This is a genomic window from Paramesorhizobium endophyticum, from assembly GCF_014640615.1.
Classification (GTDB): Bacteria; Pseudomonadota; Alphaproteobacteria; order Rhizobiales; family Rhizobiaceae; genus Paramesorhizobium; species Paramesorhizobium endophyticum.
In genome coordinates this window covers 117,823-173,238 of sequence record NZ_BMHH01000003.1, presented here as the reverse complement: position 1 = coordinate 173,238, position 55,416 = coordinate 117,823, and the positions used below count along the sequence as shown (strand labels likewise).

Annotated in this window: 56 protein-coding genes and 1 pseudogene (1 of these 57 only partly in view); 35 read left to right on the top strand and 22 right to left on the bottom strand. The window is 60.7% G+C overall.

Features of this window, described 5'->3' with window-relative positions; translation table 11 throughout:
- On the top strand, window positions 1–508 hold the 3' portion of the coding sequence (locus IEX53_RS05240; protein WP_188822168.1) for an aminoglycoside phosphotransferase family protein. Its footprint begins 377 nt before the window's first position; the window shows 508 of its 885 coding nt (coding positions 378–885); its start codon lies off the left edge, out of view; the stop codon is at window positions 506–508.
- A gap of 455 nt (window positions 509–963) precedes the next feature.
- Here the strand turns inward: IEX53_RS05240 and IEX53_RS24345 are convergent, their stop codons facing one another.
- Together IEX53_RS24345 and IEX53_RS05230 are read right to left on the bottom strand one after the other, a co-directional pair.
- Window positions 964–1,251: a class I SAM-dependent methyltransferase gene (locus IEX53_RS24345; RefSeq protein ID WP_373288585.1), complete on the bottom strand. Its 288-nt coding sequence runs from the start codon at window positions 1,249–1,251 to the stop codon at window positions 964–966.
- A gap of 232 nt (window positions 1,252–1,483) precedes the next feature.
- Window positions 1,484–2,383 carry a dihydrodipicolinate synthase family protein gene (locus tag IEX53_RS05230; protein ID WP_188822164.1) on the bottom strand — a complete coding sequence of 300 codons (900 nt, stop codon included), beginning with the start codon at window positions 2,381–2,383 and terminating at the stop codon, window positions 1,484–1,486.
- 132 nt (window positions 2,384–2,515) lie between these two features.
- Here IEX53_RS05230 and IEX53_RS05225 point away from each other — a divergent pair, with 132 nt between their 5' ends.
- From IEX53_RS05225 to IEX53_RS05190, 8 genes are all read left to right on the top strand, one after another.
- Window positions 2,516–4,288 (top strand): SLC13 family permease, encoded by a 1,773-nt coding sequence (locus IEX53_RS05225; protein WP_188822162.1) that lies wholly within the window; start codon window positions 2,516–2,518, stop codon window positions 4,286–4,288.
- Window positions 4,289–4,469: 181 nt separating this feature from the next.
- The gene (locus tag IEX53_RS05220) at window positions 4,470–5,111 is read left to right on the top strand and encodes an outer membrane protein (RefSeq protein ID WP_188822160.1); all 642 of its coding nucleotides are present in this window, start codon (window positions 4,470–4,472) and stop codon (window positions 5,109–5,111) included.
- Between the two features lie 730 nt (window positions 5,112–5,841).
- Entirely contained in the window at window positions 5,842–6,897 is a 1,056-nt protein-coding gene (locus tag IEX53_RS05215; RefSeq protein WP_188822158.1) for a dipeptidase, read from the top strand.
- 113 nt (window positions 6,898–7,010) lie between these two features.
- Window positions 7,011–8,618 (top strand): ABC transporter substrate-binding protein, encoded by a 1,608-nt coding sequence (locus IEX53_RS05210; protein ID WP_188822156.1) that lies wholly within the window; start codon window positions 7,011–7,013, stop codon window positions 8,616–8,618.
- Between the two features lie 249 nt (window positions 8,619–8,867).
- Window positions 8,868–9,914, top strand: coding sequence for an ABC transporter permease (locus IEX53_RS05205; RefSeq protein ID WP_373288583.1), 1,047 nt, complete (start codon window positions 8,868–8,870; stop codon window positions 9,912–9,914).
- Window positions 9,911–10,843, top strand: coding sequence for a nickel transporter permease (gene nikC, locus IEX53_RS05200; protein WP_188822153.1), 933 nt, complete (start codon window positions 9,911–9,913; stop codon window positions 10,841–10,843). Before IEX53_RS05205 ends, nikC begins: the two co-directional genes overlap by 4 nt.
- The gene (locus tag IEX53_RS05195; protein WP_188822151.1) at window positions 10,840–11,673 is read left to right on the top strand and encodes an ABC transporter ATP-binding protein; all 834 of its coding nucleotides are present in this window, start codon (window positions 10,840–10,842) and stop codon (window positions 11,671–11,673) included. The genes nikC and IEX53_RS05195 overlap by 4 nt, the downstream gene beginning before the upstream one ends.
- Window positions 11,670–12,455: an ABC transporter ATP-binding protein gene (locus tag IEX53_RS05190; protein WP_188822149.1), complete on the top strand. Its 786-nt coding sequence runs from the start codon at window positions 11,670–11,672 to the stop codon at window positions 12,453–12,455. The genes IEX53_RS05195 and IEX53_RS05190 overlap by 4 nt, the downstream gene beginning before the upstream one ends.
- Window positions 12,456–12,501: 46 nt before the next feature.
- On the opposite strand, the gene IEX53_RS05185 is transcribed toward IEX53_RS05190, so the two are convergent.
- On the bottom strand, window positions 12,502–14,226 hold the full coding sequence (locus tag IEX53_RS05185; RefSeq protein WP_188822147.1) for an ABC transporter ATP-binding protein: 1,725 nt from the start codon (window positions 14,224–14,226) through the stop codon (window positions 12,502–12,504).
- Window positions 14,227–14,493: 267 nt separating this feature from the next.
- Between IEX53_RS05185 and IEX53_RS05180 the strand changes: the two genes are divergently transcribed.
- Complete coding sequence (locus tag IEX53_RS05180; protein ID WP_188822145.1) at window positions 14,494–14,913, top strand: hypothetical protein; 420 nt, start codon at window positions 14,494–14,496, stop codon at window positions 14,911–14,913.
- Window positions 14,906–15,853, top strand: a complete 948-nt coding sequence (locus IEX53_RS05175; RefSeq protein WP_188822144.1) for a hypothetical protein — start codon at window positions 14,906–14,908, stop codon at window positions 15,851–15,853. Before IEX53_RS05180 ends, IEX53_RS05175 begins: the two co-directional genes overlap by 8 nt.
- Window positions 15,854–15,865: 12 nt before the next feature.
- Here IEX53_RS05175 and IEX53_RS05170 read toward each other — a convergent pair whose 3' ends face one another.
- Both IEX53_RS05170 and cbiE read right to left on the bottom strand, forming a co-directional pair.
- Window positions 15,866–16,966 (bottom strand): siderophore-interacting protein, encoded by a 1,101-nt coding sequence (locus IEX53_RS05170; protein WP_188822142.1) that lies wholly within the window; start codon window positions 16,964–16,966, stop codon window positions 15,866–15,868.
- A gap of 697 nt (window positions 16,967–17,663) precedes the next feature.
- A complete protein-coding gene (gene cbiE, locus IEX53_RS05165; RefSeq protein WP_188822140.1) occupies window positions 17,664–18,872 on the bottom strand; it encodes a precorrin-6y C5,15-methyltransferase (decarboxylating) subunit CbiE in 1,209 nt (402 codons plus the stop codon).
- A 90-nt stretch (window positions 18,873–18,962) separates the two neighbouring features.
- On the opposite strand from cbiE, the gene IEX53_RS05160 reads away from it, so the two are divergent.
- The 4 genes and pseudogenes from IEX53_RS05160 to cobJ all read left to right on the top strand — a co-directional run.
- Window positions 18,963–20,435, top strand: coding sequence for a ferredoxin-like domain-containing protein (locus IEX53_RS05160; protein WP_188822138.1), 1,473 nt, complete (start codon window positions 18,963–18,965; stop codon window positions 20,433–20,435).
- Between the two features lie 3 nt (window positions 20,436–20,438).
- Entirely contained in the window at window positions 20,439–21,077 is a 639-nt protein-coding gene (locus tag IEX53_RS05155; protein WP_188822136.1) for a precorrin-8X methylmutase, read from the top strand.
- Window positions 21,077–21,808, top strand: coding sequence for a precorrin-2 C(20)-methyltransferase (locus IEX53_RS05150; RefSeq protein WP_188822445.1), 732 nt, complete (start codon window positions 21,077–21,079; stop codon window positions 21,806–21,808). Before IEX53_RS05155 ends, IEX53_RS05150 begins: the two co-directional genes overlap by 1 nt.
- Window positions 21,809–21,957: 149 nt before the next feature.
- A pseudogene (gene cobJ, locus IEX53_RS05145) lies at window positions 21,958–23,232 on the top strand (precorrin-3B C(17)-methyltransferase); the annotation flags it as partial.
- Window positions 23,233–23,284: 52 nt separating this feature from the next.
- Here the strand turns inward: cobJ and IEX53_RS05140 are convergent.
- The 3 genes from IEX53_RS05140 to IEX53_RS05130 all read right to left on the bottom strand — a co-directional run bounded on the left by IEX53_RS05140 (window position 23,285) and on the right by IEX53_RS05130 (window position 25,333).
- Window positions 23,285–23,803, bottom strand: coding sequence for a hypothetical protein (locus tag IEX53_RS05140; RefSeq protein WP_188822132.1), 519 nt, complete (start codon window positions 23,801–23,803; stop codon window positions 23,285–23,287).
- Window positions 23,804–23,974: 171 nt separating this feature from the next.
- Window positions 23,975–24,856 carry an alpha/beta hydrolase gene (locus IEX53_RS05135; protein ID WP_188822130.1) on the bottom strand — a complete coding sequence of 294 codons (882 nt, stop codon included), beginning with the start codon at window positions 24,854–24,856 and terminating at the stop codon, window positions 23,975–23,977.
- Between the two features lie 21 nt (window positions 24,857–24,877).
- Window positions 24,878–25,333 (bottom strand): flavin reductase family protein, encoded by a 456-nt coding sequence (locus tag IEX53_RS05130; protein ID WP_236016055.1) that lies wholly within the window; start codon window positions 25,331–25,333, stop codon window positions 24,878–24,880.
- Between the two features lie 214 nt (window positions 25,334–25,547).
- Between IEX53_RS05130 and IEX53_RS05125 the strand changes: the two genes are divergently transcribed.
- The 3 genes from IEX53_RS05125 (at window position 25,548) to rpe (ending at window position 28,176) form a co-directional block, all read left to right on the top strand.
- On the top strand, window positions 25,548–26,657 hold the full coding sequence (locus tag IEX53_RS05125; protein WP_188822127.1) for a branched-chain amino acid ABC transporter substrate-binding protein: 1,110 nt from the start codon (window positions 25,548–25,550) through the stop codon (window positions 26,655–26,657).
- 78 nt (window positions 26,658–26,735) lie between these two features.
- A complete protein-coding gene (locus tag IEX53_RS05120; RefSeq protein ID WP_188822125.1) occupies window positions 26,736–27,428 on the top strand; it encodes a class I SAM-dependent methyltransferase in 693 nt (230 codons plus the stop codon).
- A gap of 73 nt (window positions 27,429–27,501) precedes the next feature.
- Window positions 27,502–28,176 (top strand): ribulose-phosphate 3-epimerase, encoded by a 675-nt coding sequence (rpe, locus tag IEX53_RS05115; protein ID WP_188822123.1) that lies wholly within the window; start codon window positions 27,502–27,504, stop codon window positions 28,174–28,176.
- Between the two features lie 27 nt (window positions 28,177–28,203).
- On the opposite strand, the gene IEX53_RS05110 is transcribed toward rpe, so the two are convergent.
- Window positions 28,204–28,902, bottom strand: a complete 699-nt coding sequence (locus tag IEX53_RS05110; protein WP_188822120.1) for a hypothetical protein — start codon at window positions 28,900–28,902, stop codon at window positions 28,204–28,206.
- 178 nt (window positions 28,903–29,080) lie between these two features.
- Between IEX53_RS05110 and purB the strand changes: the two genes are divergently transcribed.
- Window positions 29,081–30,385: an adenylosuccinate lyase gene (gene purB / locus IEX53_RS05105; protein ID WP_188822118.1), complete on the top strand. Its 1,305-nt coding sequence runs from the start codon at window positions 29,081–29,083 to the stop codon at window positions 30,383–30,385.
- 59 nt (window positions 30,386–30,444) lie between these two features.
- On the opposite strand, the gene IEX53_RS05100 is transcribed toward purB, so the two are convergent.
- Window positions 30,445–31,251, bottom strand: a complete 807-nt coding sequence (locus tag IEX53_RS05100; protein WP_188822116.1) for a VOC family protein — start codon at window positions 31,249–31,251, stop codon at window positions 30,445–30,447.
- A 195-nt stretch (window positions 31,252–31,446) separates the two neighbouring features.
- Here IEX53_RS05100 and IEX53_RS05095 point away from each other — a divergent pair, with 195 nt between their 5' ends.
- Window positions 31,447–31,995, top strand: coding sequence for an alpha/beta hydrolase (locus tag IEX53_RS05095; protein WP_188822443.1), 549 nt, complete (start codon window positions 31,447–31,449; stop codon window positions 31,993–31,995).
- Between the two features lie 53 nt (window positions 31,996–32,048).
- Here the strand turns inward: IEX53_RS05095 and IEX53_RS05090 are convergent, their stop codons facing one another.
- A complete protein-coding gene (locus tag IEX53_RS05090) occupies window positions 32,049–32,372 on the bottom strand; it encodes a DUF1476 domain-containing protein (RefSeq protein WP_188822114.1) in 324 nt (107 codons plus the stop codon).
- Window positions 32,373–32,606: 234 nt separating this feature from the next.
- On the opposite strand from IEX53_RS05090, the gene purC reads away from it, so the two are divergent.
- The gene (gene purC, locus IEX53_RS05085) at window positions 32,607–33,371 is read left to right on the top strand and encodes a phosphoribosylaminoimidazolesuccinocarboxamide synthase (RefSeq protein WP_188822112.1); all 765 of its coding nucleotides are present in this window, start codon (window positions 32,607–32,609) and stop codon (window positions 33,369–33,371) included.
- 64 nt (window positions 33,372–33,435) lie between these two features.
- Window positions 33,436–33,678 (top strand): phosphoribosylformylglycinamidine synthase subunit PurS, encoded by a 243-nt coding sequence (gene purS, locus IEX53_RS05080; protein WP_188822110.1) that lies wholly within the window; start codon window positions 33,436–33,438, stop codon window positions 33,676–33,678.
- 32 nt (window positions 33,679–33,710) lie between these two features.
- Here the strand turns inward: purS and IEX53_RS05075 are convergent, their stop codons facing one another.
- Complete coding sequence (locus tag IEX53_RS05075) at window positions 33,711–33,914, bottom strand: hypothetical protein (protein WP_188822108.1); 204 nt, start codon at window positions 33,912–33,914, stop codon at window positions 33,711–33,713.
- 38 nt (window positions 33,915–33,952) lie between these two features.
- On the opposite strand from IEX53_RS05075, the gene purQ reads away from it, so the two are divergent.
- Together purQ and IEX53_RS05065 are read left to right on the top strand one after the other, a co-directional pair.
- Window positions 33,953–34,621, top strand: coding sequence for a phosphoribosylformylglycinamidine synthase subunit PurQ (gene purQ / locus IEX53_RS05070; RefSeq protein WP_188822106.1), 669 nt, complete (start codon window positions 33,953–33,955; stop codon window positions 34,619–34,621).
- Between the two features lie 96 nt (window positions 34,622–34,717).
- Window positions 34,718–35,125: a hypothetical protein gene (locus IEX53_RS05065; protein WP_188822105.1), complete on the top strand. Its 408-nt coding sequence runs from the start codon at window positions 34,718–34,720 to the stop codon at window positions 35,123–35,125.
- Window positions 35,126–35,372: 247 nt separating this feature from the next.
- On the opposite strand, the gene IEX53_RS05060 is transcribed toward IEX53_RS05065, so the two are convergent.
- Together IEX53_RS05060 and IEX53_RS05055 are read right to left on the bottom strand one after the other, a co-directional pair.
- On the bottom strand, window positions 35,373–36,218 hold the full coding sequence (locus IEX53_RS05060) for a PhzF family phenazine biosynthesis protein (RefSeq protein WP_188822441.1): 846 nt from the start codon (window positions 36,216–36,218) through the stop codon (window positions 35,373–35,375).
- Between the two features lie 3 nt (window positions 36,219–36,221).
- Entirely contained in the window at window positions 36,222–36,476 is a 255-nt protein-coding gene (locus tag IEX53_RS05055; protein ID WP_188822103.1) for a DUF1127 domain-containing protein, read from the bottom strand.
- A gap of 100 nt (window positions 36,477–36,576) precedes the next feature.
- Here IEX53_RS05055 and IEX53_RS05050 point away from each other — a divergent pair, with 100 nt between their 5' ends.
- A complete protein-coding gene (locus tag IEX53_RS05050; RefSeq protein WP_188822101.1) occupies window positions 36,577–37,989 on the top strand; it encodes an aminotransferase-like domain-containing protein in 1,413 nt (470 codons plus the stop codon).
- Between the two features lie 3 nt (window positions 37,990–37,992).
- Here the strand turns inward: IEX53_RS05050 and IEX53_RS05045 are convergent, their stop codons facing one another.
- On the bottom strand, window positions 37,993–39,144 hold the full coding sequence (locus IEX53_RS05045) for a hypothetical protein (protein WP_210311623.1): 1,152 nt from the start codon (window positions 39,142–39,144) through the stop codon (window positions 37,993–37,995).
- 187 nt (window positions 39,145–39,331) lie between these two features.
- Here IEX53_RS05045 and purL point away from each other — a divergent pair, with 187 nt between their 5' ends.
- Complete coding sequence (gene purL, locus IEX53_RS05040; RefSeq protein ID WP_188822099.1) at window positions 39,332–41,545, top strand: phosphoribosylformylglycinamidine synthase subunit PurL; 2,214 nt, start codon at window positions 39,332–39,334, stop codon at window positions 41,543–41,545.
- A 120-nt stretch (window positions 41,546–41,665) separates the two neighbouring features.
- Window positions 41,666–41,899: a BolA/IbaG family iron-sulfur metabolism protein gene (locus IEX53_RS05035; RefSeq protein ID WP_188822097.1), complete on the top strand. Its 234-nt coding sequence runs from the start codon at window positions 41,666–41,668 to the stop codon at window positions 41,897–41,899.
- A gap of 84 nt (window positions 41,900–41,983) precedes the next feature.
- Here the strand turns inward: IEX53_RS05035 and IEX53_RS05030 are convergent, their stop codons facing one another.
- Entirely contained in the window at window positions 41,984–43,012 is a 1,029-nt protein-coding gene (locus tag IEX53_RS05030; RefSeq protein WP_188822095.1) for an alpha/beta hydrolase family protein, read from the bottom strand.
- Between the two features lie 142 nt (window positions 43,013–43,154).
- Between IEX53_RS05030 and IEX53_RS05025 the strand changes: the two genes are divergently transcribed.
- The 3 genes from IEX53_RS05025 to IEX53_RS05015 all read left to right on the top strand — a co-directional run bounded on the left by IEX53_RS05025 (window position 43,155) and on the right by IEX53_RS05015 (window position 46,094).
- Window positions 43,155–44,180, top strand: coding sequence for a helix-turn-helix domain-containing protein (locus tag IEX53_RS05025; RefSeq protein ID WP_188822093.1), 1,026 nt, complete (start codon window positions 43,155–43,157; stop codon window positions 44,178–44,180).
- Between the two features lie 99 nt (window positions 44,181–44,279).
- Window positions 44,280–44,612: a Grx4 family monothiol glutaredoxin gene (grxD, locus tag IEX53_RS05020; protein WP_188822091.1), complete on the top strand. Its 333-nt coding sequence runs from the start codon at window positions 44,280–44,282 to the stop codon at window positions 44,610–44,612.
- Window positions 44,613–44,834: 222 nt separating this feature from the next.
- Entirely contained in the window at window positions 44,835–46,094 is a 1,260-nt protein-coding gene (locus IEX53_RS05015; RefSeq protein ID WP_268902572.1) for a multidrug effflux MFS transporter, read from the top strand.
- A 60-nt stretch (window positions 46,095–46,154) separates the two neighbouring features.
- On the opposite strand, the gene ttcA is transcribed toward IEX53_RS05015, so the two are convergent.
- Complete coding sequence (ttcA, locus tag IEX53_RS05010) at window positions 46,155–47,003, bottom strand: tRNA 2-thiocytidine(32) synthetase TtcA (protein ID WP_188822089.1); 849 nt, start codon at window positions 47,001–47,003, stop codon at window positions 46,155–46,157.
- A gap of 75 nt (window positions 47,004–47,078) precedes the next feature.
- Window positions 47,079–47,696 (bottom strand): 30S ribosomal protein S4, encoded by a 618-nt coding sequence (gene rpsD / locus IEX53_RS05005; protein WP_188822087.1) that lies wholly within the window; start codon window positions 47,694–47,696, stop codon window positions 47,079–47,081.
- A 308-nt stretch (window positions 47,697–48,004) separates the two neighbouring features.
- Between rpsD and IEX53_RS05000 the strand changes: the two genes are divergently transcribed.
- Both IEX53_RS05000 and bspC read left to right on the top strand, forming a co-directional pair.
- A complete protein-coding gene (locus tag IEX53_RS05000) occupies window positions 48,005–48,793 on the top strand; it encodes an extensin-like domain-containing protein (protein WP_236016044.1) in 789 nt (262 codons plus the stop codon).
- 75 nt (window positions 48,794–48,868) lie between these two features.
- Window positions 48,869–49,288 carry a type IV secretion system effector BspC gene (gene bspC, locus IEX53_RS04995; RefSeq protein WP_188822077.1) on the top strand — a complete coding sequence of 140 codons (420 nt, stop codon included), beginning with the start codon at window positions 48,869–48,871 and terminating at the stop codon, window positions 49,286–49,288.
- Here the strand turns inward: bspC and IEX53_RS04990 are convergent.
- The gene (locus IEX53_RS04990) at window positions 49,285–49,695 is read right to left on the bottom strand and encodes a winged helix-turn-helix transcriptional regulator (protein ID WP_188822075.1); all 411 of its coding nucleotides are present in this window, start codon (window positions 49,693–49,695) and stop codon (window positions 49,285–49,287) included. The genes bspC and IEX53_RS04990 overlap by 4 nt on opposite strands.
- A 155-nt stretch (window positions 49,696–49,850) precedes the next feature.
- Between IEX53_RS04990 and IEX53_RS04985 the strand changes: the two genes are divergently transcribed.
- The gene (locus IEX53_RS04985) at window positions 49,851–50,495 is read left to right on the top strand and encodes an NAD(P)-dependent oxidoreductase (protein WP_188822073.1); all 645 of its coding nucleotides are present in this window, start codon (window positions 49,851–49,853) and stop codon (window positions 50,493–50,495) included.
- A 227-nt stretch (window positions 50,496–50,722) separates the two neighbouring features.
- Here IEX53_RS04985 and IEX53_RS04980 read toward each other — a convergent pair whose 3' ends face one another.
- Window positions 50,723–51,097 (bottom strand): hypothetical protein, encoded by a 375-nt coding sequence (locus IEX53_RS04980; RefSeq protein WP_188822071.1) that lies wholly within the window; start codon window positions 51,095–51,097, stop codon window positions 50,723–50,725.
- A 201-nt stretch (window positions 51,098–51,298) separates the two neighbouring features.
- On the opposite strand from IEX53_RS04980, the gene IEX53_RS04975 reads away from it, so the two are divergent.
- Window positions 51,299–52,330: an LLM class flavin-dependent oxidoreductase gene (locus IEX53_RS04975; protein ID WP_188822069.1), complete on the top strand. Its 1,032-nt coding sequence runs from the start codon at window positions 51,299–51,301 to the stop codon at window positions 52,328–52,330.
- Here the strand turns inward: IEX53_RS04975 and murI are convergent.
- Together murI and IEX53_RS04965 are read right to left on the bottom strand one after the other, a co-directional pair.
- Complete coding sequence (murI, locus tag IEX53_RS04970; RefSeq protein ID WP_188822067.1) at window positions 52,327–53,160, bottom strand: glutamate racemase; 834 nt, start codon at window positions 53,158–53,160, stop codon at window positions 52,327–52,329. The two genes, IEX53_RS04975 and murI, sit on opposite strands and share 4 nt — an antisense overlap.
- The gene (locus IEX53_RS04965; protein WP_188822065.1) at window positions 53,157–53,996 is read right to left on the bottom strand and encodes an RNA methyltransferase; all 840 of its coding nucleotides are present in this window, start codon (window positions 53,994–53,996) and stop codon (window positions 53,157–53,159) included. Before IEX53_RS04965 ends, murI begins: the two co-directional genes overlap by 4 nt.
- Window positions 53,997–54,141: 145 nt before the next feature.
- Here IEX53_RS04965 and IEX53_RS04960 point away from each other — a divergent pair, with 145 nt between their 5' ends.
- Window positions 54,142–55,356 (top strand): NADP-dependent isocitrate dehydrogenase, encoded by a 1,215-nt coding sequence (locus IEX53_RS04960; RefSeq protein ID WP_188822063.1) that lies wholly within the window; start codon window positions 54,142–54,144, stop codon window positions 55,354–55,356.
- The last annotated feature ends 60 nt before the right edge of the window (window positions 55,357–55,416 follow it).

The window sequence follows — 55,416 nt, the reverse complement described above, 5'->3', positions numbered from 1 at the left end:
TCTCACCGCGCTTTACCGGATCGAGGTAGCACCCGACGCACCGACGCCCGGCGCACATAATTTCCATCGCGGCGGCGATCTCACCGTCTATGACCACGAAACCCGCGCCGCGCTCGCAACCCTGCGGGACCGTATCGATATGGCCGCCGCCGAAGAGATATGGAGAGCCGCCCTCGCCTCTCGCTGGCAGGGCGCGCCCGTCTGGGTGCATGGCGACGTGGCGGCGGGCAATCTGCTTGTCGAGCAGGGCAAGCTCTGCGCCGTCATCGATTTCGGCAGTTCCGCCGTGGGCGACCCTGCCTGCGATCTCGTCATCGCCTGGACGCTCTTCTCAAGCGAAAGCCGGAAAATCTTCCGCGAAGCGCTTCCGCTCGACGAAGCCACATGGGCCCGCGCCAGAGGCTGGGCGCTATGGAAGGCACTGATCACCGTCAGCGAGTACGACAAGAACCAGCGCGAAGCCGCGAAATCATGGCAAGTGATAAACGCGCTCTTACGTGAGCATTGACATCCAGGACAAGGGCGGCATGACTAGCATCGTCCGCGCGCGGCACGCCGGTAGGCAAGCCCATCGCCGCAGGCATGCTTTATCCGATCTTGGGCTTTCTGTTTTCCCGATGCTCGCGGCGACGGCTTTGAACCCATCGTTCGTCCGGGTCATCGCGAACGCACTGCGGTGGCTTTGATGCGTTATCTGTAAAGCGAAGCAATCAAGTAGCCGAACTTTTGGAACTGTTCCATCGCCTTAGCGAAAGCAAAAAACCGCCAAAAAAGATTGATTTAGGAGTACCTTTAAGAAGCGAGTTCATCGTGAGCCTTCCTTCCGGCCGATATACATCGGACTGACAGAATAACGCTTGTTGAGTTCAATGTGATTGTTTTTTAGGATGAAATGCTCTTGCTCGTAAAATGCACTACAATCGATATAGCCAGTGAGAACCAATTTTAATCCAGATTATTTTGCTATGAATGCAACTTCGGCTTCCGAAAGGCAATTGCGCTCGGCGAGAAATTTGAAAGCAGATCAGATGATGAGGTAAGTATGAAATCGGCATTGCCGCAACCATTTTTCTCTCGATAATTTTCTGCTTTCGCAATCATGGTTGGTGAAATATCAATACCAATCGCCTTATGGAATTTGGTAGCCAATGCTTGGGTAACCCGTCCCACGCCACATCCGAAGTCAAGACATCTCTCATTGCTCCGAAGTTCGATGCCATGAGATTCCAGGAAACGAAAAACCTCCTCGATTTCGCGCTTTTGTCACCACTTGAACGCGCTCTTTTTGGGCGAAACTGGAAAACGTTCCACACCGCGCTTCTTCTAAACGAAGCCGTTTGGCACACGCCAGACGATGGGCACTGTGGAAAGCACTGATCGCTTGTCAGCGGGCACGACAGGAACCAGCGCGAAGCCGCGAAATCATGGGGTGTTTTCTGGACGGTGAATGAATACCGTTAACCGGCCGCCACCAGCATTTCCCTTAAACTGACTTCAGCGCGGCCTTCACCCGCTCCAGCACCTCCCCGGCTAATGGCAGGATCGGGCGCGGCGGCTGCGCTTCGCTTAGGTCCAGCAGATTGGCGATGGCGTACATGACGCGGAAGCTGCCGAATTCCTGGAACAAGGTCCAGAGCGGCTGGAACGCTTCGTTCATGCGTTGCGCTTCGTTCACATCGCCCCGTTGCGCGGCGCGGGTGAGCTTCAGCGCGGGTTCCGGCAGAAGGCCGGCCACGACGCTGTACCAGGCGTCCGCGCCGTGGAGCAGCGCGTTCGCCGCGTTCCAATCGCCGCTATAGCCGATGGCGAAACCATCTGGCGTCAGGTTCCGCAAGCGCATGATCTCTTCCGCGAAATCGCCATCCGCCGGTGCGGGCATCTTGACGGCGGCGACGTTGGGTACCTCCGACAGCCGCGCGATCAGCTCATGGCTGAAGGTAAATTTGGTGGTGGTCGGGTTGTTGTAGATGCAGAGCGGCAGCTCGGTCGCCGAGGCCACCGCGACGAAATGCTGGAACACTTCCTCCTCGGTCAAAGGCGTGTAGGAGACCGGCGCGAGCAGCAGGCCATCGGCTCCGGCTTCCGCCGCATCGCGGGCCAGTGCCTGCGCCTCGTCGGTCCGCAGCGCGCCGACGCCAACGATAACAGGCGTCCTGCCCCCTACCTTTGCGACTGCGGCCTCGACGGCGCGTTTGCGTTCAGGCCGCGTCAGGAAGGCGTACCCGCCGGTACTGCCGAGCAGGCCGATGGAATCCGCACCGGCTTCATGGATACGCTCCACAAGGATAGCGAGCGCATCCGCCTGCACCCGGCCCTCCGCATCGGTGGGCGTCAATGGAAAAGCTGATAGGCCGCGAAACAGGGTCAAAAACGTATTCCCCATATGAAATCGATGCCGTGAAATTATCTGCCGGATTCAACAAGCGCAACTCTGGCTTTTCTTCGCCTGAGCCCAATGTTATTCGAAGCGAACGATATTGAATCGCTTTTTAATAAGTCTTGGACGGAGTGCAGCGTGACCGCCCAGCAGATATTGGCAATTACCGTCATCATGCTGATGATGGCGGCGTTCATTTGGGGCCGCTTCCGCTATGATATCGTATCGGTGTGCTCCCTTCTCGTCGCCATCGCGGTCGGCGTCGTGCCCTTCGATGCCGCCTTCAAGGGATTCAGCGACGAAATCGTCATCATTGTCGGAAGCGCGCTGATCGTCAGTGCCGGTGTCGCTCGGTCGGGCCTCATGGAAACGGTCATCCAGCGGCTGACCCCGCGGCTGGCCTCCGTGCGGGGGCAATTGGCGGTTCTGGTCATCACGGTCACGGTGCTGGCGGCCTTCGTCAAGAATATTGGCGCGCTGGCGATCATGATCCCCATCGCGTTTCAATTTGCCCGCCGGTCCAATGTCTCGCCTTCCGTCTTCCTGATGCCGATGGCGTTCGGCTCGCTCCTGGGCGGCCTGATGACCGAGATCGGCACCTCGCCCAATATCGTCGTCTCGCGCATGCGCGCGGAACTGACCGGGCAGGCCTTCACCATGTTCGATTTCACGCCCGTCGGCGCGACGCTTGCCGCCACCGGCGTTATCTTCCTCGTCCTGTTCTACTGGCTCGTCCCGGCGCGCACCCGCGAGACGGCCTCGCTGGATGAAGCCATCGAGATCAAGAATTACGTCTCCGAGGCAAGAGTCACCAAGGACTCCACGGCTCTCGGCAAGACCGTCGCCGAACTCCTTCAATCGGTCGAAAGCAATGCACGGGTGATTTCGATCATACGCACAGACAGGAAGATGCCCCCGCTTCCCGATGCCGTTCTCAAGAAAAACGACCTCCTGCTGATCGAGGGCGACCCGAAGGCGCTCGACCAGATCGTGACGCAGGGAAAGCTGGTGCTCTCGGCGGAGCGCAAACCCTCGGCGAACGGTAACTCGGCGGAAATAGATACGATCGAGGCCGTCATCACCGATGGTTCGCCGCTCATCGGCCTCTCGGCCCGGCAGTTGGCCCTGTTCGACCGCTATAACGTCAACCTCCTCGCGGTAAGCCGCCAGGGCGAGGGCATCAAGGAGCGGCTTGGCGAAATCATCTTCCGGCTGGGCGATGTGATCGTGCTGCAGGGCAAGGATAGCAACCTGCCAAACATATTGCGCGAATTCGGCTGCCTTCCCCTCGCCCGCCGCCCCATCCTGCTGGGCAGCATCCGGCGCGGGCTGGTGCCACTCGTTATCCTCATCGCCGCCATGGGGACAACGGCGCTCGGGGTGCTGCCGGTCGCGGTCGCCTTTTTCGCTGCCGCCGTCGCCATGGTGCTCTTCCGCGCCCTGCCTCTGCGCGAGGTCTATGGCGCAATCAACGGCCCCATCCTGGTCATGCTCGCCGCGCTGATCCCGGTCAGCGATGCCCTGCGGACGACGGGCGCAAGCAATGTCATCGCCAACTGGCTCACAATCTTCGGCCATCATCTTCCGGCTTACGGGGCGCTGGCGCTGATCCTCGTCACAGCCATGGCCGTCACGCCGTTTCTCAATAATGCCGCGACTGTGCTCGTCATGGCGCCTATCGCCACCAGTTTTGCGACCGGCCTAGGCTTCAAGCCTGAAGCCTTTCTCATGGCCGTCGCCATCGGCGCGGGCTGCGACTTCCTCACCCCCATCGGCCACCAGTGCAACACGCTCGTCATGGGTCCGGGTGGCTATAAGTTCAGCGACTACCCGCGCCTGGGCCTGCCCCTGTCTTTCCTCATCGTGCTGACGGCGGTTCCGGCGCTGATGTATTTCTGGCCGCTGCGTTAACATATCCAAAAGGACCATTTACCCATCGTTAAGCATAAATGAAAATTCACTAAAGAAAACATATAATTAAGTTCGAATTTTACGCATTTCGGGCACATTTGCCGTACATCCCGAAAGGAGAGTTTCGGTGCGGCGGATAGTCAGCAATTCCCGCGCCATTCGCATATCGGAGTATTCGTAAATGTCCAAACGCCCCCTTTCGCTTGCCTTTGTCGCCGGCCTCGCCGCAACCCTTTCCGCGCCGGTAGCGCTGGCCGCAGATCTCGGCAATTACAACAACGACTATTCTGAACCAGCGCCGCTCGACTCGGGCACTGACTGGTCCGGCAATTATGTCGGCGCGCAGATCGGCGCGTCCTCGTCGGAATTCCCCAACCCGTTCTCCAACCGCACCGGCGCGCTGGGCGGCCTTGTCGTCGGCAAGAATTTCCAGAACGGCAAATTCGTCTATGGCGGCGAACTGGAAGGCAATTTCGCCGAAGCCGAACATCGCCTCGGCCGTGGCGGCACGCTGCAGCAATCCTGGTCGGGTGTCGCCAAGGCGAAGGCCGGTGTCGCGCTCGACAAGACGCTCGTCTACGGCACGCTCGGCTATGGCGTGACCAAGTTCAAGCCGAAGGGCACCGTCACCTCGGGCAGCGACTGGGAAGGCGGCGTCCTTCTGGGCGCGGGCGTGGAGCAGCAGATCTCCGGCCCCCTCTCCGCCAAGGTGGAATATGACTATATGCGCTTCGGCGACGTGAAGACGGAAGTCGCGGGCAGAGACCAGCGCGACAATCTGAAAAACCACGCCATCAAGGCGGGCGTCAACTACAAGTTCTAACGCTCGTTTCAGTCCAGGGCTCTTAAGCGCCGGGTGTTTTGCTGAAAAGCGAAGCGCCCGGCGTTTCTATTCTTGAATGAAATACTATTGACGCAATCAACCATTTAGTGCATTATTTCATGACTGATCCTGCTGCTTGCGGCAAACATCGATATTTAATAAGTTACTAATGTTAATTGAGAGAATCTCCATGAATCCAGAACTTCTAGCCAGAGCAACGCTCAGCCTTTTCCTAATGGCATTCTTCGTCATCATTTTCATAGCGCGCGGCGATTTCGATGCGTCTACAACCGACTTGGCAGCCCAAGGCAAATCCTACGCCAGCCTTTTCTAATCCGAAAAAAAAGCCGCCCCTTTCAGGGCGGCTTCAACTTTGGAGGAGGAAAGAAAAGAAATGAAGAGACCCGGCAATCCGGGGGCTAGCGGGCTTGGGGAGCGCCGGGTCTCAGAGCTGGGTGGGTTGCCAGCGAAAGTAACTTGCAACACATTTAACCAAAGCGAAACCCCAATTTAATGGATATTTTATTTTTTATTTCAAATTCGATCTGGTTTCTTAAAATATAAACGAAACATAGTTTTACAGAATTCAAGTATATTAATTTTTACTATATCTCGTATTTCGAGCACATCCCATCATACAAAATCCAGCGACTCCCTCGGCTTTCTCGTCTAAATACGAATCGGAAATCCAGGGTGTTGCGTTTGGAATTCGTCAAGAGAGGATGATGCGATGCAAACCGTTTTCGACGGTCATAACGATGTGCTTTTGCGTTTGTGGAGCAATGCCCGCAAGGGCGCCGATCCGGTCAGGGAATTCATCGACGGCACCGACCGCGGACATCTGGATATGCTGCGCGCCAAAAAGGGCGGCGTCATCGGGGGCCTCTGCGCCATCTATATTCCCTCCGAAGGTGGCCTCACTTTAGGCAAGCCCGACGAGAACGGTCATTACCAGACGCCCCTCTCCGCTCCGCTGGAACGCTCCCCTTCCCTCGGCATCGCGCTGGAACTTGCCGCCATCGCCCATAAGATCGACCGGGCCGGCGGCTGGACGCTCTGCCGTAGCGGCGCGGACATCGACAGGGCCCTGGCGGAGGGCAAGTTCGCCGCGGTGCTGCACATGGAGGGATGCGAGCCCATCGACAAGGATCTGGCCGCGCTCGAAGTATTCTATGCGGCGGGCCTACGCTCGCTCGGCCCCGTCTGGAGCCGCAACACCATTTTCGGCCATGGCGTACCCTTCGCCTATCCGATGAGCCCGGATACCGGCCCCGGCCTGAATGATGCGGGACGCGAGCTCGTCAAGGCGTGCAACAGCCTGGGCATCTTGATCGATACCGCTCATATGACGGAGAAAGGCTTCTGGGATGTGGTGGAGTTGAGCGACCAGCCGCCCATCGCCAGCCATTCCAATGCTCATGCGCTGACTCCGGTCGCGCGGAATGTCACCGACCGCCAGCTCGACGCGATCCGCGAGCGCAAGGGGCTGGTTGGCCTCAACTTCGCCGTCACCATGCTGCGCGCCGACGGGCGGGAAAACGCAGACACACCGCTTGAAGACATGGTGCGCCATATCGACCATATGGTCGAACGCGCAGGCATCGACTGCGTCGCGCTCGGCTCGGATTATGACGGCGCGCTTATTCCCCGCGACATCGGCGATGCAGCAGGCATGCAAAACCTGATTGCCGCATTGCGAAAGGCTGGATATGGTGAGGAAGACCTCGCGAAAATCTGCCGTGGGAACTGGTTGAGGGTGCTGCGCTCCGCCTGGCACGAAGCATGATTTTGAAACGAAGGCCGGCGCCGGCGAAAAAGATGCTGGCTTTCGAAAAAGATCATGTGGCTAAAGAACGGGCCGGGGGCTGAAGCGAGTCTTTTTAAGTCAAGGGAACGATTATGATGATGAATTTCGGACGATTTCGGATGCTTGCCGCCGGGGCGGCGATTGCCCTGGCTCTCACGGCGGCGGGACCTGCGTCAGCGGCAACGCCGCAGGACACGCTGGTCATGGCATGGGCGTTCGATGACATCATCACGCTCGATCCCGGCGAGTCCTTCGAGATCAGCACCGGCGAAATCATCGGCAATGCCTATGACCGGCTCGTCCGCCTCGACCTCAACGACACCTCCAAGGTCGTGGGCGATATCGCCGAAAGCTGGACCGTTTCCGACGATGGCCTGACCTATACGTTCAAGCTCAAGCCCGGCCTCAAATTCGCCTCCGGCAATCCTGTGACTGCCGAGGACGTGGCGTTCTCGATCCAGCGCGCCGTGAAGCTCGACCGCAGCCCGTCCTTCATTCTCACCCAGTTCGGCCTCAAGCCTGATAATGTCGAGGAGAAGGCGAAGGCGGTCGACCCCAGCACCTTCGTGCTGACCGTCGACCAGCCCTACGCGCCGAGCTTTGTTCTCAACTGCCTCACCGCCGATGTGGCCTCCGTGGTGGACAAGAAGCTGGTGCTGGAGAATGTCGTTGACAACGATCTAGGCAATGCCTGGCTGAAGTCCCATTATGCCGGCTCCGGCCCGCTGAAAATCCGCGACTGGCGGGCCAACGAGATCCTCGTCATGGAGCGCAACGACAATTATTACGGTGAGAAGGCGAAGCTGAACCGCATTATTTATCGCCACGTCAAGGAAAGCGCGACCCAGCGCCTGCTCCTCGAAAAGGGCGACGTCGATATCGCGCGCAACCTCCAGCCAGGCGACATGGAAGCGGTGTCGAAGAAAAAGGGCATCCATATCACCAGCGCGCCCAAGGGCACGGTCTATTATTTCAGCCTGAACCAGAAGAACCCCACCCTGGCAAAGCCGGAAGTGCGCGAGGCGCTGAAATATCTCGTGGACTACAACGCCATCGGCAAGACGCTGATCAAGGGCATAGGCACGATCCACCAGACCTTTCTGCCGGCGGGCGTTCTGGGCGCGGTGGATGACAAGCCCTACAAGCTCGACGTGAAGAAGGCCAAGGCGCTTCTGGAAAAGGCAGGCCTCAAGGACGGCTTCTCCGTCACCATCGACGCGCGCAACACCCAGCCGATCACCGGCATCGCCGAATCCATGCAGCAGACCTTCGCCAAGGCAGGCGTGAAGCTGGAGATCGTCCCTGGCGACGGCAAGCAGACGCTTACCAAATACCGCGCCCGCAACCACGATATCTATATCGGCGACTGGGGCATGGACTATTGGGACCCGCACAGCAACGCCGACACCTTCACCTCTAATCCTGACAATGGCGATGGTGCGTCCGCCAAGACGCTCGCCTGGCGCAATGCCTGGGATATTCCGGAGCTGACGAAGGAAACCAAGGCCGCCGTGCTGGAACGCGACACCGCCAAGCGCATCGAGATGTATCACGATCTGCAGAAGAAGGTGCTCGACGAAAGCCCCTTCGTGATCCTCTACCAGCAGACCGAGGTTGCGGGCGTGCGGGACAATATCGAGAATTACAAGCTCGGGCCCACCTTCTCGACCAACTATGTATATCCGGTGTCGAAGAAATAGGGCGCACTCCCGACGCGCACTCCCTCCCCCTTGCGGGGAGGGTGGCCCGAAGGGTCGGGTGGGGGTGGTGACGCGTGCGCAACTGTTTCCAGCAAAAGCGCAAACGTCACCACCCCCATCCGCCCGCTAACGCGGGCACCTTCCCCGCAAGGGGGAAGGAGGGCGCGAACTCGTCCGGCAGGGCAAAGGGGAGACTCTCCCGCCAGCGTCCCCATCAGAAACGGCTCCCATGTCATGGCATCACTCGATATGACGCAAACGGCCCGGCAAAGCCGCATCACCCGCATGACCATCTCCATCGCCGCCTTCCTCGGCGTGGTGATCACAACCTATCTCGGCCTGCTCGCCGTCACCTTCTTCATCGGGCGCGTCATCCCCATCGACCCAGTGCTCGCCATCGTCGGCGACCGCGCGCCAGCCAGCACCATTGCCCGAGCCCGTGAGGAACTGGGCCTCAACGAGCCACTCTACTGGCAGTTCATCATCTATGTCGGAAAAGCGCTGCATGGCGATTTCGGCACGTCGGTGCTGACCACCAATCCCGTCATGACCGATATCCGCCGCGTCTTCCCCGCGACCATGGAACTGGCAACGCTCGGCACCATCATCGGCTCCCTCATCGGCGTGCCGCTCGGCGTGCTGGCGGCAGTGAAGCGGGGCGGGTTTTTCGACCAGGCGGTTCGGGTCATCGGCCTGTTCGGCTATTCGGTGCCGATCTTCTGGCTGGGGCTGATGGCGTTGCTGGTGTTCTATGCCCGGCTCGGCTGGACAGCGGGACCGGGGCGCATCGACGTCGTTTACGAATACACCTTCATGCCGATCACCGGCTTCTACATTCTCGACGCCATCATTCAGCGCCAATGGGATGCGCTGCGCGATATCCTCAATCATATCGTGCTGCCCGCCTGCCTGCTCGGCTATTATTCGCTCGCCTATATCAGCCGCATGACACGTTCCTTCATGCTGAACGAGCTGGAGCAGGAATATATCGTCGCCGCCCGCGCCAAGGGCCTCTCCGAGCGGAGCATCATCTGGGGCCACGCACTGCGCAATGCCGCCGTACCGCTGGTTACGGTGATTGCCCTCTCCTATGCCGGTCTGCTGGAAGGCTCGGTTCTGACCGAAACCGTGTTCTCCTGGCCAGGCCTTGGCCAGTACATCACCAACTCGCTGCAGAATGCCGACATGAACGCCGTACTCGGCGGTACGATCGTCATCGGCTCTGTCTTCATCGCCTTGAACCTTCTTTCCGATCTTCTCTATCGGACCCTCGATCCCCGGACACGCGCACGATGAGCGAGATGACAAATACAACCGGGCAAAGAGGCTTCTCCGCGTGGCTCCTCTCCGACCGCCCGCAATCCCGCGCGCAGGCCCGGCTGGGCCGCGCCTATATGGTCTGGCGGCGCTTCACCGCCAACCGGCTCGCCGTCCTTGGCCTCGTAATCATCCTAGCGCTCGCCTTCGTCGCCGCCTTCGCCGACCTGCTCGCGCCACATTCCCCCATATCAGGCGACCTCGCGACGCAGCGGCTTCTCCCGCCCGGCGGCGAATATCTGCTCGGCACCGACGACCAGGGCCGCGACATCTTCTCGCGCCTCATCTACGGCTCGCGGCTGACGCTCTATGTCGTGCTGCTCGTCGCCATCATCGCCGCGCCCATCGGGTTGCTGGTGGGCACCGTCGCGGGCTATGCCGGCGGCTGGGTCGATGCGGTGCTGATGCGCATCACCGATATTTTCCTCGCCTTCCCCAAGCTCATCCTCGCGCTCGCCTTCGTCGCCGCGCTCGGGCCGGGGATCGAGAATGCGGTGATCGCCATCGCCATCACCTCCTGGCCGCCCTATGCGCGCATCGCGAGGGCGGAGACGCTGACGGTGCGCAATTCCGACTATATCGCCGCGGTGCAACTGATGGGCGCCTCCCCTGCCCGCATCGTCGTGCGCCATATCATGCCGCTCTGCCTCTCATCGCTCATTGTGCGGGTGACGCTCGACATGGCCGGCATCATCCTCACCGCCGCCGGGCTCGGCTTCCTAGGCCTCGGCGCGCAGCCGCCATTGCCGGAATGGGGCGCGATGATCGCTTCGGGCCGCCGCTTCATCCTCGACGAATGGTGGGTCGCGGCCATGCCCGGCCTCGCTATCCTCATCGTCAGCCTCGGCTTCAACCTGCTCGGCGATGGCCTGCGCGATGCGCTCGATCCGCGGGGGAACAATCAATGAGCGCACTTCTCACCGTCGAAGACCTCCGCGTCCGCTTCCCCACCCGCACCGGCACGGTCGAGGCGGTACGCGGCGTCTCCTTTTCGCTCGGACGCGAGCGGCTTGGCATCGTCGGCGAATCCGGCTCCGGTAAATCGCAGACGGGCCGCGCCATCATGGGCCTGACGCCGCCCCATGCGGAAATCACCGCCAAGCGCCTCGATTTCAGCGGCATCGATCTTCTCACCGCTTCGCCCACTGAGCGCCGCCGATTGCGCGGCAGCCGCATCGCCATGGTGCTGCAGGACCCGAAATATTCGCTGAACCCGGTCATGACCATCGGCCGCCAGATCGTCGAGACGCTGCGCACCCATGAAAATGTCGGCCGCGCGGAAGCCAGGCGGCGCACGCTCGAAATGCTGGAAGCGGTGCAGATCCGCGACCCGGAGCGCGTGTTCAATCTCTATCCGCATGAGGTCTCAGGCGGCATGGGTCAGCGCGCCATGATCGCCATGATGCTGATTGCCGGGCCAGAACTGCTCATTGCCGACGAGCCGACATCGGCCCTCGACGTAACGGTACAGCTGGAAGTGCTCGGCATTCTTGACCGGCTGGTGGCGGAGCGCGGCATGGGCCTTATCTTCATTTCGCACGATCTGCGCCTCGTCTCCTCCTTCTGCGATCGCGTCATCGTCATGTATGCGGGCCGTATCGTCGAAGAGATTGCCGCAAGCGACCTCGCCAATGCGAAGCATCCCTATACGCAGGGGCTGCTCGACTGCATGCCGAAGCTGGGCGCGGACCGGCATCCCCTCCCCACCTTGCAGCGTCAGGCGGAGTGGTCGCAATGACTGAAGCCCCAGCCCTTTCCATTAAAAATCTCGAAGTCGCCTTCGATCATTTCCGTGCGCTGAAGGGCGTCAGCATCGACGTGGCGCAGGGCGATTCCTTCGGCCTTGTCGGCGAATCCGGCTCCGGCAAATCGACGCTGCTGCGTGCCGTAGCGGGGCTCGCGCCTGTCGCCTCCGGCGAAATCCACGTCGATGGCAAACCGCTCGCCACCCCGCGCGGCAAGGCTTTCTACCGCACCGTCCAGATGGTGTTCCAGGATCCTTACGGCTCACTGCATCCCCGCCAGACGGTGGATCGCCTGCTGCTCGAGCCGCTCGCCGTCCATGGCTTCGACGAAACGGAGAAGCGCATCGTCCAGGCGCTCGATGAGGTGGGCCTAGGCTCGAGTTTCCGCTTCCGTTATCCGCACCAGCTTTCCGGCGGCCAGCGCCAGCGCGCCGCCATTGCCCGCGCGCTGATCATCGAACCCTCGATCCTGCTCCTCGACGAGCCGACCTCGGCGCTCGATGCCTCCGTGCAGGCGGAAGTGCTGAACCTGCTCGAACAAATCCGCCGCGATCGCAAGCTAACCTTCGTCATGGTCAGCCATGATCTGGCGGTCGTCACCCATATGTGCGACCGGCTGGCGGTGATGCAGAATGGCGAGATCGTGGAGGAATTGGAGGCAAGCGATCTCGCCAGGGGCAATGTGCGCGAGAATTATACCCGCAATCTAATGCGTGCGAGCGAGGGATTCCGGCGGGAGCGTATGGAGGATGAGAAGTTTTCGCCGAGCACTTGATCGGAAGCCCTTGCCGTCACACGGAAATGTCGGCGTCCATTTTATGCTAACTCCCAGTCAGCTCGAACTGCGCGTCATGCAGCCGGCGATAAATTCCCCCGGCGGCAATGAGGTCGCGGTGCCTGCCCTGCTCCGCCACGCCGGTCTCGTCCACCACCACGATCCGGTCAGCATTGCGGATCGTCGCCAGCCGGTGCGCGATGACGAGCGTGGTGCGCCCCGCTGAAAGTTCGGCCAGCGATTGCTGGATCGCCCGTTCTGTTTCCGTGTCGAGCGCCGAGGTCGCCTCGTCGAGGATCAGGATCGGCGGGTTCTTCAGGAACATGCGCGCAATCGCCAGGCGCTGTTTCTGCCCGCCAGAGAGTTTCACGCCGCGCTCGCCGATGACGGTTTCATAGCCATCAGGCAGGCTCGCGATCATCGCCTCCAGCCGCGCCCGCTGCGCTGCCGCCTCGATTTCTTGGTCGCTCGCGCCGAGGCGGCCATAGGCGATGTTTTCGCGGATCGTGCCGCCGAACAGAAAAACGTCCTGCTGCACGATGCCGATCTGGCTGCGGAGAGAAGCAAGCGTCATCTTGCGGATGTCGACGCCATCGATGCTGATCTCCCCCGCCTCGATTTCGTAAAAGCGCGGCAGGAGCGAGCAGAGCGTAGTCTTGCCCGCCCCGGACGGACCGACGAAAGCCACGGTTTCGCCCGCGCGGATGTCGAGATCGATGCCGCGCAGCACTTGTCTGTCCGCGCTATAGCCGAACGTGACGCCGCGATAGCTTATGTCGCCCTTGAGCTGCGTTACGGCGACGGCATCCGGCGCGTCGGCGATATCGGGCGCGGTATCCAGCAACTCGATGTAGCGGCGGAACCCGGCTATGCCCTTGGGATAGGTCTCGATGACGGAATTGATCTTCTCTATGGGGCGGATGAATACCCCGACCAGCAGCAGGAAGCTGATGAAGCCGCCATTGGTCAGCTGCCCATGCAGCACGAACCATGTGCCCGCCAGCATGACGATGAGCTGGGTCAGCCGCATCGACATATAGCTGAGCGATGTGCTCGCGGCCATGATGCGATAGGCCTCGAGCTTGGTCTGGCGATAGCGGCTGTTGTCCTGTGCGAACAGCATGCGCTCGTGATTCTCATTGGCGAAGGCCTGCACGACGCGCATGCCGCCGACATTCTCCTCGATCCGCACATTGAAATCCCCGATGCGGCGATAGAGCGCCTGCCAGTTGCGCGTCATGCGCCCGCCATAGCGGCTCGTCAGCCAGGCCACCAGCGGCACCACCGCAGCCGTGATCAGGGCCAGATGGACATTGACCGAGAACATCAGCGCAAAGGCGCCAAGGAACGTCATGATGGCGATGAAGAGGTCTTCCGGCCCGTGATGAGCAACCTCTCCCACCTCCTCCAGATCCTTGGTGACGCGGGCGATCAGATGGCCAGTCTTGTTGTTGTCGTAGAACCGGAAGGAGAGCTTCTGCAGATGATCGAAGAGCTTGCGCCGCATCTCCGTCTCGATGTTGATGCCGAGCTTGTGGCCCCAGTAGGTCACGATCGCCATAAGACCGGTATTCACGAGATAGACGAAGAGAAGCCCCGCGGAGGCAAGCAGGATCAGCACCCAATCCTGCCCCGGCAGGAGATGGTCGACAAAGACCTTGATGGCCATCGGAAAGCCCAACTCCAGAAGACCGGAGAGGACGGCACAACCAAAATCAAGAAGAAACAGCCTCTTATGAGGCATGTAGTAGGAAAAGAACCGCCGGAGCATCACCAGAACCTGGATTTATCCGGCAGGGAATCGCCGGATCAATTACTGTCGTCTTTTTCACGCCGTGCATTATCGCCATCGAAGCCGCGGCGCCAGTAGGAAACGACGAAATGCTCCTCCCAGTTGGACTTGGCAGCCAAGTCCGAGCGGCCGTGAACATTCGAGCGGCAAGCAGCGATCGAAGCGCGCACCAAAACGGTTGACAAACAGGATATATGCAACCTATGATATACGCGCTCTAAAGATATTTTAAAACGAGGTATAAAAATGAAATTGATTTCCGCGCTAAGCGTCTGCCTGTATTTCCTTCCTGCCAGCTATGCATTTGCGGAAGAACCAGCCAGTCGTCCCCTCCTGCTCACAGACGACTACAATAATATTTGCGAAGGGCAATTTACCGGTTTTTCAGCTGGCTTTGTAACGGCTGTCGCGGCGGCCCCTTGGGGGAATGGACAATTCTATATCAACTTTAAGGCAAATAAAGACCAGAACACATATGTGTACATGGGGCAAAGCGGACTGGACACAGCGTTTGGAAAGGCAGCCTATGCAGCAGCCTTGCAGGCGAATGCAATAGGCACTCCAGCTTTGGTCTATTGCACAGGTACAACGGATCGAAGTGGCAATCCATATATTGCAGACATTTTGTTTGGCGCCACTACGTCGGAGCCTAACATCAATGATTAAATCTTTTAGAGACGGCGTGAGAGTCTTGTTGCTTTTTTTAGGATCATTGACGTTTCCTATGGAGACCAACGCACAAAATGCTGATGTCAAAGTCTATTACATGAAAAGCGCCATGAGCGGGAGGCAGCTTTATAATGCAGGGGTCGCGTATGGCGGCACTATCGTATATGGCGTCCAGCCCGGCCGATCTCTGGTTACCTTTAGTGTACAAGGACACGGGCAATTCACGGTAGACATGATCGCAACCAATGTCTTGAACCGTGTGGGAACCGTGCTGAACGGTATCTTCGGCCACCTTCTTCCAATGCAACCTTGGGTTCAAGGCGGGCCAGTTGACAATTTTCGCGTCAGAACGGGCAACGTAGAGCAATGGGCTACTAGTGGCGACGAGGCGATAACTTTTCCTACGGATATGATTACCAATATGTGGGGGCAAGCAACCCCCGGAAAAACGCTTGTAACAGTAGCCACAACTATAAATCTAAATAACGTCGAAACTCAATCGCTAATGACTTCATTCGGTTCGAACAATATACAACAAGTAGTTGAAAAATATTTATATTCTATATTAATGCATGAATTTCTCCATGGTTTTGGATTAACCCATAACAGCACTCCGGATATGCCGCAGACACCTGTATATCAGTTCAACCTGAATTTTACAGACCATAACCAAATCATGCACAGGGTGCAGAACGTCTATGACGGCATAGATTATCTGGAAGATCTGCGCAACAGCTTGGGCAGGCCCGTACAGGAAGCCGATATCCTCCCCTCCACGGGAGAGATGCATACTCTAATGAATCTGCTGAACAATTGCGTTCCACCTCTGGAAGCCGCTATATCAGCCAAAGACCAATGCTACACGGATGTTACGAAAAGCGGAGTCACAAATTACATTAACCCGGCGCTACCGCCAACATATATCTCCATAAACTAAAAGCGCCTTGTATCAGTTGCTTTCGTCTTTTTCACGCCGTGCATTATCGCCATCGAAGCCGCGGCGCCAGTAGGAAACGACGAGATGCTCCTGCTTGTCGAGCTTGCGCTCCTTGCGCAGGTAAGTGCGGATGGCGCGGAAGGCGCTAAACTCGCAGCCCGCCCAGGCATGGATGCGCGTGCCATCGGCAGGGAATTCCACCGCGCGAACCGCATCGGCGAGAAACGTGGTCGTGCCGGCTTCGCGCCCGTTGCGGTGTAGCCAGACGAGATCGATATCGGCGCTGGAATAAAGCTTCTGCTCCTCGGCGGCGCTGTCCACCTCAATGCGGACCACGGCCTTAACATGAACAGGCAGATCTTCCAGGATGCGGCCGATGGCGGGAAGCGCGGTTTCATCGCCGGCGAAGAGATACCAGTCGGCCTCCTGCAAGCTGCCGCCGCCCGGCCCGGTCATGCCGACCAGATCGCCCTCGCTTGCATTGAGCGCAAAGGACGAGCCCGGCGTCTCGTCGCCTTCATGCAGCACGATATCAATATCCACCTCGCCCCGCTCCACGTCGAGATTGCGGATCGTGTAGATGCGGTGGGTGAGCTTGTGCTCGCCATCCGGCCAGACCGGGCGACCGTCCTCGCCGGTAACAGGCCATTGCGGCTGCGCCACGCCCTTTGGCGGGAAAATAAGGCGCACATGCAGCCCGCCATGGGTGAAGCGTTGCAGATCCTTGCCGCGCAGCATGACGCGGCGCATATGCGGCGTGATGTTGCGGGAAGAAACGACGCGCATCTCGCGGAAATAAGGCAGCGGCGAGCCCGCCGCGCCATGGCCGCTCCAGACGATCCTCGGCGTCTGGCCATCTGCGAATTCAAGGAGGTGCTCCGCCACGGCATATTTGACATAGGCGAGGCCCGTATCGTCCTCGCCCTCGGCGAGGAAAGTCAGGCTCTCGTCATCGGCTTCGACCACCGCCCGGCCATAGGAAAGCGCAATCTCGCCCCCCCGCTCCGCCGTGGTGATAGCCCCATGTTCCGCAAAATGTTCGAGAAGCCTGCTCATGATGACATGAGGCTGCGAAAGCGTGACGCGGGTGGTGGCGCTGAGAAGATGCGGCATTTGTTGGCTCCCGGACATCCGAAAGATACGGTGAGGAAGCCTTAGCCGAATGTAATATGACTACGCAAGTCATGTTTTAAAAAAATCGGATGGATTTTATCAGGATTGGTGCGTGGGGTTAATCAGCGGGAGATGGTTGCCGTAGTGCTTGTCATATCAAACCACACCGACAAGATCGGAAAAACCCGCCCCATGAAAATCTGCTGGGTCGTGGTGAGTCATCTGCGCGATTGCTTGGTGTCCGCACGCCTGTTCAGATACTCCTGCCAACGAACGGCACCATAGCCGCCTGCGGCTAAGAGAACCGGCAGAATGAAAAGATAAAAGATCTGGTAGAAGGCACAGCTTTAGCGCCAATAGTCGCCGTTGTAGCGTTTCTGGTACCAAAGCCAGCCAAGGCCGATCAGACCAACCGAGATCGGAAAAACCCACCACATGAATATCTGAGCGCTCATGCCCGTAGTCTCCCGAGAACCAAACTTGCTATTAAATGTAGAATAATTGCCGGAAAAATCCAAGCTGCGATATTCAACGCGGGGAAAAGCATGCTAGCCCCCGGTGTAAAAGTGAACGTATTGCCGAGAACGCCCACGGCAATGAATGCGGTAGACAGCCGGTCCAGATTGGACGCCAGCAGCTTTATCCGCTCATTACGAACCAATGACATCTTCCCCCTCCCCAGATTTCCCAGATCATCTTACTCCATCGGCTTCACCGCCGAAAGCATCGTCACCGGCAGCGCCTGCCGCCAGACGTCAAATCCTCCCAGCGGCGCGGCGTGGCTGACGGACAGCCGCGTTAGTTCCCCGCCGATCTTCCTCTGCCATTCCACCAGCATCATTTCGCTCTGGATGGTCACGGCATTGGCGACGAGCCGCCCGCCAGGCTTCAAGCTATTCCAGCAGGCCTCCGCCATACCTTCATCGGTAAAGCCGCCGCCGATGAAAACCGCATCCGGCGCTTCGAGGCCGGCCAATGCGCCCGGCGCCTCGCCCTTGACGAGTTCGAGCCCCGGCACGCCGAGCGCAAGGCGGTTGCGCTCGATCATGCCCTGACGTTGTTCATGCGCCTCGATGGCGATGGCGCGGCAGGTGGAGTGAGCGCGCATCCATTCAATGCCGATGGAGCCGCACCCCGCCCCCACATCCCAGAGCAATTCGCGCGGCTTCGGCGCGAGGCGGCCGAGCGTGGCGGCACGCACGTCGCGCTTGGTGAGTTGCCCATCATTCTCGAACGCCGCGTCGGGCAGCCCGGCCAGCAGCGAAAAAGCCCGTGCCCCGCCCCTGCTTTCGACGGCGAGCACGTTGAGATCGGCGGTGCGCCCATGCGCCCAACCGCTCGCCTTGCCGTCGAGCTGGCGCTCTTTCGGTCCGCCCAGATGTTCGAGGACCGTGATATGGCTCTCGCCGAAGCCGCGCGCCTCCAGCATCCGCGCCGTTTGTGCCGGGGTTTCCCCATCATTGCTGAGGATCAACAGCCGGTTGCCGGGCTGAATGTAAGCTTCGATTATTTCCAGCGGACGGCCATGGACGCTGAGCAGGGTCACATCCTGCAGGGGCCAGGCCATGCGCGCCGCCGCCAGCGAGAAGGAGGACGGAAATGGCAGAATATGCATTTCCTGACGGGCGACATGACGCGCAAACACCGCCCCCACGCCATAGAACATCGGGTCGCCGCTCGCCAGCACCACAACCGGCGCGCCCCGATGCGCCAGGACCATGTCGATACCTGCGGAAAACGGCGCCGGCCACGGAACGCGTTCACCTTTGATATCGCTGTCCAGAAAATCGAGATGCCGCCTGCCGCCGAAGATGATCTTTGCAGTGGCCAACGCTTCACGCGCGGCGCGGCCGAGCCCGTCCATGCCGTCTTCGCCGATGCCGATGATCGTCAGCCATGGTGTCATGTCGCTTCCAGACCTTGTTCGTAATCATGTTTTCGATAGGTGTGATGGTGATATAACATCTGGATGACAAGACGGAACGGAGAAAACCGAGTGCTGAAAGCATGCGCCATATCGGGCGACAGGGTGGAAAGGCGATCCGCCTGCCCCGGCCTGTTCCGCATGACGGAAGCCGCGGATGGGCGCATCTGCCGGGTGAAGCTCTCCTGCGGTCGCCTTTCTACGTCCCAGGCGCGCGCGGTCGCCGATGTCGCGGAAAGATATGGCAACGGCATCATCGAACTCACCAGCCGCGCCAATCTGCAATTGCGTGGGATCGGCCTTGGTGATGAGGAATATGTGATTCTGGCGCTTACGGCGGCAAGGCTGGGGCCGCTCGTGCCCGAGGGCGACGATATCCGCAATGTGATGGTCAATGCGACTGCAGGGATCGACGCCGCGTTCCTTATCGATACGCTGCCGCTGGCCGAAAACCTGCTCGAAACGCTGCAACTGACACCCGTTTATCACGCGCTATCGCCGAAATTTTCGATTCTGCTCGACGGCGGCGAAGCTTGCGCTGTCACCAACCATACGAGCGATATTTGGCTTGCGGCAACCGAGGATCGCGAGCGCTTCGTCTTCGGTCTCGCCTCATGTCCGCCGGTGGCACCCTCCTTCCCCCTTGCGGGGAAGGTGTCTGCGGAGCAGACGGATGGGGGTGGTGACGCTTGCGCCTCTGTCTTCAGCAAAAGCGCAAGCGTCACCACCCCCATCCGCCCGCTGACGCGGGCACCTTCCCCGCAAGGGGGAAGGAGGGAGCATGGCTTCGGCATGGTCGCCCTCGAAAATGCCCCTGCCCTCATCACCGGCCTGCTCGACCTCTTCCTGGAATTGAGCGCCACGCGTCCTGGCGTCACGCGCATGAAGCATCTTCTCGCCGAAATGCCCGCATCGGAGGTGCTGGATCGGCTAAAAACCCGCCTCGCCTTCCCTGTCGCTCCCGCCACGGACTGGCATCGCGCTGCTCCACGCCCTTTCGCGCATCTGGGTGTGCATCCGCAGCGGCAGGAAGGGCTCGCCTATGCGGGAGCCGCCGCACCGCTCGGGCGACTCACACCGAAGCGGCTGCGCGCAATTGCCCATATCGCCGCCGAAGCCAATGGCGGGCAGATTCGCCTGACGCCTTGGCAAGGCGTGCTCCTGCCCGACATTGTCGCAGCCCAGGCCCCCAGCGTTCTGGAGCGTCTCTCCGCCACCGGCCTTATTGGCGAGCCGGGCCATCCGCTTGCAGGTATCATCACCTGCTCCGGCTCAACCGGCTGCGTCTCGGCACTTGCCGACACGCAAGCCGACGCCGCGAAGCTTGCCGGGCTGCTCGACGAGGCCGCGCCCGTGCATCTGACCGGCTGCCCGAAATCCTGCGCCGCCATCCGCCCCGCCCCGGCCACGCTCATCGCGGTCGGTGAAGGGCGTTATGACCTCTTTTTACGCCATCCCGCTGGACCATCGCGCTTCGGACGGCTATTGGCGGCAAACATCACAATCGAGGAAGCGGCGCTTTTACTCAACACCGCCGGGAAATGACCGATGCCCGATAATAAAATCGACTATATCAAGGACGGCCAGCAGATTTACGACCGTTCCTTCTCTATCATCCGCGCCGAGACGGACCTATCGCGCATTCCCGCCGATCTGGAAAAGCTCGCCGTGCGCGTCGCCCATGCCAGCGGCATGGTGGATGTAGTGGACGATCTGGTCTTCTCGCAGGGCGCGGGTGAAGCCGGGCGCAAGGCGCTGGCCAAGGGCGCGCCGATCCTCTGCGACGCGCGCATGGTGGCCGAGGGCGTCACCCGCTCGCGCCTGCCTGCGAACAATGAGGTGATCTGCACCCTCTCCGACCCGTCCGTGCCCGCGCTGGCTAAGGAAATGGGCAATACCCGCTCCGCCGTGGCGCTCGAGCTGTGGCGCCCCTTTCTGGCGGGCAGCGTCGTCGCCATCGGCAATGCGCCGACCGCCCTCTTCCGCCTTCTCGAAATGCTCGACGAAGGCGCGCCGAAGCCGGCCCTGATCCTCGGCTTTCCCGTCGGCTTCGTCGGGGCGGCGGAATCGAAGGATGCGCTGGCGGAGGACAGCCGCGGCGTCCCCTTCGTCATCGTCCGGGGACGGCGCGGCGGCAGCGCCATGGCGGCGGCGGCGGTCAACGCGCTCGCCACGGAGCGGGAATGATGGTGAAGCCCGGTCGGCTTTTTGGCCTGGGCGTCGGCCCAGGCGACCCTGAACTCATCACCGTGAAGGCCCTGAAACGGCTGAAGGCAGCGCCTGTGGTCGCCTATCATGCCGCTAGGGGCAAGAAGGGAAACGCACTTTCCATCGTTGAGGAATATCTTTCGCCTGATCAGACCCTGCTGCCGCTCGTCTATCCCGTGACGACCGAAAAGCTCCCCTCCGGCATGGATTACGAGACGATCATCAGCGAGTTCTACGCGGGGATCGCCACCACCCTCGCCGAGCATCTCGACGCAGGGCGCGATGTCGCCGTCATCGCCGAGGGAGACCCGCTGTTCTACGGCTCGTTCATGTATATCCATGACCGGCTGGCGCAGCATTACGAGACCGAAGTCGTGCCGGGTGTCTGCTCGTTCCTTGGAGCGGCTGCGGTGCTGGGCGCACCGGTCGCCTATCGCAACCAGACCTTGACCGTGCTCTCTGGCGTACTCGACGCCGCCGAACTCAAGCGACGCCTCGCCGATACGGAAGCGGCTGTCATCATGAAGCTCGGGCAGAATCTGGCGAAAGTGCGCGGCGTTCTGGAAGAACTCGGCCTTATAGACCGGGCGCTTTATGTGGAGCGCGCGACCATGAGTAACGAGCGCATCATTCCGCTCAAGGAGGTGGAGCCGGAGAAGTCGCCCTATTTCTCGCTGATCCTCGTACCCGGCCAGAAGTGGAACGGCTGATGGAACGCGCAGAAACAGGCCGCCCGGCCATCCTCATCCTGGGGGAAAACAGCCTCGAAACAGCCCGGCATATCCGTCTCGCGCTGGGGGACGGGGATATTTATGGCCTCCAACCCAGAGTCAAACAGGCAGATATCCCTTTTGCCGATTTCGGAGCCACGCTCCGCGAGCTCTATGAGGCGGGACGGCCCATTGTCGCCCTCTGCGCCACAGGCATCGTCATCAGGGCGCTGGCGCGGCTCCTTGAAAACAAGCGGGCCGAGCCGCCGGTGCTGGCTGTGGCGGAAGACGGCAGCGCCGTGGTGCCGCTGCTGGGCGGCCTCTCGGGCGTCAATGATCTCGCCCGCCGCATCGCCGCCGCCTTCGATGTCGCCCCCGCTATCACCACTACGGGCGAACTGCGCTTCGGCGTCAACCTGCTCCACCCGCCTTCGAGCTATACGCTCGTCAATCCGGGCGCGGGCAAGAAATTCATCTCCGACCTGCTGGCTGGCGAGAAGGCCAAGCTCGTTGGCGATGCGCCATGGCTGGTGGGTTCAAAACTGCCGCTCGACCCGGACGGACGCCTGACCATCTCCGTGGTGACGGAAAACCGCGAGCCGCAAGAGAACGAGCTTCTTTATTACGCGACTCCGGCCCGGGGAGCCAAACGCGGGCGGCTTGCCGTCGTCGGCCTCGGCCCCGGCGATCCCATGCTGATGGCTCCCGCCGTGCGGCAGGAATTGCAGCGGGCGGAGGATATTCTGGGATACGAGACCTATGTGCGCATGGCAGGCCCCTTCCGGCCCGACCAGATCCAGCACATGACCGACAATCGCGAGGAAATGCAGCGCGCCCGCCATGCCTTCGCGCTTGCCGCAAGCGGACGTTCGGTCGCCATGGTGTCCTCGGGCGACCCCGGCATCTTCGCCATGGCGGCGGCGGTGCTGGAAGCGCTGCATGAATCGAGCGACCCCGCATGGCACGAGGTGGAGCTCGTCATTCTCCCCGGCATATCCGCCGCCATGGCCGCCGCCGCCCGCATCGGCGCGCCGCTCGGCCATGATTTCTGCATCCTGTCACTATCGGACAATCTGAAGCCATGGGCGACGATCACCGACCGGCTCAACCACGCGGCGCAGGCCGACTTCGTCATTGCGCTCTACAATCCGATCTCCAAGGCGCGCCCATGGCAGCTGGGCGAAGCGCTCGATATTCTACGTAAGCACCGCGCGCCGGAGACGCCCGTCGTGCTCGGACGGGATGTCGGCAGGCCGGGGGAAACCGTCTCCGTCACCAGCCTCGGCGCGCTGACGCCGGATCAGGTGGATATGCGAACGGTGCTGATCGTGGGGGCTACGACGACGCAGCGCTTCGGGAAACACGGTGGCGGTGAGTGGGTTTATACTCCGCGCTGGTATGGGGCGGGGAAGCCGTCGTCTTGAAACGGGAATGCAGCGGGGCGCTGTCCCGCTGGGATTTCCATAAAACCGCCGCTTAGCTACCCTTTTTCTTCTTCGCAGCGGGCTTCTTGCTCTTCGTCGCGCTGGCAGGCATCGCGGCTTTCTTGGCAGCTGCTTCTTCAGCCGCAATCTGGTCGGCGCTCTTCGGGGAGGTATCCACCACCGAGCGCACCGAGCCATTGGCGCCGACGGTGCAGAGCGCGTCGCGCAGATCCACCTTCAGCGTCACCGCCGTGTTGCCGCCCCCGGCGGAGCGCGAGTCGAGCGGGGTGATGACGCTTTCCGGCAGGTAATATTTGTCCGCCGCCGCCGAGACGCAGGCGCGGGCGAGCGTGGGGTCGACATCGCCACGCAACGGCTGCGTGAGAGCGCCCAGCGGATTGAACGTCCTGGCAGGAGACGGCTTCGCAGCCGCCGTCGCCTTGGCCGCATTCGTCTTGGCGGGAGCGGCCACCACGGGTACCGGCTTTTGCGAAGCGGTCGAGCAGGCAGCAAGGGGGGCCAGCAGGGTGAGCATTAGAATGTGTGTCCCGGTCCGGACGCAAGCACGCATGGCTTAAAACCTCATGGGGGAAGGAGGGTGGATGTTAGGCCGGAAACTATTCGGTTTTGCCCGATTGTCGAGTGACAGGAAGGTCACAGAGGGGGAGAATTTCGAATCGTTCCACAGCCTATTGAGCCGCATAACCCTGTCCAGAAACTATGCAACTTTTGGGGCGATGCTCTATTGCGGCCGTCTCTCCAGCATCCAGTTCAATACTACGCGCCAGTCCGTCATGCGGATCGGCGTTCCGTGGTTTCCGCTCTCGAAGCGGTGGAAGCGGACGGGATAACCGGGCGCGACCTTGCGGATTGCGCGATAGAACGCCTCCTGCTTTTCCACCGCGAAGACCGGATCGCGGCTGCCATGGCCGAAAAACACCGGCACTCTACGCTTGAAGGCCGGCGAGGACAGGAAATCCTCGTCCCACATCGAGCCGAGCAGCACGAGCCCGGAGAGCTTGTCCGCCACCGCCTTATCCCTCGCCAGCCGCCAGCAGAGCTGACCGCCCGCCGAGCCGCAGGCGACGATAACAGGCGCTTGCGGTGAAGCAGCCTTCATGTGCATGATCAGGCTGGCGATCTCCGCCGCGCCCTTCTCGCCGAAATCGCTGAAATCGGGCGAGAGATAAAGCCCGCCATTGCGCGCCATCAGATTTTTCAGCCGGTTGAAATTTCCGCCGAACGTATAATCGTTCATGCCTTGCAGGCGGTTGCCGCCCTGCCCGTGCAGATAGAGGACAATGAGCGAGGCATTGTTTTGCTCGCCCACGGCCAGGGTTTTCACCGGCCCGGCCGGCGTCGCGACGGTCATGTCCTTCTGCGAGCGCCGCGGTTTCAGCGAGACATAGGCGTCCTTGACGCGCTTCTCAGGGATCGCATCGCGGCCGTTGATATCGCGCATCTCGGAATAATCGACGGTGAGATGATCGCCGCCGTCATCGGTTTTGAGGATGCCGGGATAGGCGAAATAATCGTCCTTGTAGGGCGCGAGCTGGGCCTTTGCGGCGGCAGGCAGCGCCAGCAGGCACAGCGCGGCCAATGACAGTTTCCATCCGCCCTTCATGCCCCCTCCCAGCCTGAACGGTTACAAATCCAGCGTATGATAGCGGCGGTTGAGGTAGATCAATGCCTCTTCCTGCCTGCCCAAGCGAAGATCCAGCACCTCGCCGAAGAGAACGTAATGCGTGGCGAAATCCTGTTTTTCCACGATGCGGCAATCGAAGACCGCGAGCGCATCCGTGAGAACAGGCGCGCCGCTCAGCATCACTTCCCAGTCGCCGAGTGCAAAGCGCTCCTCCGGGGCCAAGGCCATCCGGCCCGAGAAGGCTTCCGACAGGGGCCGGTGCTTTGCGGCAAGCGTGTTCAGCGCGAAGACGCCGTTCTCGACGAAAAGACGGTTCTGCTCATGCTCGCGCAGCAGGCAGATCAGCACTGTCGCCGGGTGGTCCGAGACCGAGCAGGCGGCGGAGATCGTCACGCCGCGCCGCCCCGCCGGGCCGTCCGTGGTCACCACATGCACAGCACCGGCAAAATGGCTCATGGCGTCGCGATAGGATTGCGGGTCGATGGCAGGCGTCTTCAGCGGTTCGTCCTTCACGTCGGGCACGTTCGATTCATGGCTTCCGGTAAACATGGCTAGCTTGTATAAGCCAGCCGGTATCGATTGGATATAGAGAATGCGCCATTGCGCGGGCGCAAGGAAACCGCTACGCGCTTTATGATTGAATAATAATTGAGGGAACGGCAAAGTTGGGATGATGAAGCGTTTCCTGCTTCTTCGAACGGTACTCTTGAGCCTTGTCCTGTCTGTTCCGGCGGCTTTATCCACCGCCCGGGCCGACATGCGCATCGGCGTCGCCGCGCCACTTTCGGGTCCCTTCGCACTTCTCGGCCAGCAGCTTGCCGACGGCGCGCACATCGCGGCGACGACGGCGGCGCCTCGGGGCCACGCGGTCACTCCCATCATCACAGACGATAAATGCACGGCGGAAGGCGGCCTTGCCGCAGCGGCGACGTTCATCGAAGCCCAGGTGCGGGTCGTCACCGGCTTTCTCTGCATGGAAGCGCTGGAGGCGGCGCTGCCCCTCCTGTCCGAAAAGAACATCCCTGTCATCACCCCCGCCATCCGCGAACGCGGCCTGACGGAGAGGCGGGCCAAAGCCCCCTTCCCCGTGTTTCGGCTCGCCATGCCGCGCGACCGCGAGGCGTCCGCCATTGGTGATATCCTCGGCCGCCTGTGGCGCGACAAGCCGTTCGCCATCCTCGATGACGGGACGATCCCAGGCCGCGAACTCGCGCATGGCGTGCGCGCGAGCCTGGAGGCAAAGGGGCTGAAGCCCGTGCTGGCCGAGACCTTCCGCCCTGGCCTCGACAACCAGTCGGCGCTGGCGGCGCTCATCCGCCGGTCCGGCGCGACACAAATCTTCATCGGCGGCGAGCGCAGCGATGCGGCGGCAATCGCCAGCGCCGCGTCCGCAATCGGCCACCCCGTGACGGCCGTGGGAGGCGAGACCCTGCGCGCCGCACCCGAAGGCCCCGACCTCGCGCCCGGCACGTTGATGATCGCCGTGCCTGAAGCCGACACCCTCCCCTCGGCTGCATCAGCGGTCGCCGCCTTCCGCACGGCGGGCAGAGAGCCGGAAGGCTATGCCGTGCCGGGCTACGCGACGCTGCAGATCGCCATGGACGCGGCAGCGGCGGGGGAAGCGGGAAAACAGCCGGCACAGGCCATGCTGCGCAGCAGGACATTCGACACCGCGCTCGGCCCCATCCGCTTTGACGAACCCGGCATCCGCGCGGACCATCCCTACGGGCTATTCCGCTATGACGGCAGCCGCTTTGTGCCCCAGGGATTGCCGGATTAACCCTCGCGCCAATATTTCCACTTAAAAGTGCCTTAAATATCTATACGGGGCTTAGCGGACACAGCGGGAGAAAAGCCAATGTCCACCGAAGATACCAAGGTCAGAGATCCCTATACGGACCGCAAGAGCCTGGAATTCACATTTCGCGCGCGCCGCTTCGCCAAGGTTCGTGAGCTTATCGAGGACGCGCTGGAAGAGCGCGGCGAGGCGCACATCCTCGACCTGGGCGGCACCGAAAGCTATTGGCTGATCGGTGAGGATTTCATCAACCAGCACCGCGGACGCCTGAAGATCACGCTCGTCAATCTCGAGCAGGAACTTGCCCCGGTGCGCGACCCCGCCGTCTTCACCTCGCTTGCGGGAGATGCGGCGAGCCCCGGCTTTTTTCCCGACCGGCAATTCGACGTGGTCCACTCCAATTCGGTGATCGAGCATGTGGGCGACTGGACACGCATGACCGAGTTTGCCAGGAACACCAAGCGTCTGGGCAAGCGCTATTATGTGCAGACGCCGAATTACTGGTTTCCCTACGAGCCGCATTTCCGCATGGTCGGCTTCCAGTTCCTCCCGGAAAACGCGCGCATAGCGCTGATCCGCCGCTTCGCGCTGGGCTTCTTTCCGCGCATCAATTCATACGAGGAAGCGCGCGACATCATCGCGCATCACAGCATCATTTCCACGCGCCAGATGCGCTCCCTGTTCAAGGGAGCCGAAATCACCCATGAAAAATTTATGGGCCTCAATAAATCCATCATCGCCGTCCGGCGATAACAAAGGCATGATCCCGAAAAGTTGATAGCTTTCCGAATAGGATCACGCGGTTTAAAACAGCTCTGGAGTCTCCATGCCCCGCCCGCTCATCATTGCGCCCTCCATCCTCGCTTCCGATTTCGCGAAGCTCGGCCAGGAAGTCACCGACGTGCTGGAGGCCGGCGCAGACTGGATCCATATCGACGTCATGGACGGGCATTTCGTGCCAAACATCACCTTCGGCCCGGATGTGGTGAAGGCGATACGGCCGCTCACCAAGGCGGTCTTCGACACGCATCTGATGATCGCGCCCTGCGACCCCTATCTGGAAGCGTTCGCCAAGGCCGGCTCCGACATCATCACCGTCCATGCCGAGGCAGGTCCGCACCTCCACCGCTCGCTGCAGGCAATCAAGGCGCTGGGCAAGAAGGCGGGCGTGTCGTTGAACCCCGCCACGCCCGAAAGCGCGCTGGAATATGTGCTCGACGATGTCGACCTGATCCTGGTCATGACGGTCAACCCCGGCTTCGGCGGCCAGAAATTCATTCCCGCAACGCTCGACAAAATTCGCCGCATCAAGGCGATGGTGGGTAACCGCCCGATCGATATCGAAGTGGATGGCGGCATCACTGCTGAAACGGCTGGGGAAGCGGCAAAGGCTGGAGCCAACGCGCTGGTGGCGGGCTCGGCGATCTACAAGGGCGGCTCGGTCGCCAGCTATAAGGCCAATATCGACGCGATCCGTACGGCGGCACTGGGGAAGAAATAGCGCTGACCCGTCATTCTCAAGCCTTCGTTATTGCGTGGCAACCGCATCATCCTTCAACGCTTTTGCGCGCCACGCGTTTAGCAACGCAGCAAGCTCATCATGGGTGAACCCATAAGTGTCCGGAAGAGCCGAAGTGTGGCTAATGAACTTCTTGTTGATATAGGCAATTCGGGAGGCGGCGACCGCTGCATCGTCGAACGCCACAAGCTTTGTGAGGGTATGGGAAACAACCGGCACGAACTCGCTCGTGTCGTGCCATCGCGTGCCTTTGCGACGCCAAAGTTGCGTGACGACAAAACCTTCGCGGCTCAGATGCAGCGAAGCGCCCCCGATGGCCATGGCGAACAGCAAAGGAGCGCCACCCAGAAATAGGACGACTCCTGGCCAGAGCAACACCTGCGTCAGGATTGGCGGCGGTTGGTTCAACAGCATCCAAAGTATGACACTGCCGAATATCGCCGATCCGGTTGCCATAGCGAGAGACTTCGTTGGCGCTGGCCTTATGACAACGGGTCCGGGATAGCGTGAAAGCAGCGTTTCGATTGAGGACGTCTCACCCTGGAGCAGCTTTGGCCAGAGTTGCCAGATAAAGATAACGGCGCATGCCCCAAAGAACAACATCCCCGGCACGCTGGCTTTGGCTCCGCTCATCGCCATCATGGCACCGATGATGACGAAGAAAAGACTGACGGCAAGACAGGCGTAGAGTAAAAGGCGCGCTTTCATCGGTTTACATATTCAGAGTTGTATACAGGATCATTTAGGTCGCAACAAGCAAAGTTCAATCGCTTTACGAATGACGGCGATGAGGCATGCGCCACGATGACAAAATCGCATCTTATGTTGCGATTTCCACAACATCGCTATAGACCCCGAGACAATCAACCTCCAACAGGATGAACATATGATCCCGCGCTATTCGCGGCCGGAAATGGTCGCCATCTGGTCTCCCGAAACGAAGTTCCGCATCTGGTTCGAGATCGAGGCCCATGCCTGCGATGCGCTCGCGGCCCTCGGCGTCATCCCCCGGCAAGCGGCGAAAACGATCTGGGAAAAGGGCGGCGCGGCTGAGTTCAACATCGACCGCATCGACGAGATCGAGCGCGAGACCAAGCATGACGTCATCGCCTTCCTGACGCATCTGGCCGAGTTCGTCGGGCCGGATGCGCGCTTCGTGCATCAGGGCATGACCTCGTCCGACGTGCTGGACACCACCTTCAACATCCAGCTCGTGCGCGCCGCCGATATCCTCATCGCTGATATGGACCGCGTGCTGGCCGCGCTGAAAAAGCGCGCCTTCGAGCATAAGGATACGGTGCGCATCGGCCGCAGCCACGGTATCCATGCCGAGCCGACGACGATGGGCCTCACCTTCGCCCGCTTCTATGCCGAAATGGCGCGGGGCCGCGCCCGCCTCGTCGCCGCGCGCGCCGAAATCGCAACCGGGGCCATCTCAGGCGCGGTCGGCACCTTCGCCAATATCGATCCGCGCGTCGAAGAGCATGTCTGCGCCAGGCTGGGCCTGACGCCGGAGCCGGTCTCGACGCAGGTGATCCCGCGCGACCGCCATGCCATGTTCTTCGCCACGCTCGGCGTCATCGCTTCGTCGATGGAGAACATCGCCATCGAAATCCGCCATATGCAGCGCACCGAGGTGCTGGAGGCGGAGGAGTTCTTCTCGCCGGGCCAGAAAGGCTCGTCGGCCATGCCACACAAGCGCAACCCGGTGCTGACCGAGAATCTGACCGGCCTCGCCCGGCTGGTGCGCATGTCTGTTATCCCCGCTATGGAGAATGTCGCCCTCTGGCACGAGCGCGACATCTCGCACTCCAGCGTCGAGCGCGCCATCGGGCCGGACACGACCGTTACGCTCGATTTCGCGCTGAACCGCCTGGCCGGAGTGATCGAGAATCTGGTGATCTATCCGGACAACATGCTCGCCAACATGAACAAGTTCCGGGGCCTCATCCATTCGCAGCGCGTGCTGCTGGCGCTGACGCAGGCTGGCGTCAGCCGTGAGGATGCCTATCGCCTCGTCCAGCGCAACGCGATGAAGGTGTGGGAACAGGGCAAGGATTTCCAGGAAGAGCTGCTCGCCGATCAGGATGTGCGCGCCGCGCTCTCCGAAGAGCATATCCGCGAGAAGTTCGACCTCGGCTACCACACCAAGCATGTGGACACGATCTTCCGCCGTGTGTTCGGGAAATAAGCAACATTCCCGCCAGAACAAGGAGCCCCATGCCATTGAAAGCATGGGGCTTTTTCTTTTCACGCCGCAACGATGTTGATGGCGTTGCCCCAGGGGTCTTCGATTGTGCGGGGCTTGTTGCCGCGCGTATCCTCCAGTTCCACCCAGGCCAGCCCGGTGCGGTCCTTGTCGCGCTTGCCCGCGCGGGGGCTTTGCCAGGAATTGGCGGCGATGTGGTGATGATAACCGCCTGAGGATAGGAACACCGCCCGGTCGCCATAGGTCTGCACGGTGTCGAAGCCGATCTCCCTGTGCCACCAGCCTTCCGCCTCCGCCGCATCGCCGACGCGCAAATGCACATGGCCGATGACGGTGTTTTCGGGCGCGCCCTCCCAGATCCGCCGGTTTTGCTCCAGCTCACGCAGGAGATTGCCGACATCAAGCGCATCCGTCGCCATGGCGATCCTCTCGCCGTTCCAGCGCCAGCTTGTCGGCGGGCGATCGGCGTAGATCTCGACGCCATTGCCTTCAGGGTCGGTGAGATAAACCGCCTCGCTGACGAGATGATCGGACGCTCCGGCGATGGGAATGTGCCGGTCGATCGCCTGACGCGACCAACGGGCGAGGTCGCCACGCGAGGGCAGCAGGAAGGCCGTGTGATAAAGCCCGGCGCTGCGCGGATCGTCGGGGCTGGCGGCGGAAAACTGCTCGATTTCAACGAGTTCCCGGTCCCCTGCCCCAAGCACGATGCTACTTCCTCGCCGCGCCATCTCCCTCAAGCCGACAATATCCTGATACCAGGCAGAAACAGCCTCGGCATCCCGCGCCTTCAGTCCGACCCTGCTGACCCGGACCGGCGTCGTGACCGCAAAAGGAACCTCACTCATGTCTGCCCTCCATGCATTGCCGCATGATCCTCGGAAAAGCTACGAGCCTTTCAATCATGCGCTTCGATTGCCCCTAAATCGCCATTGTTCCCTTCACCGGCAAGCCACGATTCGGAGAACAAGCTGTTCACCAAACACCGTCAAAAGCTTTGCCAACTGCTTGAAGCTCTTCAATCGAGCCTGTAAATGGAAACTATGAAAGTCCAGGACGCCGATATTCTCATCATCCCCGGTTACACCAATTCCGGCCCCGACCATTGGCAGAGCCGGTGGGAGGAGAAGCTGTCGACCGCGCGGCGTGTCGAGCAGGCGGAATGGTCGAAGCCGGTGCGTGAGGATTGGGTGGCTGAAGTCGTCAAGGCAGCCAATGAGGCAACCAAGCCGATCGTCCTCGTCGCCCATTCGCTGGGCGTGCCGGCGGCGATCCATGCGCTGCCGGAAATCCAGGACAAGGTGAAAGGCGGCTTCTTCGTCGCCCCCCCCGATGTGGCTGATCCCAGGATCAAGCCGCGCCATCTGATGACGTTCGGCCCCTACCCGCGAGACCCGCTGCCCTTCCCGTCGCTGGTCATCGCAAGCCGCAACGACCCCTTCTGCAACTATGAAGTGGCCGAGGACATCGCCAATGCCTGGGGATCGCTCTTCATCGATGCGGGCGAAGCCGGGCATATCAACGCCGATTCCGGCCATGGCCCCTGGCCCGAAGGCTCGATGGTCTTTGCGCAGTTCCTATCGCGTCTCTAAAAACGAAAACCGCCCCATGAAGGGCGGCTTTCTCAACAATCGGTGAGGAAAACTCAGTTTTCCTGAATCTGCCGCACGGCTTCCTGTAGAAGCTCCACCATCTGGCTGCGGATTGCTTCGTCCGTCACCGCGACGCCCGCCGCGTCGAAATCCGCGCGGACCTTGCGGAACACGTCCTCATCGCCCGCTTCCTCGAAATCGGCGGCTACGACGTCCTTGGCGTAAGCATCGGCGTCAGCGCCGGTCTTGCCCAGCTTTTCCGCCGCCCACAGGCCCAGAAGCTTGTTGCGACGCGCCTCCGCCTTGAATTTCAATTCCGCGTCATGCGCGAATTTCTTTTCGAAGGCATCCTTGCGTTCGTCCATTCCGGTCATCATCTAACTCCAGCGCTGGTGTTTTTCGGCCCGAATCCGTGTTCGACAGGGTGTTCGCCTTGTCTAAATCAAAAGAGGCGCGCAAGATCAATCGCAAATGCCGATAGCGACTCGGGGAACGAAAAAGGTGAAGGAGCGGCAAAGCATGATTGTTAAAGCGGGCCGATTGCTATAGGTAGCGCGCGAACACTGCGGCCTCAAGGCCGCCCGATCAAGATCAGACATCTGGGAAATTCAATGAATCGTCGCCGCCGTATTTACGAAGGCAAGGCCAAGATCCTCTATGAAGGACCTGAGCCCGGAACCTTGATCCAGTTTTTCAAGGATGACGCCACGGCTTTCAACAAAAAAAAGCATGAAGTGGTCGACGGAAAGGGCGTGCTCAACAACCGCATTTCCGAGCATATCTTCACGCAGTTGAACCGGATGGGCATTCCGACCCACTTCATCCGCCGCCTCAACATGCGCGAGCAGTTGATCAAGGAAGTCGAGATCATCCCGCTCGAAGTGGTGGTACGCAACGTCGCCGCCGGCTCGCTCGCCAAGCGCCTCGGCCTCGAGGAAGGCACGGTGCTGCCGCGCTCCATCATCGAGTTCTATTACAAGGCCGATGCGCTCGACGACCCGATGGTCTCCGAAGAGCACATCACTGCCTTCGGCTGGGCAAGCCCCCAGGAAATCGACGACATCATGGCGCTCGCCATCCGCGTCAATGATTTCCTCTCCGGCCTGTTCCTCGGCGTCGGCATCCAACTCGTCGATTTCAAGATCGAGTGCGGCCGCCTGTGGGAAGCCGACATGATGCGCATCGTCGTGGCCGACGAGATTTCGCCCGACTCCGCCCGCCTCTGGGACATCCAGACCAACGACAAGCTGGACAAGGACCGCTTCCGCCGCGACATGGGCGGACTGGTCGAGGCCTATCAGGAAGTGGCGCGCCGTCTCGGCATCATGAACGAGAACGAACCGCCCCGCCCCACCGGCCCGGTTCTGGTGAAGTAACTACCTACGCCCCGGATATCGCTTCCGGGGCTGCTATTTTCGATTTCCAAGGCAGGATAGAACAGTGATCAAGGCACGCGTCACCGTTACATTGAAGAACGGCGTACTCGACCCGCAGGGCAAGGCCATCGCCGGCGCGCTTGGCGGCCTCGGCTTCGATGGCGTCAACTCCGTGCGCCAGGGCAAGGTCTTCGACGTCGAGCTCGACACCAAGGACCGCACAGAGGCCGAAACCCGCCTCAAGGCCATGTGCGACAAGCTTCTCGCCAACACCGTGATCGAAGATTATAGTGTGGAGATAGCTTAGGGATGTAATCGGGGTTTGATATGACTGATGTTTCACAAGACCTTTTGCATGAACTTCTGCGCCGGATGCATCAGCGCTTTGACAAGCTTGATCACGCAATCAGCGAGTTGCGGAACGATAATGTGGCGATCCGTAACCAGCTTCATGCGATGCAGGGCGATGTGAACAGCGTCCGAGCCAGCATGGCCCATATCGAAACCCGCCTCGACCGGATCGAGAACCGTCTCGATCTTCATGAATTGGCGGAAGCACAAGCAAGGTTTGAACCGCACCCATGAAATCAGCCGTCGTCCTTCTCCCCGGCCTCAATCGCGACCGTGATATGATCGCGGCGCTCACGAAGATTTCCGGCAAGGTGCCGCAGACCGTCTGGCAGACCGACACGGAAATCCCGGATGTCGACTTGATCGTCATTCCCGGCGGTTTTTCCTATGGCGATTATTTGCGCTGCGGGGCTATCGCCGCCCGTATGCCTGTCATGCAGGCGGTGCGCGAGAAAGCGGAAAAGGGCGTCATGGTCATGGGCGTCTGCAATGGCTTCCAGATCCTGCTCGAAGCGGGCCTGCTGCCCGGTGCGCTGATGCGCAACGCTTCGCTCAAATTCGTCTGCCGCGAGGTGAAGCTGGAAGTCAGCAACGCCAACACCGCCTTCACGCGCGGCTATACGCCGGGTGAGATCATCCGCTGCCCTGTCGCCCATCATGACGGCAATTTCTTCGCCGATGAGGAAACGCTGAAGCGCATCGAGGGTGAAGGCCAGGTTGCGTTCCGCTATGCCGAGGGCACCAACCCCAACGGCTCGATCAACGACATCGCCGGCATCGTCAGCGAGCGCGGCAATGTGCTTGGCATGATGCCGCATCCGGAAAACTTGATCGAATCCGCCCATGGCGGCAGTGACGGCCGCGCCCTCTTCTCGGGCCTGCTCGGCCTCGCGGCGTAATCTTTTCACGCAATCCACATTTCCCGTACATGAAACGGTAACCGGCTGAAGCTCATTCTGCCGGTTCCATTTTCTCACGCTTTCCGGAGTCCGCGCATGAACAGAGCTTTTCTCGCGATTGCAGCCGTTGCAGCGCTTGTCTCCCTTACGGCCTGCCAGTCGGAGAGAAAGCCCGCCCCCCCTCGTGCGTCGGCTCCATCGAGCACAGCGCTCGCCATAATGGAGCGCGTGGCGCTCGCCGCCAATTCGTGCTGGTTCAAGTCGAACGACCCGGCCTTCCGCCCCTATCGCCTCGCGCCGGAACTCAACTCCTTCACCGGGCGTCCGCGCATTCTGGTGGTGCCGGGTAAAAATCCGACCGCCCGCCCGCTCCTTGTCGTTCAGGCGGAAGGCCGTCCGGCCAAGCTCGAAGCCTTCGGCCCGCTGATGCACCAGGCGAATGGGGGCCGGATTTCCTCAGACGTACGCCGCTGGGCAGCTGGGGACAGCCGGTGCGCGGGTTGACGCCTCGAAACATTTTTGTTTTCAAGGCATCCGCGCCAAGCGCCCTCGTGGTTCGAGGCTCATTCCGCTACGCTTCATTCACACCTCACCATGAGGGCTGCTGGAGCGCCGCGCCCCTTCCCATATTCTGAAGCGCCGTCGCCCCTTCACCCTCATCCTGAGGTGCTCGCGAAGCGAGCCTCGAAGGGCGAGGTGAAGGGGATTCGCCATAGCGTTGTTTTCATCAACTGCAAATCTCACTCCTCCCCTACATCCCCCGCAGTATCCCTTCAACATGCATGCGGACCTCACCGCCGACCCACAACTGACCTGCCTCATCGCGGCTGACATAAACCCGCCCACGGCGGCCGAGACAGGTGCCTTGCGCGGCGATGTAATCGCCATCCGCCACGCCGGTTGCGAACAGCCATTGCGCCAGCGAGGCGTTGAGGCTACCGGTCACGGGGTCTTCCACGGTCGTGCCTTGATGATTGCTGAAAAACGCCCGCACTTCGAAGGCAGTATCGCCACCGGCCGCATGAGGACCGACCACCCCGATATCGATATGCCGGTGCCAGTTGCTTGCTGGCTTCAGCGACAGGATTTGCTCGGCAGATGCCAGCCTTATGCCAAGCCATCCGGGACCGTTGTCGATCCAGGCAGCATCGACGATCTCGTCAGCCTTGACGCCGAGAAACTGCTGGGCCTCCGTCAATTCTTCAACGGAAGGCGCGCCGGAACGGATAAGCGGCGGCGGCGCGAATGCGAGCCGGTCCTGATCGCGCCGGATAGTGACCAGCCCTGCCCCGCATTCCTGCACGATTTCCCTACCATTCTTCGGCGCGACGCCTGACTGAAGCCAGACATGGCAGGTGCCGAGCGTGGGATGCCCGGCAAACGGCAGCTCCCCCGACAAGGCAAAAATGCGGACACGATAATCGGCTTCCGGATGCGTCGGCGGCAGCAGGAAGGTCGTTTCCGACAGATTGAACCAGCGCGCCAGACGCTGCATCTCGTCGGTCGAAAGATCACCGGTGCCGGTTATGACGGCCAGAGGATTGCCTGAAATCGCCTCCGACCCGAAAACATCCACCATATGAACCGAAGCACTCATCATTCACCTCCACCAGTCATATTTCGTCCTGCGATCCCAGATCGGGCGGCGTCCTTCCTGAAAAGCTTCGTCTGATGACAGCCCTATATCGCGCAATTGATCTTCCGTCAGTTCCAGAAGCGTCCTGCGGCTGCGCCACACCTCGAAGCCGTGCAAAATCCAGGCGGTCCATTGCCGGATTGTTGCCGGCATTGCCTGTACTTCGATATCCCGCTTTTGCTGGCATGTCGGATATTTTGCCCGTATTCTGGGCGTCATTGTCTTTATTGTATCCATTTCCTCACGCGCAAATCCTCTCTTCCGCCCGATTGTCACCATTCATTGACTCCATTTTGTTTTCAACCTAAACATTGTCACCATGACAAAATGGATTCCCGACCTATCCGGCCTTACCGGACCTAAATACGTGGCCATCGCGGATGCGATGGACCGCGACATCGGCAATGGCACCCTCCCGGCGGGCATGCGCCTGCCGCCGCAGCGGGACCTGGCCTATGATCTGAAGGTGACAATAGGGACAATCAGCCGGGCCTATGCGCTGGCCGCCGAGCGCGGCCTCGTCGCCGGCGAGGTGGGCCGGGGAACCTATGTGCGGGAGCGGGATGATGCGGCACCGCTGGCCGCCGCCATGGTCTACCGGGACGCGAGGATCGATCTGCCGCCGCCGCTTGCCAATGCCTTGCGCATGGATTCGACCGCGGCGATCGATGTCGGCCAGTCGGCGGTGATCGGGCCGCTGCTCGCGCGGATTTTCATCGAAGAGCCGCATCTGGCGCAGGATTACACCCGTACAATGTCGGATGGTTGGCGCGAGGCGGGCGCGCAATGGCTCGCCACGGGCGGATGGCGCCCTGCCACCGAGACGGTCATTCCGGTAATGGGCGCGCTCAGCGGCATCGGGAACATCATCGCCGCCATGACCATGCCCGGCGACCGGATCGCTTTCGAAGATTTGACCTACAGCCCCCTCGCCCGCGGCGCGGCGCTGATCGGTCGGCGCGCCATCAAGGTGCGCGGCGGCGACGAGGGGCTCGATCCTGATGATTTCGAGCGTGTCTGCGCGCGTGACCATCCGAAGATGCTGGTGATCATCCCAACGCTCAACAACCCGACCATGACGATCATTCCGGAGGAAAATCGCCGGCGCATCGCGGAAATCGCGCAGGCCTACAATGTCTGGATCGTCGAGGACGACATTTACGGTAATGCGCTCGATGACGCGCCGACGCCCTTCGCCGCAATTGCGCCGCAGCGGACTTTCCATGTCTCCGGCGTCTCCAAGACATTGAGCGCGGGGCTGCGGATCGGCTGGGTTTCCGCTCCCCCCGCTTTTATCCGGCAGATCATCAACGCCAAGAAGCTGATGACCGGTGGCCTGCCCTACGCGATGACGGAGGCGACGGCACGGCTGGTCCTCAGCGGCGAGGCAGCGCGCTTCAAGGCGGCGGTGGTTGACGAAATGAGCGAGCGCGAGGCCATCGCCCGCGAGGTGCTGGCCGGACACAAATTTGCCAGTCACCCCCGCTGCCCCTATATCTGGCTCACCCTGCCCGACCCCTGGCTGCCCGGCACCTTCAAGGATGCCGCCCTTGATGCAGGCATCGCCATTCTGGAAGCGGATGCCTTCAAGGTCGGTCAGGCGGACCGCATCTGCCATTGCGTCCGCGTCGCCTTCTCCACGCTTGAAAGCCGCGAAGAGGTCCGCCGCGGCTTCACCATCCTCCGCCGCCTCCTAGACAATGCCGGGGCCGGGTTTGACGGGATGGAATAGGCGTCAGGGATTGGGCTCGGCGCAATGGCGGAAATTGCCGATCCAGGCATATCCGCGGCCAGGCGTACCGTCCGGCCAATTCCGCACAGTCTGCTGCGCGAATACGCTATTGAGCAGCCATGGCGTCTTGTCCGGTCCCCAGTTCGCGGCGGCCGAGGGGCCCTGTATATAGCCGTGGGCAGCAACCGCTAAACGCTCGGTGGCGCGGAACAACGCCATCTGGTTGCAGATATAGTTCCTCCGGCTTTCATACCATGGGCTGGAAGCCAGGAAATCGTTCCACTTTTCCTGCGGAAATGGAGATTTGATCGCGGCGCCGATTACCTGCCAGACCTTCAAATTTGACGCCATGTCGTATCGGCTGAGGAAACCGGCGGGAGCAACATCGGTCAGATGCTTCTTCCAGTGGCGGACCAGCGAAAACTCGGTGACCAGGAAGCGCTGGTCAGGCCGAAGCCGTTGCAGCACGTAATCGACGAAAGGCCGGGAGTCTTCGATCGAAGCCACATGGGGATGAATGTCCACGCCCTTTATATCCAGCTCACTTGCAGCGTAGCGGACCCAGCGGTCGGTCGCAGCGGTGTGATTCTCCGCCCTCTGCAAACGATTCAGCGCACCAAGATAAAGCTGTGTCGAACAGTTGGCCCCGCAATTGTCGCGACGGAAGGCTATTACTTGTTTGGTGATGTATTCGTAGAACGCGTTTAACTTCTCGTTGCGGTCCGCCCGGCGGCTTTCGATGAACGGTTCGTTTCCGATGACGAGAATGTCCACCCGGCCCATCACCGCGGTCAGCAGTTTGGTCACCCGCTGCATCTCCCTGGCCATTTGGGGTGTCCCAGGCTTGGGAAAGGCCCGTCTCTGAAACGGGAATTTCATGTTGAGCACGACTCCATAACCGCGTTCCCTGGCCTGCAGGAACTTGCGGATTCCGGGATCGTCCATGGGCGCTTTTTTGTCGGCCAGCGGCATCGCATAGAAGCCGCGCACCCATTTTGTCCGACCTAGCTCCAACTCGTCGAACCGCAAATCAGCGAGATGCTCATTGAAATTCGCTCCGAGCGCGCCTTGCGGATCTTTCGCCTCCGCTCCCCCGAGACTTACGGCCAGCAGCAAGCCGGCAATGAGCGTCCTGATCCGCAGCGAGCGCCACATAGGAGTCCTTCCTGTCGCCTCAACTCTGTCCAACGAACATCCCAGAGAAAAGTTGCCCCATGTTTAAGCCGCGCAAATACCGGAATCGGTCCCCGAGCCTTCCATCGAAAGAGGAACTGCTTTATAGGCCCAGGTAAACAATCGGCAGCGCCCGTTGGGCCGAACGAAGAAGAAGAACTCGGACAGAATGACCATTCGCAACGACATCGCCATCACGCCGGACCTGATCGCCGCCCATGGCCTGAAGCCGGATGAGTATCAGCGCATTCTCGACCTGATCGGCCGCGAGCCCACCTTCACGGAGCTGGGCATTTTCTCGGCCATGTGGAACGAGCATTGCTCCTATAAATCCTCCAAGAAATGGCTGCGCACGCTGCCCACATCGGGGCCGCAAGTTATCCAGGGGCCGGGCGAGAATGCCGGCGTCGTCGATATCGGCGACGGCGATTGCGTCGTCTTCAAGATGGAGAGCCACAACCACCCCTCCTATATCGAGCCCTATCAGGGCGCGGCGACCGGCGTCGGCGGCATCCTGCGCGACGTGTTCACCATGGGTGCGCGCCCCATCGCGGCGATGAACGCGCTGCGTTTCGGCGCGCCGAATCATCCGAAAACCAAGCATCTCATTTCGGGTGTGGTTTCCGGCATCGGTGGCTATGGCAATTCCTTCGGCGTGCCGACCGTCGGCGGCGAGGTGAATTTCGACAAGCGCTATAATGGCAATATCCTCGTCAATGCCTTTGCCGCCGGTCTCGCCAAGACCGATGCGATCTTCTACTCCAAGGCCGAAGGCGTCGGCCTGCCGGTCGTCTATCTTGGCGCCAAGACGGGCCGCGACGGCGTCGGCGGCGCGACCATGGCGTCCGCCGAATTCGACGAGTCCATCGAGGAGAAGCGCCCGACCGTGCAGGTCGGTGACCCCTTCACCGAAAAGTGCCTGCTCGAAGCCTGCCTTGAACTGATGGCGTCGGGCGCGGTCATCGCCATTCAGGACATGGGCGCGGCGGGCCTCACATGCTCGGCGGTGGAGATGGGCGCGAAGGGCGATCTCGGCATCGAGCTCAACCTCGATCATGTGCCGGTGCGCGAAGAGAACATGACCGCCTATGAAATGATGCTCTCCGAAAGTCAGGAGCGCATGCTGATGGTGCTGAAGCCGGAGAAGGAAAAGGAAGCCGAAGCCATCTTCCGCAAATGGGGCCTCGACTTCGCTATCGTCGGCAAAACTACGGACGATCTGCGCTTCCGCATCCTGCATCAGGGCGAGGTCGTCGCCAACCTGCCGATCAAGGAACTGGGCGACGAAGCGCCGGAATATGACCGTCCGTGGAAGGAGCCGGGCCGCCATGCGCCGCTTAGCCCCGAGAGCGTACCCGAGGTTACGGATTACGCTGCCGCGCTGCTCAAGCTCATCGGCTCGCCCGATCTCTCCTCGCGCCGCTGGGTCTATGAGCAATATGACACGCTGATCCAGGGCAACTCCCTGCAAATCCCCGGCGGCGATGCCGGTGTGGTGCGTGTCGAGGGTCATGAGACTAAGGCCCTCGCCTTTTCCTCCGACGTGACGCCGCGCTATGTCGAGGCCGATCCGTTCGAGGGCGGCAAGCAGGCCGTTGCGGAGTGCTGGCGCAACTTGACCGCCGTCGGCGCGGAGCCGCTCGCGGCTACCGACAACCTCAATTTCGGCAATCCTGAGAAGCCTGAGATCATGGGCCAGCTGGTCAAGGCCATCGGCGGTATCGGCGAAGCCTGCCGCGCCCTCGCCTTCCCCATCGTCTCGGGCAATGTCTCGCTCTATAACGAGACGAATGGCGAGGCGATCCTCCCCACCCCGACCATTGCCGGCGTCGGTCTTATTCCCGACTGGAGCAAGATGGCCCGCATCGGCGGAATGGAGGAAGGCGACGTGCTTGTGCTGCTCGGCGGCGACGGTACGCATCTGGGCCAATCCGTCTACCTCCGCGATCTCCACGACCGCGCCGATGGCCCGCCACCGCCGGTGGATCTCGGCATCGAGAAGCGCTATGGCGATTTCGTCCGCTCGGCCATCCGCAACGGCCAGATGACCGCCTGCCACGATCTCTCCGATGGCGGCCTTGCGATCGCGCTCGCTGAGATGTGCATCAAGTCCGGCAAGGGCGCGACGGTCAATATCGGCGAAGGCCCGCGCCATGCGCTCCTCTTCGGCGAGGATCAGGCCCGTTACCTCGTCGCCGCCAAGCCCGACATGGCGCGGCTCATCACGCTCAATGCTGAAGGCGCGGGCGTACCCTTCCGTACGCTGGGCACTGTCGGCGGCGCAGCGCTTGCGGTCGAAGGCGTACTCAGCGTTACGGTCGAGGCGCTGACGCAGGCTTATGAAGGCTGGTTCCCGGCCTATATGAGCGGCGCGGCGGAATAGCACCAAAGACACGGATTGACGCTACCGGCCATCCTCTCCATATCATGGTGAGGATGGCATTCCGCGACTCGAAGACGATAATCAAATGCGGGATCGACCGCCTGCATGGGGAGACGACATATGGCAATGGACGCACGCGACATTCAAAAAATGATCGAGGAAGCGATTCCGGATGCAAAGGTGACGATCCGTGACCTCGCCGGCGATGGCGACCACTATGCCGCCGAGGTCGTTGCCGAGAGCTTCCGTGGCAAATCCCGCGTCCAGCAGCACCAGATGGTCTATGACGCCCTCAAGGGCAATATGGGCGGCGTGCTGCATGCATTGGCGTTGCAGACGAGCGCGCCGGAGTAGGTGACGCTCCATTTTTGTGGATGTTAGCTGAAACGCCGCTGTCCAGCCAACATTTCCGTCCACATCAGCGCCGCTATAGTCAGTTCACTTCAGCGCCCGGCTAAAGGCGGCGACGGTCATATCGATCAGCCGCGCGTGAATTTCGCTCCGCACGCCACCGCCATCCGAACAAATCGGATCGCCGATCTTTTCCGATTCCGCCAGTTCCGCCGCACCGGGCTTACATTCCGCAAACATGCTGAAATGGCTCGCATGCGCTATTGTGGCATAGGCGGCGTGTGGAATGATCGTTGCGATTTTCGAAGCATCCAGGGTTTCAGGGATATTTCCCGGCTGGCCGAGATTGATGATTTCCACGGGAATAGAAATCTGCGCAAAGCTTTTAGCCTCAAACACGTCAATCGGTGCCGGATCAACGGCCATGGCGAACCTGATGCGCTTATCTCGATAATCGCGACCGGCAGCGCTCATATCCATGGCGTGCAGATCGACACCGCTCTGCCTGACCCAATCGCAAAGCGACGGATTAAGCGCGTCCGTATCGCAATAGCCAGCCAGACGCTTCGGATTCATTCGTGCGCCAGCCACAGAGAGAGCCGTGCCGCCACCCATGGAAAGCCCGAGCACACCTACCTTACCGCGCTTGAGATGCCCTTTGAAAAGGGCGTTTTTCTCCATTGCACTCAACGCATCGCTGATGTCCGAAGGCCGCAGCCAGAGCTTCATCGTCTCCGCTGCCGACCGGTTCGGGCCGGTATTGCCGGGATGGGTTGGAGCCGCCACGACAAAGCCATGACGGGCCAAAGGTGCCGCGATCCAGCTCAGCGCCTGCGCGTTTCCCGACAGGCCCGCACCGTGGGAGAGCAATATCAAGGGAAACTTCCCCTTGGCTATCGGCGCATCACGCATGGCGGGCGTTCCGAAGAAGAACGCATTACCGCCGAGCATGACCGGCTCACCGCCCTGACCCGCTGGATACCAAACGGTGACATCGAGATCGATACCTCGCGCCGTGGATGGAGCTCTAATCTGCTGCACACCTACGGCTTCCGCATGACAAGGGACGGCTGCAGCGCAAAGCAGCGCGACGAAAGAGAGAATGTGAAAAAGCATGAAGGGGTACCTCACCCGAATTGACAGCGGCTCGACCGTAGTCGCAATTGTGCTCAGGCGCGTCCTCGATCATGATCAAGGTCGCCTTTAATCGCGATCCGGGCCATTATGGATTGGTCAAACATCAGTCCGTAGCGTTGCCGTGATCTTCATTCCCCTTCCCTTCGCCGTCGCCATGCTGCTTGCGGTCCTGCTCGTCTCGCTGCTGCGTAACCACGGTTACGCCGGGGGCAATCGGCCGTTTCTGGCGCTGGTCGCGCTATGCGCCGTGCAGTCGATCATCGTCGGCTTGCGCTGGGGTTATGACATCAGGGAACTGCGTTATGTGCTGCCCGTGGTGGCCGGCTGCGTTCCGCCATTGGTGCTGGCCAGCTTTCGCAGCCTCATTCACCGGGACAAAAATTCCATACAATGGCTCTCCCTGGTCGCGCCGCCGGTGGGCATCGTCTTATTGTTGCTGCTCGCGCCGGAATGGATCGACGCGGCGCTGATCGCGCTTTTCATCGGATATGCGCTGGCGATCCTGAACCTTGGCCGCACGGGACCTGATAGCCTCGACGAGGCGCGGCTCGAAGGGGCCGTCGCCGCGCACCGCGCGCTTGTCCTCGCCGCCGCGTCGCTTTGCCTGTCGGCCTTGTTCGATCTGGCGATCTTCCTTGATTTCGAATGGAGCAAGGGCAGGAATGCCGCGCTGCTGGTGGGGAACGCCAATTTGTTCTGGCTGCTTCTGCTCGGTGTCACGGCGATCATCGCCGCGCGGGCCAAGGCCGTGCCTGTCGCGGAGCCGGAAGACAAAGCGGCCATTGCGGCGCAAGATCAGGACGTGCTCGACCGCGTCGACCGGCTGATGACCGAGCAAAAGCTGTTTCGCGACGAGAACCTGACCCTTTCGCGGCTGGCGCGGCGCGCGGGCGTTCCGGCGCGGGCGATCTCGGGCGCGGTCAACCGGCGCAAGGGCCGCAACGTATCGCAATATATCAACGACTTCCGAATCGCCGAGGCCTGCCGGTTGCTCGGGCAGACGGACATGCCGGTGACATCGGCGATGTTGGAGGCAGGTTTCCAGACCAAATCCAACTTCAACCGGGAATTCAGGCGCGTCACCTCTCTCAGCCCGGCGGCCTGGCGCGAGCAAAACCGGCAAAGGACGGCTCCCCTGTCAGGATAATCGCTTTCGTCGCATTGCACCGCGGCGCGTCCTGCAATAAATATAAGCAAGCCATACTTACTTGCCGGGCTCTTCCCCGGCGCGGAAAGGAAGATCCCCATGAGCGGCATCAACGAATTGATCGACAGCGAAGTCAAGAACAACGACGTCGTGCTTTTCATGAAGGGCACGCCCGGCTTCCCGCAATGCGGTTTTTCCGGACAGGTCGTTCAGATCCTCGACTATATCGGCGTCGATTACAAAGGCATCAACGTGCTTTCCTCGGACGAACTGCGTCAGGGCATCAAGGAATATTCCAACTGGCCGACCATCCCGCAGCTTTATGTGAAGGGTGAGTTCATCGGCGGCTGCGATATCATACGCGAGATGTTCCAGGCGGGCGAGTTGCAGGAACTTTTCACCGGCAAGGGCATTGCCACCAAGGCAGCTTGACCGGCCATTGAATTTCCATTTCCGGAAATTACCGAGGCGCCGGCAACCCGGCGCCTTTCGCGTTGTTTGATTCATTACGCTTGAACGGGATGCTGCCGGACTGAAGCAGGCATCCTGCTTCCCAAGCGCTTGTTTTCGTCGCATGACCCCATCCGAACTGTCTGCCGTTTTGCCGGCGCGACGTTGGATTCCGGATCATGCACCAGCGGATCATGAGGCCCGATTTTGCAAACGACACAATTGGAACGACCGAGGAAACAGCTCGGACGAGTGGAATTCATCGCGCTCATCGCCGCATTGATGGCGATCAACGCGCTTGCCATCGACATCATGCTGCCAGGGTTGCAGGAGATCGGCGCCAGCCTGGGCGTCACCTCGGAAAATCACCGGCAATATGTCATATCCGCCTATTTCCTGGGCTTCGGCGTCTGCCAGCTCGCCTATGGCCCGCTCAGTGACCGCTTCGGCCGCCGTCCGCCTCTACTCTTCGGCCTTGCCATCTATATCGCATCGGCGGTCGGGGCCGCGCTAGCGGATAGCTTTGCCGCCCTGCTCGCCTTCCGTGTGCTGCAAGGTGTGGGCGCGGCCGCCACGCGGGTTATTGCCGTCTCCATCGTGCGCGATACTTTCGGCGGACGTCAGATGGCCGAGGTCATGTCGCTCGTCATGATGGTGTTCATGATCCTGCCGGTCATCGCGCCGGCCACCGGGCAGATGATCATGCTCTTCGGCGAGTGGCACCTTATTTTCGCTTCCATGGCCGTCATGGCGCTCGTGGTCATGCTATGGACCTTCTTTCGCCTTCCCGAGACGCTGCATCCGGGAGATCGCCGCCCCTTCACGATAAGCTCGATCGTCAACGGCTTCGGCATCGTGATCAGCAATCGCGTGGCGTTCTGCTACACGCTCGCCAGTTCCTTCCTTCTCGGCTCGCTCTTCGGCTTCATCAATTCGGCGCAGCAGATCTACGTCGAGATCTACGAACTGGGTAAGTGGTTCCCGCTCGCCTTCGCCGGCGTGGCGGGCGCGATGGCGGTGTCTTCCTTCCTCAATTCGCGGCTGGTTGGGCGCTACGGGATGCGCCGGATCTCGCACGCCATGCTCATCGTCTTCACCCTGGTCAGCATGATCTGGCTGGTGCTGTCGCTGCGCGGGCCGGTTCCCTTCCCGCTCTTCATCGCGATGTTCGCCACTGTCATGTTCTGCTTCGGCTCCATCGGCGCGAATTTCAATTCGCTCGCAATGGAGCCGCTCGGCAGCGTAGCGGGGACGGCGTCATCGGTGCTGGGTTTTACCCAGACGCTGATCGGCGCGACGATCGGCGCCATTATCGGCCAAATCTTCAACGGCACCACGACCCCCATCGCCGCCGGCTATTTCGTGCTTGGCGTCATCGCCATGATCTTCGTGCTCGCCGCCGAACGCGGAAAACTGTTCCAGCCGCATAATGCGCCGGTGGAGCATGTGGTGCATATGGATTGAGGGAATAAGGGAATAAGGCAGTAGGGAAGATGAAGAAAACCTATTCCCTTACTCCCTTATCTATTGCCCTAACCCGGCAAAATCGAACAGCTGCCGATCCAGCAAATGGCTCGGCCGCACATGGGCGAGCGCGCGGATCATGGTTTCCTTGCGGCCCGGCATGCGCTTTTCGATATCGGCAAGCATCGCTTTCATCGCGTTGCGTTGCAGGCCATCCTGACTCCCGCAGAGATCGCAGGGGATGATGGGAAACTGCATTGCGGCGGCGAATTTCTCCATATCCTCTTCCGCAACGAAGCTGAGCGGGCGCAGCACCATCACGTCGCCTTCATCGTTGAGAAGCTTCGGCGGCATCGCCGCGAGCCTGCCGCCGTGGAAGAGGTTCATGAAGAAGGTTTCGAGAATATCCTCGCGGTGATGGCCCAGCACCAGCGCCGAGCACCCCTCCTCCCGCGCGATGCGATAGAGATTGCCGCGCCGCAGGCGGGAACAGAGCGAGCAATAGGTCTGATTCTCCGGCACCTTCTCCGTCACCACCGAATAGGTATCCTGATATTCGATGCGATGCGGAATGCCGTGGCGCGTGAGAAACTCCGGCAGCACATGCTTGGGAAAATTCGGCTGTCCCTGATCGAGATTGCAGGCGAGAAGCTCCACGGGAAGCAGCCCGCGCCATTTCAGATCGAGCAGCAGCGCCAGCAGCCCATAGGAATCCTTGCCGCCCGAAAGCCCGATCAGCCAGCGCTCACCGGGCTTGACCATGGCGAAATCCTCCAGCGCCTGCCGCGTCTGCCGCAACAGCCGCTTGCGCAGCTTGTTGAACGCCACGCTCGACGGCACATCGCGGAAAAGCGGATGATAGCTGCCGGTGTCGGTTTCTGACAGGAGATCGGGGTCGTGAATGGTCATTTCCGTCGCTCATTGGTCAAACAAAAAAGCCGCCCGGGAATCCCCGAGCGGCTCTCTTGTAAACGGTCCGAAGACTTAGCGCGAATAGAATTCGACGACCAGGTTCGGCTCCATGTGCACCGCATAGGGCACATCGGAGAAGGCCGGAACGCGGGCGAACTTCGCGGTCATCTTGTTATGGTCGACCTCGATATACTCAGGCACGTCGCGCTCGGCGAGCTGCGTGGCTTCGAGGACGATGACGAGCTGCTTCGACTTCTCGCGCACTTCGATCACGTCGCCCGGCTTGCAGCGGTAGGACTGGATGTTCACGCGGCGGCCATTGACGTTGACATGGCCGTGGTTGACGAACTGGCGCGCGGCGAAGATCGTCGGTACGAACTTGGCGCGGTAGACGATGGCGTCGAGGCGCGATTCCAGGATGCCGATCAGGGTCTCGCCCGTGTCGCCCTTGCGGCGGGAGGCTTCCTCATAGACCTTGCGGAACTGCTTCTCGGAGATATCGCCGTAATAGCCCTTGAGCTTCTGCTTGGCGCGCAGCTGGATGCCGAAGTCCGACAGCTTGCCCTTGCGGCGCTGGCCGTGCTGGCCCGGACCATATTCACGGCGGTTGACTGGGGACTTCGGGCGGCCCCAGATGTTTTCGCCAAGACGGCGGTCGATCTTGTATTTTGCGGATTCGCGCTTGCTCATCGCATTTCCCTTTAAACGAAAGCAATCGAAGCCCTTGTGAGCTCCGATCAAGGAAACGCGCCCTCCTCTGCCCTCTGTTTTTGAGGACTGACAGGATAGCGCGCGCACGCTTTGCGGCAGCCATCCACGGGACACGTCAATGAAACGCCAGAACCTGAAAGGCCCTCGCGCTGGTGGGTTTCTAGGCAGGCGGAAGGCAGATGTCAAGCCGGAAGGCCGATTGCCTTACGCATTGTCACCAAGCGTGACGTGCCAAAATGCAGCACCGTGGCAATATTGAACAAATTGAAACAGGAGAGAGACCGCCCATGACCGATTTCCTCCGATTGCCCCTCGCCTTCACCGCGGCATTCTGCCTGTTCACTCCCCCTGCCCTCGCCGGTCCTATTCCGGTTCCCCAGACGAGGTCGGGAACGGAAGGAGAAACCCGCCAGAAAAAGGAGCCGGCGCCCGCGCCGCAGGAAAAGCCGCCCGCGCCTCCTAACCCGGAGAAACCCAGTGACACGCCGCCACCGGACGACAAAGCCGCCAAGAAGGAAGAACGCGTCTACCAAACCGCCTGCCCGGCGCTGATGAAGGGTGAAGTGCAGGGCAAGATCGTCGCGCCGCTTTCGGATGGCATATGCGGTGAACAATCGCCGCTGTCGCTAACCGCCATCGGCAAGGACAATCCGCTGCGATTCACCGCGCCCGTCACCACCAATTGCGCCATGGCCGCCACGCTGGCGGAATGGGCGGGGCATGTGCGCGCGGCGGCGCTCAAGTCCTTCAACGCCGAGATCGAGACCGTCAGCACTGGATCGGACTACCAGTGCCGCAAGGTGAATAACGGCTCCGCGGGCCGCACATCCGAGCACGCCTTCGCCAATGCGCTGGATATCATGTCGTTCCGCTTGAAGAATGGCCGGGCAACGGAACTTGCCACCGGCTGGGATGGCGATCCGCAGGAAAAAGAATTCTGGCGCGCCGTCCACAAGGCGAGTTGCGGCCTGTTCATGACCGTCATCGGCCCCGATGGCGATGCGGCGCACAAAACCAACCTCCATCTCGATCAGGGTTGTCACGGCAGCAATTGCACTTCACGAATCTGTCAGTGATCGACTGACCTGTTCATGATAATATGTATTTCTGAGATAGAGTTGCTCAGATTTCTCGATACGAGGAGTAAAGCAATGAAATGCAATAAAATGCTTTTGTTGGCAGCCGCTACGCTCATTGCCGTCGCATGCACCGCTTACGCGGAAGCTCCGCCGAAAAGATCGAGAGATTTTCAGGGCAACTACCAGACGCTGGTGAAGGATCAGCACGCCTCGCCGCAGGTGGCAAGTTGCATCGCTACTGGCCATGACCTCGTCAAGAAGAATAAGCGGTTTGATCGTCTCGGCTTTACCGAGGAAGATATCGCCAAGGCTAGGACAAACCGTAAAGCAGGAAAATTCAGCGGTGACGACCCGACGAAGGTTTCCGCCGTCATTTCCATTACGGGCGAGGCGCGGCCACGCATTGGCGGGATAAATTGGGCGCCGATTACGCTGCGCTGCGGTATCGTCAGGGGCAAGATCAAGGCAATCGAAATCGGTACAGCGAGCTAATTCTCCGCATCGAATGCGGCCCGCGCCGCGCGCAAGGCGGCACGGTGCTGAGCAGCCCAGCGGCCGAGCACATCTATCGGCCCGGCGAGCGACGCCCCCAGCTCAGTCAGGGAATATTCGACTTCCGGCGGTGAAACCGGCTTCACCCGCCGCGCCACCAGCCCGTCGCGCTCGAGTGAGCGGAGCGTCACCGTCAGCATACGCTGCGATATGCCCTCGATGGAGCGGCGCAGCGCGTTGAAGCGCATCGCCCCCTGCTGCAGATTGAAGATCACCAGAATGCTCCACGTATCGCCCACCCGGTCCAGCACCTCGCGGATCGGGCAGCCACCGTCGTCATCCTGCGCAAAGCCCGGCGATGTAACGAGGAGCGGCGCGGCATCCCCCGGTTTCTGCGAAATCGTCATGCGGCCTCCATCGGCTTGGCGGCGCGGTTACGCCCATGTGCCCTGAATAGAAAAAAGTGCGTTCTTCACGAAGCGCTTTCGCTCCGCTAGGTAGTTACCATCGATAACCTGAATACGCAAAATACCTTTGCGGCACAGCGAAAGGACCATTCATCATGGCTAAAATCGCCCTCATCGGCGCCACCGGTTTCGTCGGCGCGGAAATCTTGAAAGAAGCAGTTGCACGCGGCCATTCCGTCACCGCGCTCGTTCGCAATCCGGAAAAAGTTGCGGACCTCAACAACGTCACCGCCGTCAAGGCCGATATTTTCGACACCGACGCACTCGTGAAAATGCTTGCCGGATATGACCTCATCATCTCCGCCTATAATCCCGGCTGGAGCGACCCGGAAATCCGCAAGACCCATATCGAAGGCAGCCGCGCCATCAATGCGGCGGCGAAGCAGGCGGGCGTGAAACGGCTCATCGTCGTCGGCGGCGCGGGCAGCCTCGAAATCGCGCCCGGCCAGCAACTGGTCGACACGCCGGAGTTTCCCGCCGAATGGAAGGAAGGCGCGCTCGGCGCCCGCGATGCATTGAACGAACTGCGCGCTGAAACCGAGCTCGACTGGACCTTCGTGTCTCCCGCCATCCATCTGGAACCAGGCGCGCGTACCGGCCAATATCGCCTCGGCCTCGACCAACCGGTCTTCGATCAGAGCGGCGCGAGCCGCATCTCCACCGCCGACCTCGCCGTCGCGATCCTCGACGAGGCAGAAGAAGGCAAGCATATCCAGAAGCGCTTTACGGCAGCCTACTGAGGCTGATGCCGGATGAAGCACGAATTCATCCGGCTTTTTCTGCGTGTTCACTCCGGGCACATGTCAGGCGTACCCAAGGGAAACCGAAGGCAGCGCATTGCGATCGATCCTGCTCGAGTTGCTGTTCCGGCGTGATGGCGACGCGGCTCGGGAGCGCAAACACCGCAACGAAAAATATCGAAGCGAAATTTCAACATTGCACAGCGCTCCCTATGCAGCGCCATCCGTCATTTCATTCGGCAGTTTTTCCCATACCAGCCACCCGCCACGATATCGAGACCGGCGCCCTCGCTGGCAGCGTTACAAATGGGGTAGCGTTCATCGCCGGAGCGCTGGATGGCAAGATCATGAACGCGATCCTGCGAGGGCCCGCCGCCATAGGCGGCAGCATCGGCGATATCCCGGGCAGTCTTCCTCCATTGACGCTGATTGTCGAGATTCATCATGCAATTTGCGAAACTTGGGCTATTCCATGCATAACCATACTCGGCACAGCGATCGCGGTCTCGCGCGAGCCGCTCCGCGCGCTCCTCTTCAACCGTCATACAACCTGAAAGCATAAACGATACAGCCAGAAGCATAAATATCGATTCTCGCGCCATAATACTTCTCCGTTGTTAGTATAATCAAGTATGTTTATTAACATTGCTAAATTGATAACGAGGGAACTAATGCATCCAGCATGAGCACCGGTCGGTATCCTTGATGTAACCTACCCACCAAAAGGTGCGTCCTTAACAAGCAACGGATTGCCGCTTATTGCTGCCGGGGACAACTCTGCACCCGAAAGGCTTCGAAGGTCCATGGAACTCGGCATCTACACATTCGCAGATATGGGAACGGACCCGAAGACGGGACGCCCGCTTCTTCCTGCCGAAAGGATCAAGAACCTAATCGAAGAAATCGAACTGGCAGATCAGGTGGGGCTTGATGTCTTCGGCGTGGGCGAGCATCATCGCCCGGAATACGCCGCCTCGGCGCCGGCCGTGGTGCTGGCGGGAGCCGCGACGCGCACGAAGAATATTCGTCTGACCAGCGCCGTGACCGTGCTATCCTCGGACGATCCGATCCGCGTGTTCCAGAGTTTTTCGACGCTCGACCTTCTTTCCGGTGGGCGGGCCGAAATCATGGTCGGGCGCGGCTCCTTCATCGAGTCCTATCCGCTGTTCGGTTATGATTTGAACGATTACGACGAACTCTTCACCGAAAAGCTCGATCTCCTGCTCGCCATCCGCGCCAATGAGCGCGTCACATGGTCGGGTAAACTTCGCGCGCCGATCAACGATCGCGGCGTCTATCCGCGCCCGTTGCAGGAGCCGCTGCCGGTATGGATCGCAGTTGGCGGCACGCCGCAATCGGTGGCGCGCGCCGGATGGCTCGGCCTGCCGCTCGCCATCGCCATAATTGGCGGCGAGCCGCAGCGCTTCGCGCCCCTGGTCGATCTCTACCGTGAGGCGGGAGCCAAAGCCGGACACGCGCCCGAAACGCTGCGCGTCGGCATCAACTCGCATGGCTTTATCGCCGAAGATTCACAGACGGCGGCGGACGAGTTCTACCCGCCCTATGCCGAAGTGATGACGCAGCTTGGGCGGGAGCGTGGCTGGGGACCGACGACCCGCGCCCATTTCGACGCCATGCGCAGCCCGAACGGCTCGCTTCTCGTAGGCAGCCCGCAGGAAGTGATCGACAAGATCCTGCTCGAACATTCCTATTTCAAGCACGACCGCTTCATGATGCAGGCAGGCCTCGGCCATCTGCCGCACGACAAAATGATGAAAACCATCGAGCTATTCGGCACGCGCGTGGCGCCGGAAGTGAGGAAGGCACTGCGTTAGGCAATGTCGAGCGCCAGCCCAAATCCCTGCATCAGCCTTCGTGTCGAAAAATCCGGCTGACCGGAGGTGAAGACGGCAATATCGTCGCCATGTTCGGGCTCCGTGCCGCCGGTGGAGATGAGCGAATGGGCGCGGCGGGCGATGGCTTCCGCCGGGTCGAGCCAATCCACCGGCCAGGGCGCGAGCCGCCGGAAGACATTGGCCAGGAACGGATAATGGGTGCAGGCGAGCACGATGATATCCGTTCGCTTGCCGTCCTGCTCGATGAAGCAAGGAGCGATTTCGGCGCGCACGGCGTCGTCGGCCACCGCCTCGCCCCTGATATGCGCCTCGGCCATGCGAGCGAGGTTCTGGCTTCCCACCAGCCGCACATCGCATTGTGTCGCGAAGGACTGGATAAGATCGCGCGTATAGGCGCGCTTGACGGTGCCGGGCGTCGCCAGCACCGAGACGAGGCCGGACCGCGTGCGCTCCGCAGCAGGCTTGATCGCAGGTACGGTGCCGACAAAGGGCGTTTGCGGATAGGCGCGGCGCAAGTCCTCCAGCACCAGCGTCGAGGCGGTGTTGCAGGCGATGATTGCGATTTCCGGGTCGTGCCGGGCGAGAAGATCGCCAAAAAGCGCGACGATGCGGGCCCTTAGCGCCTCCTCTTCCCAGCCGCCATAGGGGAACCCGGCATCATCGGCGACATAAACGAAGCGGCGCTCCGGCATCAGCACCCGCGCCTCGCGTAAAACCGTCAGCCCGCCGATCCCGCTGTCGAACACCAGAATGGGCCGGTCCGGCACCACATCGTCGGCAATTCGGGCTGTCGGCTCGACAAGGGTCATTCCTCTTTGTCCTTTTCGCCTTTCAAGGATTTCGGCTTTTCCCGGCCTTCCGGCGCGCCGGAGCCGCGCGGTTTCTTGCGCGTGAAATAGTCGAGCGAGGTGAGAACGCCGCGCAGCAGCTTCACCTCGGCCTCGGCGAAGCCGGCGCGGGTCAGCACGGAGCGCAGATTATGCACCATGATCTCCTTGCGCGCGGCGGGGCGGAAATAGCCGCGCACATCAAGAGCTTCCTCCAGATGATTGAAGAAACCGTGAAGCGTTTCCTTGCGCGCCGGCTCCAATTCCGGCCCGCGGAAGTTGGTATCGGTCTCGTTCTCAAGCCCCGATTTCATCCATTCATAGGACATGAGCAGCACTGCCTGCGCGATGTTGAGCGAGGCGAAGGCGGGGTTCACCGGAAAGGTCACCAGTTCGTCGGCGAGACTCACTTCCTCATTGCTGAGCCCGAAGCGCTCGCGCCCGAAGAGAATGCCCGTCTTCTCTGCCGCCGTAAAACGCTGGCGCAGCGCCCTGCCCGCCTCCACCGGCCCGCGCACCGGCTTGAACCCGTCGCGCTCGCGCGCCGTGGTGGCAAAGACGAAATTCAAATCCTCGATGGCCGAAGGCAGGTCGGCATAGACCTTCGCCCCGTCGATGACGTGATCGGCCTTGCTCGCCGCCGCCCTCGCCTTCTCGCTGGGAAACTCCTCGCGCGGGTTGACGAGGCGCAGTTCAGAAAGCCCGAAATTCGCCATGGCGCGCGCCACCATGCCGATATTTTCCGGCAGTTGCGGCTCGACCAGAATGATGGCGGGGCCTTCGGCGATAAAGGGGCGATGTCTGTCCGTTCCGGCCATGGCAGTCTCATGCGATTGAAAAACGTCGCACTCACTCGCACAGCCCGATCAAAAACTCAAATCGCGGCTCGCGCCCGCATAATACTTTGCTCCGAGGCAAGCCGGTGCTATAGGGGCGCGACCCATCAAAAAAGAGGCTTTTTCAATGGCGAAGATCAAGGTTGCGAACCCGGTTGTCGAGCTTGACGGCGACGAGATGACCCGCATCATCTGGCAGTTCATCAAGGACAAGCTCATCCACCCCTATCTCGATATCGACCTGAAATATTATGATCTTTCTGTCGAGAATCGCGATGCCACCAATGATCAGGTCACCATCGACGCCGCCAATGCGATCAAGGAATATGGCGTCGGCGTCAAATGCGCGACCATCACGCCGGACGAGGCCCGCGTCGAGGAATTCAAGCTCAAGAAGATGTGGAAATCGCCCAACGGCACCATCCGCAACATTCTGGGCGGCGTGATCTTCCGTGAGCCGATCATCTGCAAGAACGTGCCGCGCCTCGTGCCGGGCTGGACGCAGCCGATCATCGTCGGTCGCCACGCTTTCGGCGACCAGTATCGCGCGACCGACTTCAAGTTCCCCGGCAAGGGCACGCTCACGATCAAGTTCGTCGGCGACGACGGCGAGGTGATCGAGCATGAGGTCTATCAGGCGCCAGGCGCCGGCGTCGCGCTCGCCATGTATAATCTCGACGAGTCGATCAAGGAATTCGCTCGCGCCTCGCTCAACTACGGCCTGCAGCGCGGCTATCCGGTCTATCTCTCGACCAAGAATACCATTCTCAAGGCCTATGACGGCCGCTTCAAGGATATTTTCCAGGAGATCTACGATGCGGAATTCAAGGACGAGTTCGAGAAGAAGAAGATCTGGTACGAGCATCGCCTGATCGACGACATGGTCGCCTCGGCGCTGAAATGGTCCGGCGGCTATGTCTGGGCCTGCAAGAACTATGACGGCGACGTGCAGTCCGACATCGTGGCGCAGGGCTTCGGCTCGCTCGGCCTGATGACCTCGGTGCTGATGACGCCTGATGGCAAGACGGTGGAAGCGGAAGCCGCGCACGGCACCGTCACCCGCCACTACCGCCAGCACCAGAAGGGCCAGGAAACCTCGACCAACTCCATCGCCTCGATCTTCGCCTGGACGCGCGGCCTCGCCCATCGCGCCAAGCTGGACGACAATGCGGAGCTCAAGCACTTCGCCGAGACGCTTGAGAAGGTCTGCGTCGATACGGTCGAAGCCGGTTACATGACCAAGGATCTGGCGCTGCTGATCGGCCCGGACCAGCCCTGGCTCTCGACCACCGGCTTCCTCGACAAGATCGACGAGAACCTCAAGAATGCGATGGCTGCTTAAATAATAAGCGCCGACGCTATTTCCCTCCCCCTTGGGGGGAGGGTGGCCCGAAGGGTCGGG

Excerpts from the sequence above, each read along its gene's own strand:
- IEX53_RS05230 (WP_188822164.1), bottom strand. The coding sequence starts at position 2,383 with ATGGGGAATACGTTTTTGACCCTGTTTCGCGGCCTATCAGCTTTTCCA.
- IEX53_RS05220 (WP_188822160.1), top strand. The coding sequence starts at position 4,470 with ATGTCCAAACGCCCCCTTTCGCTTGCCTTTGTCGCCGGCCTCGCCGCA.
- IEX53_RS05215 (WP_188822158.1), top strand. The coding sequence starts at position 5,842 with ATGCAAACCGTTTTCGACGGTCATAACGATGTGCTTTTGCGTTTGTGG.
- IEX53_RS05210 (WP_188822156.1), top strand. The coding sequence starts at position 7,011 with ATGATGATGAATTTCGGACGATTTCGGATGCTTGCCGCCGGGGCGGCG.
- IEX53_RS05205 (WP_373288583.1), top strand. The coding sequence starts at position 8,868 with ATGACGCAAACGGCCCGGCAAAGCCGCATCACCCGCATGACCATCTCC.
- nikC (WP_188822153.1), top strand. The coding sequence starts at position 9,911 with ATGAGCGAGATGACAAATACAACCGGGCAAAGAGGCTTCTCCGCGTGG.
- IEX53_RS05195 (WP_188822151.1), top strand. The coding sequence starts at position 10,840 with ATGAGCGCACTTCTCACCGTCGAAGACCTCCGCGTCCGCTTCCCCACC.
- IEX53_RS05190 (WP_188822149.1), top strand. The coding sequence starts at position 11,670 with ATGACTGAAGCCCCAGCCCTTTCCATTAAAAATCTCGAAGTCGCCTTC.
- IEX53_RS05185 (WP_188822147.1), bottom strand. The coding sequence starts at position 14,226 with ATGCTCCGGCGGTTCTTTTCCTACTACATGCCTCATAAGAGGCTGTTT.
- IEX53_RS05180 (WP_188822145.1), top strand. The coding sequence starts at position 14,494 with ATGAAATTGATTTCCGCGCTAAGCGTCTGCCTGTATTTCCTTCCTGCC.
- IEX53_RS05175 (WP_188822144.1), top strand. The coding sequence starts at position 14,906 with ATGATTAAATCTTTTAGAGACGGCGTGAGAGTCTTGTTGCTTTTTTTA.
- IEX53_RS05170 (WP_188822142.1), bottom strand. The coding sequence starts at position 16,966 with ATGCCGCATCTTCTCAGCGCCACCACCCGCGTCACGCTTTCGCAGCCT.
- cbiE (WP_188822140.1), bottom strand. The coding sequence starts at position 18,872 with ATGACACCATGGCTGACGATCATCGGCATCGGCGAAGACGGCATGGAC.
- IEX53_RS05155 (WP_188822136.1), top strand. The coding sequence starts at position 20,439 with ATGCCCGATAATAAAATCGACTATATCAAGGACGGCCAGCAGATTTAC.
- IEX53_RS05150 (WP_188822445.1), top strand. The coding sequence starts at position 21,077 with ATGGTGAAGCCCGGTCGGCTTTTTGGCCTGGGCGTCGGCCCAGGCGAC.
- IEX53_RS05140 (WP_188822132.1), bottom strand. The coding sequence starts at position 23,803 with ATGCGTGCTTGCGTCCGGACCGGGACACACATTCTAATGCTCACCCTG.
- IEX53_RS05135 (WP_188822130.1), bottom strand. The coding sequence starts at position 24,856 with ATGAAGGGCGGATGGAAACTGTCATTGGCCGCGCTGTGCCTGCTGGCG.
- IEX53_RS05130 (WP_236016055.1), bottom strand. The coding sequence starts at position 25,333 with ATGAGCCATTTTGCCGGTGCTGTGCATGTGGTGACCACGGACGGCCCG.
- IEX53_RS05125 (WP_188822127.1), top strand. The coding sequence starts at position 25,548 with ATGATGAAGCGTTTCCTGCTTCTTCGAACGGTACTCTTGAGCCTTGTC.
- IEX53_RS05120 (WP_188822125.1), top strand. The coding sequence starts at position 26,736 with ATGTCCACCGAAGATACCAAGGTCAGAGATCCCTATACGGACCGCAAG.
- rpe (WP_188822123.1), top strand. The coding sequence starts at position 27,502 with ATGCCCCGCCCGCTCATCATTGCGCCCTCCATCCTCGCTTCCGATTTC.
- IEX53_RS05110 (WP_188822120.1), bottom strand. The coding sequence starts at position 28,902 with ATGAAAGCGCGCCTTTTACTCTACGCCTGTCTTGCCGTCAGTCTTTTC.
- purB (WP_188822118.1), top strand. The coding sequence starts at position 29,081 with ATGATCCCGCGCTATTCGCGGCCGGAAATGGTCGCCATCTGGTCTCCC.
- IEX53_RS05100 (WP_188822116.1), bottom strand. The coding sequence starts at position 31,251 with ATGAGTGAGGTTCCTTTTGCGGTCACGACGCCGGTCCGGGTCAGCAGG.
- IEX53_RS05095 (WP_188822443.1), top strand. The coding sequence starts at position 31,447 with ATGAAAGTCCAGGACGCCGATATTCTCATCATCCCCGGTTACACCAAT.
- IEX53_RS05090 (WP_188822114.1), bottom strand. The coding sequence starts at position 32,372 with ATGATGACCGGAATGGACGAACGCAAGGATGCCTTCGAAAAGAAATTC.
- purC (WP_188822112.1), top strand. The coding sequence starts at position 32,607 with ATGAATCGTCGCCGCCGTATTTACGAAGGCAAGGCCAAGATCCTCTAT.
- IEX53_RS05075 (WP_188822108.1), bottom strand. The coding sequence starts at position 33,914 with ATGAAGATCGAGACGGTTCTCGATCCGGTCGAGGCGGGTTTCGATATG.
- purQ (WP_188822106.1), top strand. The coding sequence starts at position 33,953 with ATGAAATCAGCCGTCGTCCTTCTCCCCGGCCTCAATCGCGACCGTGAT.
- IEX53_RS05065 (WP_188822105.1), top strand. The coding sequence starts at position 34,718 with ATGAACAGAGCTTTTCTCGCGATTGCAGCCGTTGCAGCGCTTGTCTCC.
- IEX53_RS05060 (WP_188822441.1), bottom strand. The coding sequence starts at position 36,218 with ATGAGTGCTTCGGTTCATATGGTGGATGTTTTCGGGTCGGAGGCGATT.
- IEX53_RS05055 (WP_188822103.1), bottom strand. The coding sequence starts at position 36,476 with ATGACGCCCAGAATACGGGCAAAATATCCGACATGCCAGCAAAAGCGG.
- IEX53_RS05050 (WP_188822101.1), top strand. The coding sequence starts at position 36,577 with ATGACAAAATGGATTCCCGACCTATCCGGCCTTACCGGACCTAAATAC.
- IEX53_RS05045 (WP_210311623.1), bottom strand. The coding sequence starts at position 39,144 with ATGTGGCGCTCGCTGCGGATCAGGACGCTCATTGCCGGCTTGCTGCTG.
- purL (WP_188822099.1), top strand. The coding sequence starts at position 39,332 with ATGACCATTCGCAACGACATCGCCATCACGCCGGACCTGATCGCCGCC.
- IEX53_RS05035 (WP_188822097.1), top strand. The coding sequence starts at position 41,666 with ATGGCAATGGACGCACGCGACATTCAAAAAATGATCGAGGAAGCGATT.
- IEX53_RS05030 (WP_188822095.1), bottom strand. The coding sequence starts at position 43,012 with ATGCTTTTTCACATTCTCTCTTTCGTCGCGCTGCTTTGCGCTGCAGCC.
- grxD (WP_188822091.1), top strand. The coding sequence starts at position 44,280 with ATGAGCGGCATCAACGAATTGATCGACAGCGAAGTCAAGAACAACGAC.
- ttcA (WP_188822089.1), bottom strand. The coding sequence starts at position 47,003 with ATGACCATTCACGACCCCGATCTCCTGTCAGAAACCGACACCGGCAGC.
- rpsD (WP_188822087.1), bottom strand. The coding sequence starts at position 47,696 with ATGAGCAAGCGCGAATCCGCAAAATACAAGATCGACCGCCGTCTTGGC.
- IEX53_RS05000 (WP_236016044.1), top strand. The coding sequence starts at position 48,005 with ATGACCGATTTCCTCCGATTGCCCCTCGCCTTCACCGCGGCATTCTGC.
- bspC (WP_188822077.1), top strand. The coding sequence starts at position 48,869 with ATGAAATGCAATAAAATGCTTTTGTTGGCAGCCGCTACGCTCATTGCC.
- IEX53_RS04990 (WP_188822075.1), bottom strand. The coding sequence starts at position 49,695 with ATGACGATTTCGCAGAAACCGGGGGATGCCGCGCCGCTCCTCGTTACA.
- IEX53_RS04985 (WP_188822073.1), top strand. The coding sequence starts at position 49,851 with ATGGCTAAAATCGCCCTCATCGGCGCCACCGGTTTCGTCGGCGCGGAA.
- IEX53_RS04980 (WP_188822071.1), bottom strand. The coding sequence starts at position 51,097 with ATGGCGCGAGAATCGATATTTATGCTTCTGGCTGTATCGTTTATGCTT.
- IEX53_RS04975 (WP_188822069.1), top strand. The coding sequence starts at position 51,299 with ATGGAACTCGGCATCTACACATTCGCAGATATGGGAACGGACCCGAAG.
- murI (WP_188822067.1), bottom strand. The coding sequence starts at position 53,160 with ATGACCCTTGTCGAGCCGACAGCCCGAATTGCCGACGATGTGGTGCCG.
- IEX53_RS04965 (WP_188822065.1), bottom strand. The coding sequence starts at position 53,996 with ATGGCCGGAACGGACAGACATCGCCCCTTTATCGCCGAAGGCCCCGCC.
- IEX53_RS04960 (WP_188822063.1), top strand. The coding sequence starts at position 54,142 with ATGGCGAAGATCAAGGTTGCGAACCCGGTTGTCGAGCTTGACGGCGAC.